Genomic DNA, 57,671 nt, shown 5'->3' on the forward strand with positions numbered 1-57,671 from the left:
GTGCTAGAGTTTCATGGAGTATTAATCCCGGTTTCCCGAGGCTATCCTCCTGTATAGGGCAGGTTTCCCACGCGTTACTCACCCGTCCGCCGCTAGAAAGATTAAAAAATCATCCGAAGAATCAATTCTAATTTTCTCGCTCGACTTGCATGTGTTAGGCGTGCCGCCAGCGTTCGTCCTGAGCCAGGATCAAACTCTCAATAAAAATTTAAAGTTTGTTTTCCTTTGACCCAAAATTGAATCAAACGTTAGCTTAATTTAGCTTTATAATTTTACAACTTATAAGTTGTTGTTATCTACACTGTTCAGTTTTCAAAGACCAATTTGTTGTCGCTGTTTGCTAGCGACTCTTAATACTATATCAGGTTTCAAGTAGCTTGTCAAGAACTTTTTTGTTTCCTTTTAAATTCTTTTTTCTCTTTAGAAAGACAAGCTTTCCTGACGACTCTTAGTACTATATCAAAATATTTTCATATTGTCAACATCTTTTTTTAAAATATATATATCCTATTATCTTAAATAAAAAAGATTAAGAATCAAAAGATTCTTAATCTAAAAGTCCTTTCCCCATAGTAAATGCTTCTATATTTAAATCAACATACTTTTCTTTTATGTTTTCCTTCAATATTTCATTCCATTCAACACCATCTATATTTATAAATTCAATTAATGCTCCAATCATTATAATATTCTGAGTTCTTACATTTCCTAATTCTTTAGCAAGTTTAAATCCTTTTACTAGACTTACATTTGCTTTAGACTTTAAATCTTCTAATATATTTTCAGGATATTCTCTTTCACCTATTAAAATTGGAGCTGAAGGTATTTTATAATCATTTACTATTATTTTTCCTTCCGGTCTTAAATAATCTATCCACCTTGCTGCTTCCATTTGTTCAAATGCTACTATAACATCTGCTTGACCTTTACCTATTATAGGAGAATAAACCTTACTTCCATATCTTATTTGTGTAGTAACACTTCCCCCTCTTTGAGCCATACCATGTACTTCAGACATTTTAACGTCATAACCTGCACTTATTAAACCAGCAGACAAAATCTTACTAGCAAGAATAATTCCTTGTCCTCCAACTCCAACTAATAATACATTTTTTACTTTATCCATTTTTATTCACCCACCTTTTTAATTACATCAAAAGGACATATTTGTAAGCATACATCACAACCTACACACATATTTTCATCTATAATAGATCCTTTATCTTGTTCAAAAGATATTGCGGGACAACCAGATTTTAAGCACATTTTACATTTTCTACATTCAGTACTTTCTACAACACATGCTTTTATATCAAGACCATAATCATCTATTTCTTCTTGTGTAGATTTCTTTAAAACACAAGGATACTTAGTTATAATAACCGAAGGAACATCTAACTTAAGAGACTCTTCAATTGCTTTCTTAGTTTCTGAAAGATCTAATGGATTAACTGTTTTTATATCTTTTACTCCTATAGATTCACATAATTTAGTTATATCTATTTGTGGTGCCTCTTCTCCCATCAGTGTATACCCTGTTCCTGGATTTTCTTGATGTCCTGTCATTCCTGTTATTCTATTATCTAGTATTATTGTCACAGAATTTCCTTTATTATATACAATATCTATTAACCCTGTAATACCTGAATGAAAAAATGTAGAGTCTCCAATAACTCCTACTACTTTTTTATTAATTCCATTAACTTCGCATGCCTTGTTAAACCCATGACCAGCACTAATGCTAGAACCCATGCAGATACACGTGTCCATTGTGCTAAGAGGAGGAGCTGAACCCAATGTGTAACATCCAATGTCTCCTGTAACTACAACATTCTTCTTTTTACTTAATTCATAAAATAATCCTCTATGTGGACATCCTGCACACATAGTAGGAGGTCTACCTATAATCATTTCTTCATTTTTATTAATTTTCTCTGCTTTTTTATTTAACAATGATTCACGTATTATATCTGGATTAAGTTCTCCAGTTAAAGGTATATATTCTTTTCCTATTACATTTATACCCATAGCCTTTATTTCTGTTTCTAAAAACGGCTCCAATTCTTCTATAACATACAGCTTTTCTACTTCAGATGCAAAGTTTTTAATTTTCTCCTTAGGTAATGGAAATGTAAAACCTAACTTTAAAAAAGATGCATTTTCACCAAATACCTCTTTGGCGTATTGATATGCAACACCAGAAGATATTACCCCTATTTTTTTATCATTCCACTCTATAGTATTTAAGTGTGTATTATTGCTATATTCTTCAAGCTTTATTAATCTATCTTCTAAATCAATATGTAACTTTCTACCATTAGCTGGTGTAGCAACATATTTAGGTATGTTTTTTTCATATTGTTTTATTTCTACACTTTCTCTATTGTTCTCTTCAACTAAACCTTTACTATGACATATTCTAGTAGTCAATCTTAATAATACAGGAATATTATATTTTTCACTTATCCTATATCCTTCCTTAACAAAATCTTTAGTCTCTTGACTATCACTTGGCTCTAGCATGGCTAGCTTTGCTGCTTTTGCATAATACCTATTGTCTTGTTCATTTTGAGAACTATGCATGCCAGGATCATCAGCAGATATAATTACGCAACCTCCATTTACTCCAGTATATGCAAATGTAAATAAAGGATCTGCCGCTACATTAATACCTACATGCTTCATAGCAGCTAATGTTCTTGCCCCTGCAATAGAACCACCTATGGCTACTTCTAAAGCAACTTTCTCATTAGGTGACCATTCCGAATAAATTTCTTTATATTTAGAAACGTTTTCTAGTATTTCAGTGCTGGGTGTACCTGGATACGCTGCTGCTAATGTTACCCCCGATTCATAAGCACCTCTAGCTACTGCTTCATTACCCGTTAAAAGTTTTTTCATAAATCTACACTCCTTTTTAAGATATTACGCTACCTAGTGCAATTGAGTTTAATTTTGTTTCATAGTCATCTGCTCTTGACACTAAGACTATAGGTACTTTTGCTCCCATTATAACACCTGCAGATTTTGCTTTAGCAAAATAAGTCAAACTTTTACCTATACCATTTCCCATTTCTATATTAGGTACAAGCAAAATATCAGTTTCACCTGCAATATTACTTTTGAATCCTTTAGTCTGAGCTGCTGATTTTGATATAGCTAAGTCTAATGCTAAAGGTCCTTCCACAATAACATTTTGAACAAATTCTTTTTTCCATAATTCTTCTATATCTTTTGCATCAACAGTAGATTGCATTTTAGGATTCACCTTTTCTTTGGCAGAAAGACATGCTACATTAACTTTTTTATATCCTAATCTTATCAATGCATTTGTTCCATTTTTTATTATAGATATTTTTTCTTCTACACTAGGATTTATATTCATACCTCCATCTGTTAATGCAAGTAATTTATGATAACTAGGTATTTCGTATATCATTACATGACTTAATAAACTCTCTTCTCTCAACCCATATTCTTTATTTAAAACTTCTTTTAGTAATATTGAAGTGTCAATTAAACCCTTCATTATAAAATCAGCTTCACCTGCTTTTATAAGTTTCACAGCAGTCATTGCTGAATCTTTTATGTCTTTTGTTTGTATTTTTTTATATTTTTCTATATTAAGATTTAATTCTTTTGCAATTAACTGTGTTTTTATTATATCTCCAATCAATATAGGATCTATAATATCTAATTCTGCAGCTTCTACTATAGCTTTTAATAATTCTTTATCTTCACATGCTGCAATAGCAAGCTTTTTTGTTTTTTGATTTTGACTTTTTTTTATTAACTCTTTAATTGTCTGCATTAATTCTCCCCTTTCAATTGTTAATATTTAAATTAATTAAAGCTATTATATATATATTAGATATTTATTTTCTAATACCTTTTTTAAATAATGAATTTAATTTTTAATTTTCTGTAATCTTTTGAAAATAAAAAAGAAAAGAGTAAATTTACTCTTTTCTTTTTTCTATTTCTATCATACAAGCTTTAGTTACTTCATCTTCAGGATTTAATTCAAATGCTCTTTCTATATCTATTTCTGCTTTTTTTAGATTATTCATTTGTAAATATGACATTCCTCTATTGCATAATATTTCTGATTCTTTAGGTTTTAATTCCAATGCTTTATCAAACTTATTTATAGCTTGTGTATATTTTTCTAAATTTGCATAACATAATCCAAGCTCATTTAAAGTATCCACTTGATTAGATTCAAATATCAACACCTTTTCAAAATACCGTACAGCTTCACTATACATTCCAAGTTGTCTATAAGCAAGTCCTACAAAAAATAACAAATTCCACCAATCCCCATGATCTTCTACCAATGGAAGTAATTTTTCTAAACCTTCATTAGCTTTCCCTGTCAACACTAAATTATATCCTTCTTCATATCTAACATCATCTTTCATAACTTCTAATTGTAATTTTACTTCATCTGTTAATTCATTCATTGAAGTCATACTAATAAATTTTCCCCATATAATTTCTGACTTCTTAAATTGCTTAATATTTCTATAGTGATATCCTAATTTATAATAAGCAAGACTAAAACTTGGATCTATATCTAATATAGTTTCAAATATATAAGTTGACTTTTTAAAAAATATATTTCCAGATTGACTTTCATTTTTATTATAGAATTCTATAGATTTATTTTCTAAAGCTAATCCATAACTATATAACGCTTTTACATTTTCTCTATCTATGTTTAATAAACTTCTTAAATATATAAGGGCTTCATCTACTTTATTATCATTTAACTTTTTTATACCTTCTGCTAATATATATCCTTTAATATTAGCATCATATGAATACAAAAATTCTAAATATTTTTCTTTATGTTTAAATTTAGGATCTATACCAAGTAAATATATAATCCCATCTACCATATATTTAACTTTAAGTTCTTCTACTTCTTTATTGCTTTTTATCTCTTTTGCTAAGTTTTTTACTATTAAAGGATAAGGAATAGTCTCATCTAATTCTATTCCTTTAACTTCTAATTGTTCTTTATTTTTCAATTCAATAAAATAAATATTATCTGTTTTTGATTCAAAATATTCTTGTATAGTTTTCATATTAAACTCCTTTGTATCTATAAAATTTTATGAAATATTATGTCATCTACATAGTGTCCTTTAGTTTCATCATAATGGTCCATATGAACAGATCCTGATATACTAAATCTTAATTTTAATAAAGTATTTAATGATGCATAATTATCATTATAAACATATGCTCGAACTATTTTTATACCATCATTTTTCATATCTTTTAATCCAAATTCAGTAAGTCTTTGAGCAATTTTTTTACCTCTTAATTTTTTTCTTACTGCTAAAGTTAAAAACGCACTATGATTCTCTTTACCTTTTCCTTTTATTCCCCTAAATACTGCTATTAACTCCCCTTCATCTTCACAAATATATAAATAATTATTTTTATCTTCTAACATTTGCTTTACTTCATCTTTAGAGTTTACATCTACAAATGTAACCTCCGCCTTCTCTTCTTTTAAATCATTAAAAAATTCATATACATCTAAAATATCTTTTTTATCCATGCTTCTAAATTCCAAGCCCATAATACCCCTCCAAACCTTATAGAATAGCTTATTATCTAAATCTCATATTATAAAATACTACTTTATTTATATAAATCTCTCATATATATTCTCTTCCTTCTAGTACTTGTACTAAGGTTTTCAAATAATACTCCTCTATAAATCATAACAAAAGAAAAAAGTATTTGTCCTATTATATATATTATAATTGAAGAAGTAGAAAAATTTAATCCTAAGCTAAAATTAATAGAGAATAAATTTAATAACAATCTTCCAGATAAAATATATAATAGAATCATAAATATAATATTAGGTATAAACCATTCTAACCAGTTTTCCTTTATAAACTCAAATGCATAAACTATAGTTTCCCAAGGATCATAAAACTTTTGATAAAGAGATTCTGGAAGTGCATTTAAAAATATAAATATAGCTAATGGTATAAGCATGGTAATAAAACTTCCTAAACTCCCAATCAAAGGTGATAAAATCATATTATATAATAAACTTGCAAGCCATCCAATTAAAAGTACACTATATACTTTACGAAGAAGAGCTGTAAAACCCATTTTAAAATCTTCTAAATCAAACTTCTCTACTCTAATTATATTTTGAAGTAAATATAAATAATTAGAAATCATAGAAGCCATTGCAAGTGTTAAAACTATACCCCCTATTATTCTTAAAACCCCCATAAATAATGTGTTAACGACTATCCCTAATACAATATTTATAACTAAGTATGCTAATCCTGTAAGTATTAATGTCCAGTTTTTCGTCAACAGACGAATAGTCTTATTAAATGCATCTTTATTTAAATATAATAAGTCTTTTAATATAACCATTTTAACTCTCCTCTTCTAAAAATTCTTTTGTAATATCATAGACTTTTGACTTGGTAAAAACATTATTTTTTCCCTTATGTTCAAATAGATATACTTTTTTTACATATGATATATCTTCTTTGTCAAAAGTTTCTAAAAAGCTTCCAATATCAAATTTAAAACTTATAATTGAAATGTCTTTTATTATTTTCTTAGCAGATAAACCTATATAACTTGGCAAATATTTTTTCAAATTATCATCTTTCTTTAAAAAATCATGACGAAGCTTTTTTATTTTATATTCATCATAGAATTTAATGTAATTTGGCATTGATTTATTGTTATTGAAGATATAATCATATTTTAAAATATCATTAAATATATCATTATCTTTTTTAAAGTAAAATATAAAATATTCATACAGTATTTCATATAATTTCTTTAAACTATGAGATATAGTGTGATATCCTCGTTCTTCCCAGTAGCGAGAAAAATGTTCATAAAAATCAAAAGGATTGTCAAAATAATTTTTAATTATATAATTTATACTATTTTTAAAATTTAATTCATTTCCATATTTATCAACTAAATCTTCAATGATCTTAAGTTTTAAAATTTCATCATAACTTATAAATTTATTTTCCATAATTTCATAAGGTGGTGAATCATGAAACTTAAAACCATATTCTCTTGTTTTTTGTCTTAATTCAGATCCTTTTAATAGTTTCAAAAAACCTACTTGCAGTTTTTCAGGCTCCAAATTATATACATCATTAAATGAATTTTTAAAGCTATTATAATTTTCGTATGGAAGACCTACTATTAGATCTAGATGTTGATGAATATTTTTATAATTATTTATCTCTTTAACTACAAATGAAAGTTTATCAAAGTCAGTAGTTCTCCCTATAGCTTCTATAGTTTTTTTGTTTGTTGACTGTACCCCTATTTCAAATTGAAACATACCTTCAGGTACACTTTTTAAAAACTGTATCATTTCCCTATCTAATAAATGAGCTGTTACTTCAAAATGAAAATTAATATTTTCAGGATTATTTTTCATTATATAAATCATTATTTCAATTGAATATTTTTTATCTGCATTAAATGTTCTATCTACAAATTTAACTTGTTTCACTTTAGAATCTATAAGAAATTTTAAATCTTTTTTAACTCTATCAATTGAAAAAAATCTTACTCCTTTTATTGTAGAAGATAAGCAAAATTTGCAATTAAAAGGACAACCTCTTGATGTCTCATAATATATTATTTTATTTTTAAAGGAATTCATATTACTTATAAATGGAGAAGGAATTTTATCTAAATTATTTATTAATGGCCTAGAAGCGTTTATTTTTATATTATCTCCAACTCTATATGCAAGACCTAATAAATCATCATACTTTTTATTTTTTATCATGTTAATAATAAGCTCTCTAAAGGTTTCTTCACCTTCACCATAAATTATAAAATCAATAAATTTATTATTATTCATTAATTGTTTTATATCAAAAGAAACTTCAGGACCACCAAGTATAATTTTCAAATCTGGTTTTACAATTTTTAATTTTTCACATATGGTAATAGTTTCTTTAAATCCCCATATATATGTAGAAAATGCCAATACATCTATATTTTTTTTGAAAATTTCTGATACTATAAAATTTAAATTTTGGTTTATTGTATATTCTTCTATATCTACATTAATATTTAAATCTTTTATATATTCTTTTAAATATCTTATAGAGAGAGATGAATGTACAAACTTTGAATTAAGTGTTGTAATTAATAATTTCATCTTTTGCACTCCTAATTGGATAATGTTTTCTTCATATCATTATAATACTTTTTTATCATACCAGCAAATTCTCTATTTTTTATATCCTAAAACATGAAAAAAATTTATCTCTTTTACGAAATAATTTGCTAAAGAATAATTATATCTATCATATGTATGGGTTGATATATAAATATTTTCTAAAGTTCTTGGACTTTTAATATCAACTATAACTAGAGAATGTTCAAATACTATATCTGAATCAAAATTAAGTTGTACTATATCTCCTATTTCGACTTTATCAATATTACTTTTTTCTACAACTGGGCCTCTTCCAGTATTATTTTCCAAAAATTTTTTCAAATAATTTGCAGAAGTCCATGCAGGCGCTCTGTCATTTATATTGTTATAATACCATCCAGTCCATCTATTGTAATTCATAGGACATCCTCCTGCATATAGCACTTGTGAAATAAAATTAGTACAATCTCCTCCTAAATCTTCAAAATTATAATATTTAGGATTTCTTTTAAAAGCCCACTTTTTAGCATATTGTTTTGCTTTTTCTCTATCATATTTATATAATATACTCAAAACTACCCCTCCCATTAAAAAATACTCTTTAAATATAATTTTATTCCAAATAAATAATAATTATTATTTATATTCCTTGTAAAAAAAAGAGGAATAATATACACTTTTGTAGAAAGATATTATATACAACTATTTTATTAGTAATTATGAAAGGAGAAAAATGATGCAAGAATTTGAAAAAATATCTATAGCTGAAATACCTAAAAAAGACATGCTACTTATATTAGAAGCATTGCAATATACAGGTGAAAATAAGAATTTAGAGGAATATTTATCTTTGAAAAATAGTATTGTTAGTGAACTTAGTGAACTTGCAGATAGTTCTGAAGAAGAATTTATAGATTACTTAAAAAAATAAATTTAACACCCTAGTACTAGGGTGTTAAATTTATTTTTGAAATATATATAATCCTGATTTTGTCATGATCTCTATAGTCACAGTATCATTTTTATAATATTTTTTTATTATTTTTGATCTATTTAACAAAGGATGATCTATAATATCACCTTGATTAGAATCGAATAAATTTGGTATATTATTCATGTTTATATCTAAACTACTAGGATCAATTCTGCCTTTTCTAAGTTTAACTAAATAATCTGATATTTTAGTCATGAACTTTTTATCACTATATTCTATTTTATTTATTTCTTCAGAATAAACTCCTAATAAAGATAATAAAAATATGTCATTAATTTTAGCATTATCAACCTCACAATGATTTTCAATTATTAATATACTTTTTTTAATAATGTCATCGTTATATGAGATATCATTTAATGTATTTATCAAATTTATTCTTTCTTTTTCAAAGTTTATTGTATAATTACCTTCAAATTCTTCTAAATCTATTTTATAGTATTTTTTATATTCATTTAAAAATTCAGTTTGAGAAAAGTTTATTATTTCATTTTTTAAATTCTTTAATATTTCTTCTTTTTTATACTCTCCACTGATTAATGTATCTAATAATTTCCCTAATAAAATACCACTTAATAAACTTTTTATATTACCAGTAAAAAATAAAATATTCTTTATAATCTCTTCTCTAGCAATGTCAAAATCAGAATTAGTAATAACTATAGGTATTATTCTAGCTGTAAAGTTTGAGTCTTTATATTTCCAATAATTATTAGTTTTGTTTTTATCAGAATTATAAATATAATATTTTAATAGTTCCATTTCCTTTATAAATCTAGGATAATATATTCTTACCCCTTTTTTATCTTCTGAAGGCATTAAAGATTTAATAGTACTCAACATCAATTGTAACTGATAATTCCTTATTACATTTTTATTATTTTTAAGTGCATCCATTGTCGATGCTGAATTTATTATTTTTTCAATTATATCTTTAGACATATGTTCCTCCCTTCTATTAGTTCAATACCCACATAAGTATTTTTTAAAGACCATAAAAACACCCTACAAATTATATTTTCTAATATTTTGCAGGATGCTTTAAAATAATATATCTATTATTAATTACATTTTTTCAGGAGCTTCTACTGCTATAAGTGAAAGACCTGTTTTTAATACATCTCTTGTAGATTTTACTAATAATAATCTAGCTTTTTTAACTTTTTCATCATCTACTAAAATTGGACAATCATGATAGAATCTATTAAATGCTTGAGCTATATCAACTATATGACGTGTTATTATTGCAGGTTCATATTTTTCCATAGCATCAATTACAACTTGCTTGAAATCATGTAGAAGTCTTACTACATTAACTGCTTCTTCATTTAATAATAATGAATAATCAATATCATCAGTAACGTCAACATTAGCTTTTTTTAGTATGCTATTTGCTCTTGCATGAGTATATTGAACATATGGACCTGTTTCACCTTCAAATGCTAATGTTTTATCCCATGAAAAAGTGTAATCTTTAATTCTACTATTTGATAACTCTTGGAATACTATAGCTCCTATTCCTATTTGTTTTGCAACTTCTTCTTTATTTTCTAAGTTTGGATTTTTTTGTTCTATTATTTCCTTAGTTTTATCAACTGCTTTATTTAAAACATCTTCTAAAAATACTACTCTACCTTTACGTGTAGACATTGTACCTTCCTCTAATGATACCATTCCAAAAGGAACATGCACACAATCTTTTGCCCAATCAAATCCCATTAATTCAACCATTTTCATCCATTGTTGAAAATGTAAAATTTGTTGAGAACCAACTACATAAATATTTTTATAAAAGTCATAAGTTTCTTTTCTATATAAAGCAGCTGCAACGTCTCTAGTAATATACAATGTAGATCCATCTCTTTTTTGTACAAGTGCAGGAGGCATACCATAAGGTTCTAAATCTACTATTCTTGCACCTTGTGAATCTTCTAATATCCCTTTTTCATTCATAATATCTATTACTCTAGGCATTTTATCAGAATAAAAGCTTTCACCTGCTAATGAATCAAACTTTATATTTAACATCTCATAAACTCTATTAAACTCTTTTAAACTAACATCTCTAATCCACTGCCATAATTCTTTTGCTTCAGGATCCTCACCTTCTTCTAGTTTAAAAAACCATTCACGGGCTTTATCATCTAATTCAGGTTTCTTTTCTACTTCTTCGTGAAATTTAATATATAATTTAAGAAGTTCTGGTATCGGATTAGATTCTATAACTTTTCTATCTCCCCATGCTTTATACGCAACAATCAATTTACCAAATTGTGTACCATAATCACCTAAGTGATTAATAGCTATTGTATTAAATCCTAAGAAATCATATATTTTATAAATTGAATGTCCAATTACAGTACTTCTAATATGCCCTATGTGGAAAGGCTTAGCAATGTTAGGAGATGAAAACTCAACTATTACATTTCTATTTTTTCCTATATTTGTAGCACCATATTTATTTTCCTTTTCATATACTTCCTTTAATACAGTCTCTGAAAATAATTCTTTATTCACAAAAAAGTTTACATATGCACCTTTATTCTCAATGTTTTCAAAATATTTATTTTCTCCGATCATATTTACTATATCTTCCGCTATCAAATTAGGAGATTTTCTAAATATTTTTGCCATCTTAAAACATGGCATTGCATAATCTCCCATATCATAACTTGGTGGAGTTTCTAATAATTCTAATACCTCTTCTTTAGATATTTGTTCCACATTTTGATTTATAATTTCTCCAATTTTCTCTTTAAAATCTATCATCATTCTACCTCCTCAAAATATTTTCTATCAAAAAAACTCGTCTCTTATATAAGAGACGAGTTACACCCGTGTTACCACTCTAATTGACAAAAATTTATTGTCCACTCATAATAAAATAACGGTTCAACCGACACATCTTACTCATTTCAGATGGTTTCTCCAAGGCTCTATTCAAATATTAAAAGGTATCAGGATTTCACCATTTCCCGACTCTCTAAGACTCTTTTTTATATTTTACTATCCTCTTCATTGAATTTTAAATATTAATTTCTATTTAATATACCATAATATTAAATACTATTCAAGTAAAATTTAGATATTCTAAAAAGTATGATTATATAATTATACTTTTTAGAATATCTAGTGCTATATAATTCTTCTTACATTTTTTCAAGTATTACCTTTATTTATAAGTATACCCATTTACATACTCTACAATACTATTTTGTAGTATATTTTGTGTTTGTTTTATATGGTTGAGAAAATATTTATTTTTTTAAGTCTTTATATGTTATTAAATTTTCTTTTGAATCAGCTTTTTTAACCCCATTTATAATTGCATTTTCCATAGTAATGCTAGCAAGCATACCAACAGCACTTATATCTGCATTTATTTTACCTGTAGAAAGCGTAAAAATAGTATCTCCATCAAAAATAGAATGAGATGGTCTTATAGCTCTTGCAAAACCATTATGGGCCATAGAAGCTATTTTATTCATTTCTGCTTTATTGAATTTAGCATTTGTTATAACTGCTCCTATTGTAGTATTTTGCCCAAATAAATTTTCTGTTTTATTATAATTTTTTATCATTTCTTTTTCTGTTCCTAAAAACTTATTTTCATCATTTCTAAGGCCAGCAATTATTTTTCCATTATCAAGTATATCTCCTAATGCATTTACAGCTACTATTGATAAAACTTTTAAATCTCCAACTTGAATACCATAAATACCTATACCACCTTTCATGGCACTATTTAACCCATATAACTTTCCAACACTTGCTCCTATCCCTGCACCAAAAGAACCTTCTTTAAAATTATTGTTATATGCATTCTTACAAGCATTGTAACCTAGATTCTTATCTGGTCTAACTTTTGAATCTCCTAAATTTAAATCAAATAAAACAGCACCACAAACTATAGGAACTTTTGCTACTCCTACATCAAATCCAATATTTTTTTCTTCTAAAAATTCCATGATACCACTAGCACAATCAAGTCCATACGCACTTCCTCCGCTTAAAAAAACACAATGGACTTTTTCTATCATATTTTCCGGTTTTAAGACATCGGTTTCTCTAGTGCCTGGAGCTCCACCTCTTACATCTACTCCAGCTACAAATCCTTTTTCCGAAATAATAACAGTACACCCTGTAGGACCATTATCATATTCTGCATTCCCTACAAATATATCATTTATATCTTTTATACCTATTTGCTTCATCAATTTACCCTCACTTTAGATTTACTATTGTAACACCTGTTCCACCTTCTCCATATTTTCCAATTCTAAATGAATCAACAAGTTTATGATTTCTCAAATATTGCTTTATTCCTTCTCTTAATATACCAGTACCTTTTCCATGAATTATTGTAACTTGACTTAAACCAGACATATATACATCATCTAAATATTTATCAACTTCAAGCATTGCTTCTTCTACATTCTTACCTCTTAAATCTAATTCGGTCTTTATAGATTTAGCTTTGGACTTTATCATTCCTCTAGTATTTTTTTCTGATTTTTGTTCAACATTATCTTTTGTCTTTTCAATATTATTTAAATTTACATTTATTTTCATGATACCAGCTTGTACAGTAAGATTTCCATCTTTATCTGGCTCCGTAAGTACAGTGGCTATTTGATTTAAATTTAATAACTTTACACTGTCTCCAGATTTTATATTTTTAGGTGGCGCATTTGTAGACTTACCTAATATATTTTCTGTAAGTCCTTCACTTACATTATCTAAATTAGTTTTTAATTTATTTTGGGCTTCTTGTATTTTTTTGTTTTTCTCTTTTTCTATGTCAGTAGATAAATTTCTAAGTTCTTTTATTATATTACTGGATTCTTCTTTAGCTTTTTCAAGTATTTCTCTAGCCTCAATTTTTGCTTCTCTTAAAGTTTCTTTTCTAATTTTATCTATTTTTGATCGTTTTTCCTCTAATTCATTTTTAAGTCTCTCAATTTCTTTTCTTTGTCTCTCTGACTTTTGTTTGTTCTCTTCACTAATTTTCCTATCAACTTCTATTTGAGATAAAACATCTTCAAATTGTATATTTTCTTTTGATAATATCTCTCTAGATTTATCTATTATATCATCACTTAATCCAAGTCTTTTAGATATCTCAAATGCATTAGATTTTCCAGGTATTCCTATAAGAAGTTTATAAGTAGGCCTTAAAGATTTAACATCAAATTCAACAGATGCATTTTCTATTCCATCAGTTGATAATGCATATAATTTTAGTTCACTATAATGAGTTGTAGCTATAGTTTTTACATTTTTAGTATTTAAATATTCTAATATTGACATTGCAAGTGCTGCTCCTTCTGTAGGATCGGTACCTGCACCGAGCTCATCAAAAAGAATCAAACTGTTTTGTTCTACCTCTTCTATTATTTTTACTATATTAGTCATATGAGATGAAAATGTACTTAAACTTTGTTCTATACTTTGTTCATCACCTATATCTGCAAATACATTATTAAATACTGCCATTTTACTATTTTGATCACAAGGTATATGAAGTCCTGATTGACACATTAATGTAAGTAAACCTACTGTTTTTAAAGTTACTGTTTTACCTCCAGTATTTGGACCAGTTATTATAAGTGTATGAAAATCATCACCAACATAAATATCATTTGCCACAACTTCATCTTTTGGTATCAATGGATGTCTAGATTTTTTTAAAAATATATCTCCATTTGTATTCAATAGTGGTTTTGTAGCATTCATATCCAATGCTAACTTTCCTTTAGCAAAAATAAAATCAATCATTGATAATATTTTTTGGTTTTGAATTAATTCACCACTTATAGATGCCACTTCTTCACTTAAGTTCTTTAATATTCTTTCAATTTCTCGTTTTTCTTCAATTTTTAATTCTTTTAATTCATTATTTAAATTTACAATAGCCATTGGCTCAATAAATAAAGTTGCACCACTTGCAGATTGATCATGTACTAATCCTTTAAAATTAGATCTATTTTCTTGCTTTACTGGAACAACATATCTTTCATTTCTAATTGTTATAATATTGTCTTGCAATAATTTTTTCTCTTTTGATGAGTTAATTATAGAATTTAACTTGCTTTTTATAGAAGAATTTTTAGATTCTATTCTTCTTCTTATACTTCTCAAATTTGAACTTGCATTATCAGAAATTTCTTCTTCACTTATTATTATTCTTTCAATTTCTTGTTCTAAATCTTTGTTTATTACTAAATTATAGATATTTCCTTCAAGTATAGGATAACTTGAATCATTATCTTCTCTATCACTTTTAATAAAAGTTTTTAAATTTCTAGCTGCTCTTAGACTATCACCTACTTGAAGTAACGAAGATGGATAAAGAACCCCGCCTTTTTCAGCTCTTATTACACTATCTTTAATATCATATATACCTCCTAAAGGAGGGTTTCCTCGCCTTAACATAATATTTAAAGCTTCTTCTGTTTCATCTTGTGAGTTTTTTACTTCAATATAATCCTTCATAGGAAATAATTCATCTACTATTTTTTTTCCTAAAGATGACTCTGCTTTCTTTTTGAGTTTATCTTTTATTTTAAAATATTCTAATGTATTTAAGGATTTTCCATTTATAATATTCAAATTATTGTACACCTCTCTATGTTACTTTTAATCTATTCGTCTCTATTCATCTTCCTTACTTCTATAATAAGGTTATTTAAAGTAATATTTAATCTATCTATTTCTGATTTAATCTCATAAATTTTTTTGTCAATATATTGGGGTCTTCCATCTTCTTTATATATACCGAGATCTTTTCTCCTTACATGTCCCTCAGTCTTCTTTAATATTACACTAAATTTTCCAGATGCTTCTATTGTAGCTTTTTCTACTTCTTTTTCATCATCTACACCAAATATTCTCAATTCTTGCCTTAAATTATATATATTAAATTTTTCTTTTCTCATATTTTCTTTTAATATTTTTCCATCTTTTATAAGATATCTTGGTCTACCTTCAATTACTTTTGCAACCTTTCTAGATTTATAAGCAACTACAGCCAAAACAACCTCCAGGGCAGCTATTGTAACTAAAACTAATATACCATCATGAAAAGGTATTTTACGTTCTAATGCTACTGCACTCATTATATGACCAATACCAGTCATTAATACAAAATCAAAAGCGCCTAATTCACCTATAGATCTTTTTCCCATAAGTCTTACAGTTAATAAAGCTAAAAAGTAAACACCAATTGCACGTGCCAAATATATTGGATCTTCTACTAAATGTTTATGCATATTTATTCCTCCAGTTTAGATATTAATATATATTCTAAACTTTGGAATAAAATTTATTCTTTATTTATTTATCATATTCGTTTTTTAATTCTTCTAGCTCTTTTTTTATCTTTATTAATTCTACTTGATTTTCAAATAACTTGTTTTGTAATCCATTTATCATTTTTTCACTTTCTTCTAATTCTTTTTCTTTTAATTGTAGAGAATCTTTAAGATCTTTAGCCAATATAGAATTCTTATCATTTTCTTTTTTTACATTATATAGTTCTTCCCTAACTTCATCTCTTTCAGATTTTAACTTCTTAGATTCAATATTTAACTCTGAATTTTCATTTTTAATTCTATCTAACTCTTCAAGGGGTTCTTTAATTTCTTCTTTTAGGTCCTCTAAATCAAGTTTAACCTTATAGTATTCATCAGTTATAGTAAATGCAGTAAGTATTGCTGCCATTGATTGACTAAATTTGTTATTCTTATTTATAATTTCTTTCATCTTTGAATCTATATAGTTAGCAATATGGTTAATATACTCTTCAGACTCTTCTCCTATTACAGTATAATCTTGTCCATTTATTTTTACTATGACTTTTCTTTTTTCAGCCATAACATCCTCTCCTCTTTCATCGTTTATATATTTATTATATAGCTTATATCAATAAATTTAAAGGGTATGGTTTAAACCATACCCTTTAAATTTATTTTCTCAAACTTGCATCAAGTTTATCAATCAATTTTTTTACTATTTTTTGATGAACTTCTGAAACCTCTTCATCTTTTAATGTTTTTTTGCTAGATCTATAAACAATAGAGTATGCTACACTTTTTTTATTTTCTGGTATTTGATCTCCTCTATATATATCAAATAAATTTATTTCTTCAACTAAATCTCCTGAATTTTCTTTTACTATATCTTCTATTTGTTTCACTAAAACTTCCTCATCAACTACTAATGCTATATCTCTAGTGATAGATGGATATTTAGGTAATTCCTTATATTCTCTATCTAATTTAGTTAAATAAGTTAAAATATCTAAATCAATTTCAGTTATATAAGTTCTCTGTTTTAATCCATAATTATTCATAACATCTGGATGAACTTCCCCCATCACTCCTAAAACATGATCTCCCTTCATTATACTAGCACATCTACCGGGATGAAATGTATTATTATTTTCTTCTACAAAATATTCTACATCTTCAATACCAAGTAATGAAAATAGATTATTTAATATACCTTTTAAATAAAAGAAATCTGACGCACCATACATTCCTATAGTTAAATTCTTTATTTCTTGTGGAAGACTTTTTGAATCAATACTTTTTGGTATGAAGATATTGCCAATTTCATAGCTCCAAGCTTTATTTACTCCATATTTATAATTTCTAGCCAATACTTCCAATGTATTTGGAATAAGGGTAGTTCTCATAACACTAAAATCATCACCTAATGGATTTTTAATTTTTACACTTCTTCTTTTTACACTATCTTCTGGCAAATTAATTTTATCATAAGCTTTAGGACTTATAAATGAGTATGTTGTTATTTCATTTATACCTATACCTGTGAGTGAGTTTTTTATATAATCTTCTATTTCTCTTTTTAAACTCTTACCACCTTTAGTTAATACTCCTACGAGTGGTTTAGATTCAATATTATGAAATCCATATATTCTCCCTATTTCTTCTACTAAATCTGTTTCCATTGTTATATCACTTCTAAAAGTAGGAATAGTTGTAACAATATAATCATCTTTTTTAAATGATTTAAGTTCTAAATCATTTAAAATCTTAATCATATCATTAGTATCTAAATTTATTCCTAGCATATCATTTACTTTATTTGGTCTTAATTCAATATTTATTTCATCTGATTTGTTTGGATATATATCAATATTACCCTCTACAATATCTCCAGCACCAATCATCTCTATTAGTTGACATACTCTATTAGCTGCTTTATCTGAAATATTTGCATCTAAATCTTTTTCATATTTTGCTGAAGCATCAGTTCTTATTCCTAATCCCTTTGCAGTAAGTCTTATATTTCTGCCATCAAAATTTGCAGATTCTATAAGTATATTTTTTGTATTAGAATATACTTCTGTATTTTCTCCACCCATTACACCTGCTACTGCAATTGGTTTCTCTACATCTGATATAACTAACATATCTTCTGAAAGTTTTCTTTCTACTGAATCTAATGTAGTTATTTTTTCATCATTTTTTGCATTTCTAACAATTATTTTATCACCATTTATTTTATCTAAATCAAATGCATGTATTGGTTGACCTAACTCAAGCATAACATAATTTGTTATGTCTACTATATTATTTATAGGTCTAATATTTGATTCAACTAATTTCCTTTGTAACCACATAGGAGAAGATTTTACTTTTACATTTTTTACAACTTTAGCATAATATCTATTACATAAATTTTCATTTTTTATTTCAATATTACTTATCAAATTTTTTATATTATCTACCTGATTTTGTATAATAATTTCAGGATATTTTAACTTTCTAGAAAAAGTAGCCGCTGTTTCACGTGCCATACCTATAATACTTAAACAATCTGATCTATTAGGAGTTATCTCAAAGTCTATAACTTCACCTTCAAGTTCTAAAGCTTTTCTTATATCTTCCCCTAAGGTAAACTCTTCATCTAAAATATATATGCCATCTTTTAATTCTTTTGGAATTAAATCCTCTTTTATACCAAGTTCATTAGCTGAACAAAGCATTCCTTTTGATGTTTCTCCTCTTAATTTACCTTTTTTAATTTTTGTACCATCTGGTAGTCTTGCTCCAACTAATGCTACTGGAACATAATCATTTTCTCTTATATTAGTAGCTCCAGTAACTATTTGTAAAATATCTTCTCCAATATCAATCTTAGTTATAACAAGTTTATCAGCATTAGGATGAGGTTTTATTTCTAAAATTTTACCTACCACTACTTTTTTTACACCTTTATCTACTTGTTCAATTGAATCAACATGTGAACCACTCATTGTAAGTTTTTCTGCTAGTTCTCTTGTTTCAATATCTTCTATATCTATATATTCTCTTAGCCATTTAATCGGTATTAACATAATTTTCCTCCTTATTAAAATTGATTTAAAAATCTCATATCATTTTCAAATAATAGTCTAATATTATTTATATTATATTTAACCATTGCAATTCTATCTACACCAAGTCCAAAGGCAAACCCACTATATTCATCTGGATCTAACCCACAATTTTTAAGTACCTGAGGATGAACCATTCCACAACCTAATAATTCCATACTCCATCCTGTACCATTACATGATTTACAGCCTTCTCCCATACATTCTAAACAAGAAACATCTACTTCAGCACTTGGCTCTGTAAAAGGAAAATAATGTGGTCTAAATCTAGTTTTCATTCCTTCTCCAAATAACTCTTTTATAAACATATCTATTGTATGCTTTAAATTTGCCATTGTGATATTTTTATCTATAACTAAACCTTCCAGTTGGTGAAACATTGGTGAATGTGTATCATCTACATCATCAAATCTAAAAGTCCTACCTGCTGATATTATTTTTAAAGGTGGTTTTTTTTCTTTCATAGCTCTAATTTGAACTGGAGAAGTATGTGTTCTAAGTAATATATCATCTGTTATATAAAATGTATCAGTTATATCTCTTGAAGGATGATTTTCAGGAGAATTCAAAGCATCAAAATTATTACTTACAGTTTCAACTTCTGGACCTTCAACTATTTCAAATCCCATATTCAAAAATACATTTTCTAAATTCTCTATTGTTTGCATTAAAGGATGTCTATGTCCTAAATTTAGATTTTTACCTGGCAAAGTAATATCTAACTTTTCTTTTTTAAATTTTTCTTTTTTTCTCTCATTTTCTAAAGTTAATTTTATATCTTTAATTTTATTTTCTAATTCTTCTCTTACCTCATTAACAACCTTACCAATTATAGGTCTTTCTTCTTTAGATAAAGAACCCATACCTCTTAATATCTTAGTAAGCTCTCCTTTTTTTCCTAAATACTTAACTCTAAATTTATCTAAATCAGATAAATTCTTAATCATATTTAATTCTTTTATAGCAATACTTCTTAAATCTTTAATTTTTTCTCTCATTAAAATACTCCTTTCTTTTTTACATAAAATAAAAACCTTCATCTCAAAGAGACGAAGGTTATCCGCGGTACCACTCTTATAGCTATAAAAATATAGCCACTCAAAATTTTAACAGCAAAGCTGGCATAGATCTACTTTTTTCAATCTAGCAGTTCAGAAGTGAACTTCAATATCATCACATATAAGAATATTTGCAGCCAAGATATTCTCTCTCTGTATATGTATCAAATATTTACTCTCTTCATCATAACTTTTAAATATTAATTTATCGATAAGTTCTTATACATAAGATATGCATTTACAGATCCCGTAAGTTCAAAAATATGCCAAAACAATTGAGCATATGCCATTTGCTTACACCCCTTTAATGCTATTTAATTAAATTATAGCACTCAATTAATATAAATACAAGGAGTATACAAGCATAAAATATAAATTTTCTAAATATTTTTTCTTTGTCTTAATACTTCATACATAATTATAGATGAAGCCATAGCAACATTCAATGATTCTGAATTCCCAATCATAGGTATAATTATATTTTCATCACTTAAGTTATATATATCATTTCCTACTCCATTTCCTTCATTTCCTATAATAACTGCTATATTTTTTTTAAAATCAACATCATAGCAATATTTAGATTCATTTAATGTAGTAGCAAAAATTTTTATATCTTTTTCTTTTAACTTTAAAATTGTTTCTTTTATATCTTCTACATGAATTATAGGAATATGAAATAAGGAACCCATTGTGGAACGTAAAACTTTTTGATTATAAACATCAACTGAACCTTTACTTATAATTATACCTGTAGCTCCTAAAGCATCTGCACTTCTTATTATAGTACCCATATTGCCTGGATCTTGTAGTCTATCTAATATTATTATGAAATCTTTCTCAGTGAATATATCTTCTATACTATAATTTTTCATTTTTATAACTGCTAGTATTCCTTGAGGAGTTTCTGTATCCGATACGTCATTAAATAAAGATTCATTAACTTTATATGTTTTATATCTTCCATCTATAAAATCAAGTAATTCTTTACCCATTTGAACATCAAATAATTTATCAGAGTATAAAATATATTCTATATCTTCTTTTGATCTTATAGCATCTTCAACTATTCTAATCCCCTCTATAAAATAAAGCCCTCTTTTTATTCTATTCTTTTTTTTATTTAAACTTCTAACTTCTTTTATGATTTTATTGGATGAACTTTCTATCTCCATATTGTCACCTATTTTTCTAATGTTTTTAAATCTTTATTATGACCAATTACAATTAAAACATCACCTTTATCAATTTTATCATCGGCATAAGGTGTAATATTTATCTCTTCACCATGTCTAATTGCAATAACATTTATTCCATATTTACTTGGTAATTTTAATTGGTTCAATGTTTTTTCTTCCCAATCTTTTAGAGCAGTTACTTCAACAATACTATAATCAGGTGCAAATTCAATATGATCTAATATATTAGAAGATACTAAGCTCCTAGCAACTCTACTTCCCATATCTCTTTCAGGGAATACTACTTTATCTGCTCCTGTCTTTTCTAATACTTTAGCATGAAGTGCATTCTGTGCTTTAGCTATTACAAATTTTATCCCTAATTCTTTTGCCATTAATGTTGCCATTATAGATGCCTGTAAATCCGAACCTATAGTAACTACTGCAACATCAAAATTTCTTACTCCTAGGGACTTAAGTGAGTTTTCATCTATAGCATCTGCTTGAACTGCATAAGTTACTTTATCTGATATTTCCTGTACTTTTTCTTCATTTTTATCTATAGCTAATACATCATAACCTAAATTATAAAGTGTAACAGCAACACTTGTACCAAAACTTCCACAACCTATTACCACAAATTGTTTCATATAAAAACCTCCTATCCTACAGTAATTCTTTCTTTTGGATATCTATATAATCCTTTTTTCTCTTTTCTTCTCTTAGCAAATGCAAATGCCATTGTAAGTGGTCCAAGTCTTCCAATAAACATTGTTATTGCAATTATTACTCTTCCAATATCTGATAAATACGGAGTAAGCCCTCTAGAGAGACCTACTGTACCAAATGCTGATACAGTTTCAAAAGTAATATCTAAAAAACTATATCTTTCTAAATTAGTTTCTGTTAAGGACAATATCATTGTAACTACTATTACTATAAGCAGTCCTATTCCAAGAACTGCAAGAGCCCTAAATATAATTTCTACAGGAATTCTTCTTGCAAATATTTTAACATCACTATCTCCTCTAACAACTGAAATAATAGCTAGTATTACAACTCCTATTGTTGTAGTTTTTATACCACCTGCAGTAGAACCTGGTGATCCTCCTATAAACATAAGTATTATTATCATAAAAGCAGTAGCATTTGTAACTCCCGCCATACTTACACTATTAAAACCTGCTGTTCTAGGAAGTACTGAATGGAAGAACGAAGCCATTACTTTTGAGCCAAATGATAAATTTCCAATAGTTTCAGGATTATTATATTCTACAGCTAAGAATATTACAAATCCTATTAATAAAAGAGCTAAAGTCATAGCTAAAACTACTTTTGTATGTAATAATAATTTTCTAAATTGCCTTGTAGAAGACATATCAAGATAGACTGAATATCCTATACCACCTAATATAACAAGTAAACTTATAGTCCCATTTATAATAGGACTAGTAACGTAAGATTCTAAACTATTACCTATAATATCAAACCCTGCATTACAATAAGCTGATATAGCATGAAATACAGAATACCATAACCCTTTGCCAATACCATATTCAGGTATGAATTTAAAAGATAATAATACAGTTCCTATACCTTCTATCACAAAAGTAGATATTATAATATAACGTGTAAGCTTAACAACTCCTGAAAGTGAAAATTGATTAAGCTCTTCTTGCATTATAAGTCTATCCTTAAGTGTTATCTTTTTTCCTATAAGTAATGGCACTAAAGTTGCCATGGTCATAAATCCTAATCCTCCAATTTGTATTAAAAGAAGAATTACAACTTTACCAAATAGTGACCAATGGGCTGCAGTATTAACCACTACAAGTCCAGTAACAGATACAGCTGAAGTAGCAGTAAAAAATGCATCTATAAATCCAATACTTTTCCCACTAGCAGAAGCCATAGGCAAATTAAGTAATGTTGCTCCTATAAATATTAAAGCAGCAAATCCTAAAACTAATACTTGAGCAGGATTAGATTTTAATTCATTAACTCTATTTTTAAGTTCTATTTTAATCATCCCCTAAAATCATCTATTAACAATTAATTTCCATTATATCATTTTAAGTTTAAGAGTAAAAGTAACAAAATGTATTATAGCCTAAAAAAATCAAAAATAAAAGCTCCGCTAATGGGAACTTTTATCTTATATATTTTCTTTTGCTGTTTCTACTAATGATTTAAATCCTTCAGGATCATAAATTGCCATTTCAGAAAGCATTTTTCTATTTATATCTATATTAGATTTCTTTAATCCATTTATAAATTTACTGTAAGATAAACCATTCATTCTTGCAGCAGCATTTATTCTTGTAATCCAAAGTTTTCTAAAATCTCTCTTTCTTAATTTACGTCCGATATATGCTGATCTAAGAGCTCTCATAACTGCTTGATTTGCAGGTTTGAATAATCTGCTTTTTGCCCCATAATATCCTTTTGCAAGTTTTAATACTTTTTTATGTTTCTTTTTAGCATTCATTGCTTTTTTAACTCTTGCCATTCTAAAAACCTCCTTTTAACTATCCTCTTCTATTTGTATGGTAATAATTTTTCAATTCTTTTTTGATCACTATTATCCATTATTTTTTCTTTTCTTAATTGTCTTTTTCTTTTTGCAGATTTTTTACCTAAGATATGACTTGTATAGTTACTCCATCTTTTTATCTTACCTTTACCTGTTTTCTTAAATCTTTTAGCTGCTCCTCTATGAGTTTTCATTTTTGGCATACTATTTCCTCCTCTCGATTATGACTCTTTTGGAGATAAAAACATTACCATATTTCTACCTTCCATTTTAGCTTTTTTATCTATAACTCCTACCTCAGAAGTCAATTCAGCAAATTGTCCAAGTACTTCTCTTCCAATTTCTGTATGTCCAAGCTCTCTTCCTCTAAATCTAACTGTAACTTTTACTTTATCTCCGTTTTCAAGAAATTTAACCGCTTTACTACTTTTAACATTAAGGTCATGTTCTTCTATTCTTGGTGTAAGTCTTATTTCTTTTATGTTAATAGTTTTCTGATTTTTCTTAGCTTCTTTTTCTTTTTTAGCTTGTTCATATTTGTACTTACCGTAGTCCATTACTCTACAAACTGGCGGCTTAGCATTTGGAGCTACTTTTACAAGATCTAGCTTCCTGTCATAAGCAATAGCTTGAGCTTTTTTAACAGGAACAACTCCTACTTGATCACCATTGGAATCAATAAGTCTTACTTCTCTGTCTCTAATTTGCTCGTTAATTTGAAGTTCTTTAATATCAAGGCACCTCCTATTTAATTTAAACACATAAAAAAAGCGAGTTCTTTGAACTCCGCTTTCTCATAAATAGAAAAAAACATAAATATCCCTAAATGTTTTTTGTTCTATTAACCTAATAAGCTTAAAGCCATAAGGTGAGAAGCGGAAACTTCTGCTTTGTTTTCTATTACATTATATGTGATTAATTTTAAAATGTCAAGAGATTTATAAAAATATACTTCTATATAATACCATTATCTATAGTTAATTATTTCTAATATTACAATACTAATTGGTTAAACTATTATTACAAAATTATATAAAGGCGGAGATAACTTGAAAAATAAATTATTTAAAATATGTTTAGTCTCTTTAATAATAATTTCTTTCATCTTATTATATGATACACTTTCTAGATCGATAAATATTTCAAACCTTAAAATAGGTGAAAGAATTTTCATATGGCTCGTAACTGGTTCTATGTTTTTCTATTATAAAAAATCAAATGGGGATAGACAATTAGTTATGGCTTCTATAAACTCTGATAAAAAATCAGATGATAATTTTTCTAAGAAAAATAGACCAAATGTTTCTTTTAAAGATGTTGCAGGTTTAGAAGAAGTAAAAGAAGAAATGCAAGAGATTATTGATTTTATAAACGATTCGGAAAAATTTCATAAAATGGGAGCTAAAATCCCAAATGGAATCTTGTTTCATGGACCTCCAGGAACTGGAAAAACTCTTCTTGCTAAAGCAGTTGCCGGCGAAACAAATTCAACTTTTTTATACTCAAGTGGTTCAGAATTTGTTGAAAAATACGTAGGGGTAGGAGCAAAAAGAATAAGGGGACTTTTTGAAAAAGCTAGAAAAGATTCTCCTGCAATAATATTCATAGATGAAATTGATGCTATAGGATGTAAAAGGAATATGGATAGTAATAATGAAAAAGACCAAACTCTAAACCAGCTGTTAGTGGAAATGGACGGATTTAGTGATAAATCTACAGTCATAATAATAGGAGCAACAAATAGACTAGATTTATTAGATGAAGCACTACTTAGACCCGGTAGATTTGATAGACATATATATATAGGAAATCCAAATTTGAAAGCAAGAGAAGATATTTTTAATGTTCATATTAAAAATAAACCAATTGATAAGTCTGTAAATATTGGCGATTTATCAAGAAAAACTCATGGATTTACAGGTGCTCAACTTGCGAGTATTGCTAATGAAGCTGCTATAATTGCAGTGAGAAACAAAAAGAAAAAAATAGATAATATCGATTTTAATGCAGCAATAGAAAGAGTAGTAGCTGGACTGGAAGTAAAGCATCCTACTGTCTTAAAAAAGGAAAAAAATATAGTAGCACATCATGAAGCTGGCCATGCAATTGTAGGAAAGCTATTAAATTCAGATATGATACAAAAAATTTCTATAGTTCCTAGAGGAGAAGCCCTAGGTTATGTTTTAAATTTTCCAGATGAAGAAAGATATTTACTTACTCAACAAGAGTTATATAATAAAATAATAGTATTATTAGCAGGAAGAGCCGCAGAAAAAATTTGTTTCGATGAAGTAACTACAGGTGCTCAAAACGACTTAAAAAAAGCTACTAAATTAGCTAATAATATGGTGTGTAATTATGGAATGAGTTCCTTAGGTAATATATCAATTGATGAAACTCACATAAGATACTCTATTGATACTATTAATACTGAGGTTAAAACAATAATGGAAGATTGTTATTCTAAAGCACTAGATATAATAAGAAACAATGAACATATTTTAAAAGAAGTTGCAAATTATCTTTTAGAAAAAGAAACTATGGATAAAGAACAATTAGATATACTTTTAAATAAAAAAGATAATTTAAGTAAAACAGCTAATTAAAGACACCCTAAGGTGCCTTTAATTAGCTTTATTTTTCTTCTATTTCTTTTGTAATCATATCTATAAACTCTTCCACTTTTATAGCTCCAGTATCTCCTTTTTCTCTTGAACGAACTGAAACTTTACCTTCATTTTCTTCCTTTTCACCTATAACAAGCATATAAGGAATTTGTTGTAACTGTGATTCTCTTATCTTATACCCTATCTTTTCTGATCTATCATCTAATTCTACTTTTATACCTTTTCTTCTAAGTTCCTTCATAATCTCACTACCATAATCATTAAATTTATCAGATATAGGAAGTATAGTTGCTTGAACTGGAGCTAACCATGTAGGGAATTTACCAGCAAAATGTTCTATTAGTATTCCAATAAATCTCTCAATACTCCCTAAAGCTGCAGTATGAATAATTATTGGTCTATGCTTATCTCCATCATCACCTATATATGTTAAATCAAACCTCTGAGGCATTTGAAAATCTAATTGTATAGTTCCACATTGCCAAGTTCTTCCTATGGCATCTTCTAAGTGAAAATCTATTTTAGGTCCATAAAAAGCTCCATCACCTTCATTTAAAATATAATCCACTTCAAGTTCTTCTAATGCATCTCTTAATGCAGTCTCAGCCATATTCCAATCTTCTTCAGTTCCCATTGATTTTTCAGGTCTAGTAGACAATTCAATATTATATTTAAAACCAAAAGTAGTATAAATCTTGTCAATTTTTCTTACCACACCTTTGATTTCATCCTTTATTTGTGATGGTAACATAAATATATGTGCATCATCTTGAGTAAAGGCACGAACTCTCATAAGCCCATGTAATGCTCCTGATAATTCATGTCTATGAACCTTCCCAACTTCTGCAACTCTCATTGGAAGATCTCTATAGGAATGCATCTCATTTTTATATACTAAAAATCCTCCTGGACAATTCATAGGTTTAATAGCAAAATCCTCTTCATCAATTTTTACTGCATACATATTTTCTCTGTAATGATGCCAATGACCTGAAGTTTCCCAAAGCTTTCTACTTAATATTATAGGTGTCTCTACTTCTACGTATCCTTCTTCCTTATGAAGAGTTCTCCAAAATTCTAATAATGTATTCTTAAGTTCTGTTCCTTTTGGTAAGAAAAATGGAAATCCAGGACCTTCTTCTAATATAGTAAATAGACCTAACTCTTTTCCTAATTTTCTATGGTCTCTTTTTTTAGCTTCTTCCATACGTTCAATATATGCATCTAAATCTTTTTTCTTTTCAAAAGAAGTTCCATATATTCTTTGAAGCATTTTATTTTTTTCATCGCCTCTCCAATATGCACCAGCTATATTTAGTAATTTAAAAGCTTTAACTTTTTTTGTACTTGGTAAATGTGGTCCTCTACATAAATCTACAAAGTCTCCTTGTTTATAAAAAGATATTTCTTCACCTTCTGCTAAATCTTCAACTAACTCTATTTTATAATCTTCACCTTGTTCCCTTAGAAATTCAATAGCTTCTTCTCTTGGTAAAACAAACTTTTCCATAGGTAAATCTTGTTTTACTATTTTTTTCATTTCTTTCTCTATTTTTTCTAAATCTTCAGGAGTGAATTTATGATCAGTATCAAAATCATAATAAAAACCATCTTTTATTGCAGGTCCAATTGCTAGCTTAGTGTCAGGGTATAATTTTTTAACTGCATTTGCTAATATATGAGCACTAGTATGTCTAAATACCTCCTCTCCACCCTCATCATTAAATTTTAATAATACTAAATCAGCATCTCTATTTATTTCTTCATTAAGACCAACTAATTTTCCATTCACCTTTGCGCCAGTTATAACTCTTGCAAGTCCCTCACTAATATCTTTTGCAACTTGCAAAGGAGTTACTTTTTCTTCATATTCTTTTATAGAATTATCTGGTAAACTAATTTTTATATTTGCCATATCTATTCCTCCTTATAACTTTATTTTAAAAAATAAAAAACCTCACTCCTAGAATACTCTAGGGGCGAGGTATATTCGCGGTTCCACCCTTGTTTTTACTTTAAAATCTTAACGTGATTAACGGAAATCTTTAGCCTAATGGTTCAGATTCAACTCCAGGTTAGTTTTCAATTGAACATATTTAGAAATACTTACAGCTATTGTATCTCCTCTCTTTAAACTGTTTTCAATTTACTCGACCCTTCAAAGTTATTATGAATATATTTATAATATTATACAACTTTATATGTTATTTGTCAATATATTTTCCACTTTAAAAAACAAAAAATACTAATATTCCTTGTATAGCTCCTATTAATAACCCTAATATTCCTCCTAATATTTCTATATGCTTTAATTCTTTTTTTGCAATTGATATAATTATTTCTTCAACCTTTTGTATTTCATAATTATTTATTTTATCTTCTACAATTTCTGATATTCTTACGTTTTCAATTGTTTTATCAACCATTTCATCAATTAATTCCTTTATTGTTTTATCTCCTTCTTTTGCAATAAAATCATTCACATAGCTTAATATCATCTTTTTCACTGTAGAAGGAATAATGGAAGGCATTTTTTTGTCTACTATTTCATTCACCTTTTGCATAATTTTAATCTTTATTTTATATATATCATCTTCTTCTATTACTCTATCAATTATTTCATGAATAGATAAAAGTTCCTCTTCAACTACTAAGCCAATACTTTTAGCTACTTCATCTTTTCTTTTTGGTATTAGACCTTGTATTTTAAAGTTAATTATAGGAATATTTATAGGATATAAAGGTCTAAAAAGCAATTTAATTGCTACTATGTTTGTAAGCCAACCTATAGTCCCTCCTATTATCATCATTGTTAATATTTCCAATATTGCCATTTAAATTCACCTCATCTTCATGTTAACCATGCTATTATATCATATTTATCTAATTAAAAAAACTTCTAAAGTATACTTTAGAAGTTTTTTAATGTTGTTTATGAATATCAATTTTTTCATCTATACTACACAAATTACAGCCTTCACATATTAATACATTATCATCAAATAAACTTTTTATTATTTGTATCACATCATCTTGTTTTCGATTACCTAAATGTACAATCACCTTCTTAGGAGCAATTGTTATAAGTGAGCTTATTAAAAGATCATCATATCCCATTTCATTATATTCCATTTCCTCAGCAATTTGCTTAAGATAATTATTATCAATAATTTTCATATCATTATCATATAATAAATATCCATCTTTCACAAAGAATATATTTACTATTTCAAATTTAGGAGTTTGAATTTCCATAAAATATTTTAACATATTTATAAAATCTTCAAATTCTTTTTCTAATATAAACTCTTGTATTATATCATCAACTGTACTTTTTATAAAATTCCTTAAAAACTTTAATCTAAAATTTATAAAACCTTCTATATTAATACAATTATTTTGACTTAAATAATCTAATAATAATTTATTAATTTTTGCTTTCTTGCTTAATCTAGGTTTTATTAAATTATAATCTTTATATTCTTTTTCTATATAATATAAGCTTTTATTACATATATTATCTATATCAACATCTTTAAAATAAATATCTTTATTTGCTAATTCCTTTTTAATCATATAAAATTGATAATTTTCTAAAATTAAATCTGATAATTCACTAGCTATATTATCATTTATAATTTTTTTTATATATTCTTCATTTTCTTTTTCATCTATAAAATAACTTAGCTTTGATAATTCACCTATTTTATTATAAATTTTCTTAATATCAGCAATACTATCTATAAATTTAAATTTATTATTTAAAATATTTAAAACATCACAAATATCACTATTATACTCAATTGTTAAACAGTACATCTTTTCACTCCTTTCTGCTGTAATAGTAGTATATGTTTAATGATTACTGTTATTCAATTATTAATATACATTATATTCAATTATAAGGAATTATTGCTGTAATAAATTTTCAAATAAAAATAACCCTTGATAGCATTATATGCAATAATGCTATCAAGGGTTTAAAATAGTTAAAATGGAGGCGGCACCCAGATTTGAACTGGGGATAAAGGATTTGCAGTCCTCTGCCTTACCACTTGGCCATGCCGCCATATATAATACTAATTGTCCAACAGAATTAATTATATCATATTTAAAAACTAAAATCAATATTAATTTTAGTTTCCTATATCAAATAAAATAAAATCTATAGTTGTAATTACTCCAAAAATAAATAACAATTCATCATTTAATAAAATAGTATCAACTTCATATGCTTCAGATAAAAGTATAGCTCTTTTACTTATATTAGCTATTTTTTTATCATTATCCCAAATTTCAAATTCCATAGAAGAAGGATCACCTTCTAATCTATATCTTTTTTTATCTTTATTAATTATAAAATTATGCCTAAATAATATTCTGTCATATAATATCTCACCTATTAGACTTTCTTTTTTATAAATATTAAATTTTTGATTGTTTGCAGTATCTTGAATATTAATAGTCAAAATTTCTTTTTCTTTTTCATCAAAAAAAGTAAAAATATTATCATTAAAATAATTAGCTTTTACTATATCATATAATAATTCTTGTTCTGAATTCTTAATAGTTATATGAGTAGATTTATTAGGAATATTTTTTTCTATTTTAAATTTCATACTATACCTCCATAATATATATAAAATATTATATCACATATAGGGAAATAATATAATTGAGGTGAAGTATTATGAAAAAACAAATTTCAAGTAAAAAAGAAAATTTTTGTTTTGAAAAACCTAATTCAAAACAAGCAATTTCAGATATACATCACGAAGAAGGAGAAGCTAAGGTTCCTATTCCTAGTTTAGATCAAGTAATTGAAGCCAAAGAATGGGTAGATAATGTAGAAAAATAAAAGACAAATCAATTATGATTTGTCTTTTAAAAATCTTCTATGTGATTAAATCTAGCATCTTCTAACCATCTTTCTGATTTTGTTACATGATCTAACATATTATCTATAGCTTGATAATGTTTCTTTTCTTCAATTATTAATCTTTCAAAAATTTTCTTATCACATTCATTTTTTGCATTATCAACTTGTTTTTGATAAAACTCTATTGTCTCTTTTTCTAATTCTAAAGCATGTCTATAAGCTTTTACTGTCTCAGAAATATTTATTTTAGCATAAAGAAACTCTTCATTACTTTCATTTTCATAGGAAGTGTCTTTGTCTAATCTTTTACTAAAAATTGTATCTACATCTTCCATATTAATTTCACTATTACAGTCAAAATAATTTTCTTTTATATTTTTTATTATTTCATAATGCTTTTTTTCATCTTCAGCCATCATTCTAAAGATATTCTTTATACCTTCGCTTTCTGTTTTCTTCATTTGTTCTTTATAATACTGTTCCCCTTCTTTTTCCATTTTCATAGCTATTTCATAAATATCCATTTAAAAACCTCCTTATATTCATTAATTTAAATATACCCTTAAATATTTAATATTAACAAATAGGATTTATGCTTTTAAATTCTATCTATTAAATCTTGAAGTTCTTTTTTCTCAAAATTATATTTTTCATTACAAAAATGGCAAACTAACTCCGCATTCTCATCTTCATTTATTATACTTTCAAGTTCTTCTTTACCTAAACTAATAAGTGCTTTCTCCATACGATCCTTATTACAATCACATATAAATTCAACTTCTTTTTTCTCTGTTATTTTCATTGAAAACTCACCAAAAACTTGTTCTAGAATATCTTCAGGTTTTGATCCTTCATCTATTAAAGATGAAATAAATGATAATATAGTAATGTTTTTTTCTAATTTAGATAAAACTTCTTCTTCTATATTTGGAAGAACTTGAACAATAACTCCACCTGATGCTTTTACACTTCTATCTTTATCTATTAATACTCCTAATGCAACTGCTGAGGGTTGTTGTTCTGAAGCTGTGAAATAATTTGCTATATCTTCAGCAATTTCTCCACTAACAATATTAGATTGTCCTACATATGGTTTTTTAAGTCCTAAATCTTTAATCACTATTAATTTACCATTTTCACCTACAGCTTTACCTACATTTAACTTACCATCTTTTCTATCTTCAACCTCTACTTGAGGATTAGAAATATAACCTTTTACTTGACCTTTACTATTTGCTACTGCAAGAATATTGTTAATAGGACCATCTCCTCTAAATTGGAGGGTTAATTTATCTTTATCACCTTTTAACATAAAACCCATCATTGTTGCCCCCGTTAAAGTTCTACCTAATGCAGCTGTTGCTACTGGAGATGTCTGATGAATACTTCTAGCCTTTTCTACCATATTAGTAGAACTAATAATAAATACTCTAAAAGAAGCATTTTCATCACTAGCTCTTATTATATAATCTTTCATAATAAATCCTCCTAATTTTAATCATTTGATACATATTATACCCATAAAATAATAGTTTTACATAAAAAAATTAAGACCCCACATTGGAGTCTTAATTGCTACGTTAACTATATATTAAATATTATTATATTTTCTTATAGTTTAGTGATATTAGTAGCTTGTGGGCCTTTTTCGCCTTCAACTATTTCGAATTCAACTTCTTGACCTTCTTCTAAAGTTTTGAATCCGTCACCTTGAATTGCTGAATAATGTGCAAATACATCTTCACCATTTTCTCTTGTTATAAATCCATAACCTTTAGTTGCATTGAACCATTTAACTGTTCCCTTTTCCATTAAAAACATTCCTCCTAAAATCTATTACCTGTAGATATGTACTATATACTATCTACTACTTCTATAGTCTATCATAGTATTTTTTTTATGTCAAACAAAATTTTAATTTTATTTCATTGCTACAAAATTAATTCTTGTACTATATTCTTTGGGTCCTTCAAATGATAAACCATCAAAAGTTGATATTTTTTTAAATCCAACTTTCTTTAATAATAACACAATTTCTTCTACATGAAAAGCCCTTTCTCTATGAAATTCATTAAATCTATGATAAACATCATTTTCTTTTATAAAAAATGTAAGATAGAAGTTACTTATATTATCTTTAAATTCATTCTCCCATGTATAAAAAACATCATCTTCATCATGTACAAATGTGTTATCACCTATAACTTCAGACAATTTATAATATGAATTAATATCAAATATAAATATTCCTTCATTGTCTAAATGATTATAAACATTTAAAAATGTTTTTTCTAAATCTTCAATATTTACTATATAATTTATACTATCACATATACTTATTATTGAGTCAAACTTTTTATTAAAATTAAAATCTAGCATATTCATATTTCTTATTGATACATTTTTATACTTTCTAAGCTTTGAATATGCTATGGATAACATTTCTTCAGACAAATCAAAGCATTCAATATTATATCTTTCTTTTGCTAAAATTTCTGTTAAGTTTCCTGTACCGCAAGCCATTTCTAATATATTTTTTGGTTTTTTATCAAATTTATTAAATATATCTTTTATGTAATTATACCAATCCATATAATTAATATCTTTTTTCATTAATTTATCATAAATCAATGAAAATTCATTATATGCCATTAAATCTCCTCCTTATTAAACTAATCTTTAGTTATGCTTCTTTTTTATTTAGTTTTTGTTTTTTATCTTTATTTTTCTTTTTTCTAACATTTATTAATCCGCCAATTTTACCAGTTTCCTTTGCAGTTAATCCCCCCCATCCAAGTTTCTTAACTTTATCTGTTAATCCTAATTCCTCAGCAATTTCATATTTCATCTTATCTTCAGGGGTCTCCTTTTTCTTTTTTTTAGCCATTTTATACCTCCTCATCATTATTATGAGAAAATATAAATGAAAATATACTCTTGATTTTAGTTTAAATAAATGATAAACTAATAGCTGTTGGAAAATTACTACTTTTCCCACTCCCCTTTAATAGCGTAAAGCTATTAAATATTATGGCCAACTCCCCCAAGTTGGCCTTTTTTATTTATATGCTAATATATTTAATATTATAAATCCTACAAATGTTATTATAATAGGTATATACTGAAAAAATCCTTTTTCCTCTAAATTGTTTTCTTCAAAATTTTCAATTTCAACTTTTTTATTTATGGATAATTTCTTATAAAGAAATAACGCAATTGCCCCTGAAAAAAATGAAATACCTAATAATAAAAATGATGATGCTAAAAGTGCTGTTGTTTCCGAAACATTAGGACTAACTCCACCAGCTGATTCAGTAACTGCATCTATATTACCTAAAAGATATGTTAAGCTCCATGCAACTGCATTATTAGTAGTATGAGCTATAATACCAGATACTAATGAATTCGTTTTATATACTATAAATCCAAAAACTACTCCTAAAAACATAGGTCCTAATAAATTCTGAATATTAAAATGAAAAACTCCAAAAAGTAAAGCAGATATAAATATAGCTTTTTTATACCCTTTTCCTTCATAAGATTTCATCATAAATCCTCTAAACATAACCTCTTCACATATTCCTGGAGTTACAGCTATTATAAACAATCCTAACAAATAAAAACTACTGGAAGTTGGTGTGGGTATAGGATTTGGTTTTAATTCACTAAATAAACTTATAAGTATTAACATTATAGAGTTAAAAAATGCTCCTAAAGGATATATTAATATAGTTATTAATATTATCAACAATCCATCTTTCACTTTTATTTTATTTAATCTTAAAACCTCTTTTATGTTATAATTTTTAATTTTCAAATATATAATTACAGGTAATAATATTAATATATACTCTGTTATAATAAGTCCTGAAAATAAATCATAAGACTGTGCCATACCACCAATAGTAAGTAATAAAACAGCAATAATTAAATAAAAAATATTAGTTTCTAATATTTTAGGTCTATTTATTTTTTCCATATTATCTCCTTAAAATAAGTATTATAAATAAGCATTAATATTAATGCTTATTTATCTTCAAAAACAAATATATCTTCTACATTTCTATAGTAATCTCCATAATTTAAACCATATCCTGCTATAAATAAATCTGGTATTCTAAAACCATAATAGTCAGGTTCAATTTCTACTTCTCTTCTTTCTGGTTTATCTAAAAGAACACATGACTTTACAGACTTTGGATTTCTTTCTATTAAATATTCTATAATGAATTTCATAGTATTGCCTGAATCGACAATATCATCTACTACTAATATATCATAAGCTTCTATATTTGCATGTAAATCATTAACTATTTTAACTTTACCTGAAGATTGCTCTTGATTTCCATAGCTAGATGTTGTCATAAATTCCACTCTTACTTTTAAATCTATTTTTCTAACTAAATCCGCTGTAAAAATAAAACTGCCTTTCAATAAAGAAACTACCAAGAGATTTTTGTCCTTATAATCATTTGTAATTATTTGTCCTAACTCTTTTACTTTGTCAGCTATCTCTTCTTTTGAAATAACTACTTTACATTTTTCATCCATGAAATCAACTCCTAGTATTCTTATATTAATCTAATTTTAAATTATTTAATGACTATTTTATTCCAATTCATTTATCATGTCAATACTGTTAATTAATCGTCATTAATTCCACTTAAATAATTTCTTATTCTTTTTAACTCAAACAATATTTTATTTAATGTATATTGAATTGAAGCTCCTATTATAAGTATTATTAATGCAAATATTAATTTAAATTCTATGTTAAAATCCATTTTTACACCTCCTTATATATATTATAACAAAAACAGCCATTAATGGCTGTTTTATTTAATATGCTTCTGATTTTAAATTTGATTTATATATTTCATCTTCATTTTCATCTTCATTGTTTTCTCTATTATTATCATTTTTTATATATTCTAGTTTTGAGATAGATACTTCAAAGGCCATTTTATTTACTACACTTCCATCTGAAAGTCTTTTTTGATATTCACGACTTTGTATTCTCCCCCATATTTTTATATGATCACCGATTTCTAAATTTTCACAAAATCTTGCATTTCTTCCCCATGCAATACAAGGAATATAATCTGATTTGTTATAAGCTCTATTAACAGCTATTAGAATATCAGTTATCTCTCTTCCAAAAGGAGTTGTTCTATAAATGGGTTTTTTACATATAAATCCATCTAAATAAATTTCATTTGGCCTTTTAATTTTTTCTTGATATTCTTCTTCACAAGGTATGTATAAATCTCTAGCAAAAATAGTTAATATTAATTTATTATGACCATTATTATACCTATTATAAGACCTTAATTGTCCTTCAACTATAATAGTTTTCCCTACCTCAATATCCAAGTCTATTAACAATCTTTCTGATACAGTTACAGGCAATATATCAGTATGTTCACTTAAACGAGGGATCTCAATATTATAAATATAAAAAGATTCCCCATACATTTCATGACTGAATACCTTGTCTTCAACCACCTTTCCCACAATAGTTACTGAGTTGCTATTTGCAACATTCTCCATAAATGCCCCACTTCCTTTCCTATTCTTATGTGATTTTGGATCCTAAAATAATATTATTCATTGAATATTATAATTATGAATAATTATTTTAATTTTATCCTTATCAGTAGTAATGAATATTAACCCCCTAAATTTAATATTAGACATAAGTTCTAAAATTCCTTTTTTTATATAAATAAAAATAGTAGAAATTTCTAAGAAATTTCTACTATTTGTTTAAATATCTCGTTTCCTTTATTCATTCCTTGTGAACCTAATAAAAGAATTATATCATCTTTATTTGCATAATTTATAGCTTTTTCAATTGAGCAATAAAGATTATCATAAAGTTTATATTCAACTCCATATTCACTAAATGTATTTTTATATTGATTTACTTCATCCTCATTAACCATATCATTAATATCTACAATATCATCACTTAAAGTAATAATTATTTTAGGTTTATTTAACACTTCATACCAGGAAGCTAAAATATAAGCATTTTCTTTATTTATTTTTACTCCCCTATTACCTCTGATAGCATTTACTATTATTATTTTATTGTATTTTAAACTTCTTACTCTATCTAATACTGCTTGATAACTTGCTGGATTATGACAAAAGTCATCTATTACAATAAAGTTATTGTCATATATTTTTTCGAATCTTCTTGAAATATTTTTTATATTTGAAAGTGCTTTTTTTATAATGTTAATATCAATATCATAATATAAAGCACAAGATATGGCTGCTAAGCTATTATAAACATTATAAATCCCAGATACATTCATAAATATATTAAACTCTTGTGGTTCATATTCATTTCCTTTATTTGAAATTATACTTCTTTGAATACACACAGTAAAACTTAAATTTTCATCCATTTGTATGCTAGATGCAGTTATACTTGACTTTGAATTAAGTCCATAAGCTATAGTTAAAACGTGATTGTTTCCTTCCAAAATTCTCTTTGAATTATTATCATCTATATTAATTATTGCTAATTTATTTTTATCTAATGAATTAAATAATATTTTCTTGCTATTTAAATAATCTTCAAATGAATCATGAAAATCCATATGATCTATATCTATGTTTGTTAAAATAGCAACATCAAAATTGATTCCATATGTTCTATACAGCTTCAATGCATGTGATGAAACTTCCATTATAACAAATTCTATATTTTGCTTTTTAAGTCTAAATAATATTTCATATAATTTTTCAGAATCAGGCGTGGTCATATTAATATCAATATATTCATCATTTATTTTTAAGCCTAATGAACCTATAAGTGCAGTTTTTTTATTAGCCTCTTTAAAAATATCATCTATTAAATGAGTAGTTGTTGTTTTTCCATTTGTTCCAGTTACCCCTATGATAGTCATATTCTCTGTAGGATAATCATAAAACTCATTTAAAAGTTCTGCCAACTTAATTCGTGAATTTTCAACTTTTATTATAGGAATTTCTTTATTTTTAATATCTTTTTCCGTATATATTATAACTGCACCGTTATTTATAGCTTCATCTATGTAATCATTCCCATCAAATCTTTGACCACATATAGCTACAAATATAAAACCTTTTTTTACTTTTTTTGAGTTACCTGTTATTCCTAGTATTTTTTTATTCATTATATGCATTTTAAATCTCCTCTATAAAGTAAATTGCAATTATTATCTTTAGTTTTCACAATTATTATACCAATAAATATTACTTTTTATATTGTATCCCTCTATGATCTATATAATAATCTTTTTTGTATATAACTTCAGAAATAGGTACTATTTCATATCCTTTTTCTTTTAGCTCTTTTAATATAATAGGTAAATATCCTGTTACATATTTAGCATTATTATGAAATAAAATAATTGATCCTGAATTTATATCTTTTATAACTCTATCTACTACAGGTTGAACTCCTTTTTCCTTCCAATCTAAAGAATCTATACTCCATTGTATTACATGATAATTATTTTTATTAGAAACTTCAATCAACCTATTATTATAATCTCCATAAGGTGGTCTAAATAATACAGTAGTTTTTCCTGTCAATTTGTGTATTTTTTCTTCTGTTTTTTTTAATTCCTCTACTATCTGCTTTTCACTTAGTTCAGACATATATGGATGACTTGAGGAATGGTTTCCAATCTCATGCCCTCTTTTATCAATTTCTTTGACTAATTCTGGATATTTATCTACCCAAAACTCTACTAAAAAAAATGTAGTTTTAATATTATTTTCATCTAAAATATCTAGAATTTCTTTAGTAAATTCATCTCCCCAAGCTGCATCAAAACTTATGGCAACTTTTTTATCATCTCTATCCACTCCATATATTGGTAGCTTTTTATCAGTAGAAAATACTTCTGCTATATTTGGATCCGAACTTTTTATGAATATTATACTCAATACTAATAAAATTATTGAAAATAAAATTATAATATTAATCTTTTTAAATAAATATTTTTTCACATATATCACCCCATATATTATAATTACTATATTATATTAGGTGATATGCTAAATTAGTAATATAAAAAAATTTAATGCTTACTACTTGTCTTTTTATTAATCTTGTTATAAAGATTAGATGCTACTATGGCTGTTATAGGTACTGTAAATATAAGACCTATACTTCCTGCTAAGGCTCTTAATATTTCAGATGCTATCATATCTCTATTTATAATATCAATTATATTGAAGTCATGTGCCATGAATAAAAGCATCAAATGTATGGAACCGCCAGAATAAGCTAATATCAACGTATTAGACATAGTTCCCATTATATCTTTACCTACATTCATTCCTGATTTTATTAATTGTTTTGTTGTCATTTCAGGATTAGCTATTTTAATTTCATTTATTGATGAAGCTATTGACATACTCACATCCATTACAGCTCCTAAAGCTCCTAATATTATTCCAGAAAATAATATTCCTTTAAAATTAAATGAATCTCCTTGTTCAACTAAACTTAACATTTGAGCTTCTTCTGTTCCAAGTCCAGTAAGACTTGCTAATTCACTAATAATAAGTGTAATAAGTCCTGCAACTAATACTCCACCAGTTGTTCCGATTATTGCAGCTAAGGCTTTTCTATTAAAACCTGAAATTATTACAAGAGTAACAGTAATTATACAAATAGAAACTATAATAGATAAATAAATTGGACTATATCCTTTTAATATAAGAGGTAACATTATTTTTAGTACTGCAAAAGCAGTTATTAATAATGTTATTATAGCTTTTAATCCTTTTAATCCTCCAATAATCAAAAGTAATAGAAAGAATATAATACCTAAATATAGAAGGTATTTATCACGTGCAATTTCTGATATGTACCCTTGAATTATTTCTCCACTTTCATCTTTTTCTAAGTATACTAATACATCATCATTTTCTTCTACAACTATATTATAAGCAAACATACTATCAACATGATTTTCTACTATTATTTTTTCACCTTTATCTTCACCACTTGTAATTTCCAATTCAATGGTTTGTATTGTTGTTGTTTCCCCTTCTGCATAAGAGGTCTCTTGTTCATCTTCAGATAATATTTCAAGAACTTTCGCTCTTACAGGTTCTGGTTTTTCTTCTGCATTTTGATCAGCAAATACAACATTAAAATTAACAAATATCATTGTAATTAAAATTATAAATACAAATATTTTTTTATCCATAGTATTCTTCTCTCCTTTTAAAAGAATAATAATATACTTAACCATTAAATCATTGATTCATTCATTAGTCAATAAATATCAAATTTAAATTACTAGAATAATTAGTATTAATACATGAATATATTTATTGTATAAGGGGTGAAATAAATGAATATATTCCATGAAACAAATATGAAATCTATTATAGAATTTATATTTGGGTTAACAATTTTCATATTATCTATAAGACTCTTATCTTCCTACATGGAAAATAATTTAAGTAATAAAATCAAAAATATTTTAACTCATTTTACATATAAAAAATTTAATGGATTAATAATAGGTATTCTCATAACAATAATAGTTCAAAGTAGTAGTTTAGTTATTGTACTTGTGATTATATTAGCTCATAGTAATGTATTAGATATAAAAAAGGCATTACCAATTGTATTAGGTTCAAATATTGGCACAACATTCACAGGACAGATTACAGCCTTTAATGTTGAAAGTATTTTACCTATAATAATACTCTCAGGTTTAATATTATACCTATATAGCACAAATAATAAATATAGATTAGCAGGTAGTTTTATATTATGTATATCTTTTATTTTTATAGGAATAGAACTTATGGGTTCATCATTGTATAAAGTTACAAGCTCTAATTATATATTAAAAAATATAGGATACGTATATGATAGTAAAATTAACTCTATATTATTTGGTTCTTTTTTTAGTGCTTTGATTCATAGTAGCTCAACATCTATTGTGCTGCTACAATTAATAAGTGAAAAAGAAATAATTCCACTATTATCTTCTATATATATATTATTTGGATTAAACATAGGTACATCTATTGATGCAATAATAGCAGGCATAAGTACTAATAATTATGGTAGAAGAATCGCTTTATTTCATCTCTTATTTAATATGCTTGGTGTCATAATATTTTTTTACTTAGGAAACCTATTAAAAGACTTAGTATTAATTTTATCACCTTATAATATTTCAAGACAAATAGCAAATGCACATACTATTTTCAACATAACTATAGTTATATTAATATTTCCATTTATTGATTATATTTCTGATACTCTTAATCCAAAAAAATTAGGTAGTTAACTACCTAATTTTTTTCATAAATATATAACTCTTTATCTTTTATCTTTGATTTATCAATATTTTGTTCTTCCTCTTTAGGAATAGTTAATATATCAGGAGCACCATCACTAATGAATTTTCTAGATGGATTATTTTCAAATCCTTTCATCCAATCATACATACCTACTCCATCTACTTGTGTTTCACTAGCTCGTACTCTTTGAATTCTTAAAGGGTCAAACTCTTTATCTATAGGCGACACACTTGGTTTCCATCCTACATTTAGAATAGCAATATTTTTATAACTAGTACCATCAAAACTACCTTCTTCTAAATACTTTTCTAGTGAATCATTTGGCCTTCCTCCATTAGCAAGTGCATAAGTATTAACTTCATAATCTGATACTATAGAATTTATAAACTCTACTTGTTTTGCAATATATTCTTGCACCTTCTCTTCTGAATTTACATTAGTCATATCATTATGATCTATAGTATGGTTTCCTATATCCATTCCTTTATCTATTATATAATTCAACTTATATTCAATTAATTCTGGTTGTCTAAAAGGATTTGTTCCATTTATAAAAAATGTTGCTTCAAGTGGGAAATCTGGATGTTTTTCATGAAATTCTTCTAATATTCCTACAGCACTATTTGGATTTACTTGTTTTTCTCCATTATTCTCTATTATATCAAAATTATTTTGTCTTCCATCATCAAAAGTTAAAACTACCGGAGTATAACCTGCTTCTGTTGTTATATTATTATTTACTAAATCTTTTAAACTAATAGGTCTGTATCCTTTATCATAAAGTGTTTGTAAGTCTCTTCTAAAATTTTCATGTGTTCTATCCCATACATCTTCCTTATCAGTTATTCCATGATACATAAGTACCATTATTTCACCATTTTCATTAGGATTTAAAGATAAATCAATATCTTCTTTAGTTATTTTTTCTTCTTTTTCTTTATTATTTTCTTCTTTATCCACTTTTGTATCATCATTATTTGTTTGTTTATCTTGATTTATATCATTATTATCTGTAGTAGTTTCTTTAGATTCTGATTTACAGCTACTTAAAGTTACTAAAATAAGTAATATCAAAAAAACACTTAAAATTTTTTTCATATTTTCCCTCTTTTCTTATGTTTTTATTCTACAATTTATTATATCAAATATCCATATACTATTAAAATATATATCTTTATTACAAATTTAATAATATGTAATATATCTATTTTTTATATTTTTGCTCATTAACTTCCAGTATCTTTTTTTGACATTCAGGTTATATTAATATTACAACAGAAAAAGTTGTATATCAAAATTTTAGGAGGTCTTTAAAGTGGCTAATAATACAAATAGAATAGTAGTTCCAGAAGCTAGAAAAGCTTTAAATCAAATGAAAACTGAAATAGCAAATGAATTAGGTCTTACAAATTATGATAATATAGATAAAGGAACTTTAACATCTAGACAAAATGGTTATGTTGGTGGATACATGACTAAAAAATTAGTTGAATCTGCACAAAGACAAATGTCAGGTAAATAAATAATTTAAAAAAAGAGAAATAAGTTTAAACTTATTTCTCTTTTTTATGTTATAATTTATATGATTAATAGTATTAAGGGTGATATAATGTTTATTGAAAATAGTGATGAATTAGCACAAAATAAATTAATATTATTGTACATTTTTAACAAAATTGATTATCCTACTACAAATTCTGAAATCACTCAATTTGTTTTAGAAAATAATCAAATGAATTATTTTTTAGTACAACAATATTTAAGCGAATTAGTAGCATCAAATTTCATAACTATAAAAACTAAAGATGGTAATGAATATTATAATATAACAGAAGAAGGAAAAAAAGTTCTAGAATTATTTTATGAAAGAATAGCTGCTGAAACAAAAAATTTAGTAGATAGAAAGTGTTCTATAAAAAATGAAGAAAAAGTTAAAGAAAAGCAAATTATAGGCAATTATTATAAAAAAAATGATACTGAATACATTGTTAATTTAAAAGTAGTTGAAAATGACAATACTTTATTTACACTTTCATTAAATGTAGTTTCTAACGAACAAGCAAAAATGATATGTAAAAATTGGAAACAAAACCCTCAAGTTATATATAAAAAATTCATAGATATTCTTACAACAAAAATGGATTAATCTTTTTATCTTTATAAAAAGATTAATCCATTAGGTTCTTTACCCACATATATTTGATTAACTATAGAATTTTTATTTATATCAAAAACTAAAAGTGAATTTTTAACTAAATCAGTTATATATAATATATTGTCACCATCCCATAATATATCATTAGGCATTCCTCCAAGATATATCTTATCTATACTATCTGTAATATAATTTATCTTATATAAAAATCCATCACCACCATTAGTAGAAAAAATTATATTCTTGTCTTTTAATATAACCATATCTAATAATGTTTCTTCTATAAAGATTCTCTTTAATATTTTTTGATTTTTCAAATTTAAAAAAGAAATTGAACTCTTCATGTTTTCGCACTCACAGGACAATATCAACATATTCTCATCCAATATATGAAAGTGTAATGGTAATATATCCATATAGATTTTCTCATCTTTATCTTGATTTAAATCAATTACACTTATAGTATATTCATTACTGTTAGCTATATATAGTTTATTATTCTGTTTATCAATTTTTATATCATGAGGTTTTTCACCAACAGATATATTTTTAATCAAATTAAACTCTTCTATATCTACTATAGATATAGAATTAGAATCACTGTTTGTAATATATATATATTCATCAGAAATTGCTATGTGGCTAGGACAACAACCAACATATACTAAATCAATAATTTCTCTTTTAGAGATATCAATTTTTAGTATATTATTACCATAAGAATTTACTAAATAAATTATATTAGGTTTTGAATTTTTAAAAATAGAATGGGTCCTATAATTGAATACTTTATCATCTATCTTATGTTTTATCTTATCAAAACACATATCAGTATAATTTACTTTAGACATTTTAAAATCCTTATTTGGTTCTATTATATTTAGAGAATTCTCTCCGGAACTAGAAACTATGATTTTTCTGTTCTCAAACTGATTCATCTTTTCACCTCTTTTATTCTATATAACACTTTATGCTAATAGATAAAATTAGGTGAATACCCCTTATTATTAAAATAATAAGAGGTATTAGTTTATCTTTCTTTTATTAACTTTCTCACTTCACCAATTAAATATAAAGAACCTGAAGCAACAATCAAATCTCCTTCATTATATTCATCAAAGCATAATTTTATAGCTTGTTCAATACTTTCTTCTGAAACTACTTTCTGATTAATTTTATTAATTTTTTTTGCTAAGTCTTTAGAACTCATAGCCCTTGGAACTCTAGGTTTTGTAACTATTATATTATCAGCATGTGGTATTACTATGGATAATATCTTGTCTACTTCTTTATCTTTTAGCATACCTACAAGTAAAATTAATTTATTAAATTCAAATAAATTCTCTATGTTTTCTACCAAGGACTTTGCTCCAGCCTCATTATGAGCACCATCTATAACAACTTTAGGATTATTATTTATTATTTCTAACCTTCCCATCCACGCAGTATTTTCAAGTCCTTTTCTAATATTTTCTTCACTAATATTTATTTCATTATTATCATTTAATATTAGTAACGTCTTAACTGCTAAACTTGCATTATATACTTGATATTTTCCTATTAAATTTATTTTTAAGTTTCCATATGTTTTATCTTTATGTGAAATATTAAATACTGAGCCTTTATCATTACATTCATCTATGCTAATATCATTAAAATCTAAAAACATAATTTCAGATCTTTTTTCTTTACTAACATTTACAAGGACATTATGAGCTTCATTTTGTTGAGTATAAGAGATTACTTTAGAGTTTTCTTTTATGATTCCAGCTTTTTCATATGCTATTTTTTCTATAGTGTCACCTAATATATCCATATGATCTAAAGATATAGGAGTGATTACAGATATTAAAGGTTTCCCTATAATATTTGTAGAATCATATCTTCCTCCAAGACCTACTTCTAATGCTATAATATCAGTTTTTTCTTCGAGAAAATATACAAATGCTATTGCTGTAACTATTTCAAATTCAGTAGGATGATTATATCCTTCCATTAACATCTGTTCTACTTTTTCTTTTACTTTTAAAGTAACTTCACTTAATCTCTTATCACTTATATTTTGATTATTTATTCTTATTCTTTCATTAAAAACTTCTAGGTAGGGCGATGTAAATGCCCCTACCTTGTATCCAGATTCAAATAATATACTAGAAATGAAAGAAGTGGTTGAACCTTTACCATTAGTACCTGCTATATGAATAAATTTTAATTTATCATGTGGATTTCCTAATAACTCTAATAATTTTTTTATATTATCTAATCCTAATTTACTTCCAAATTTTCTAGTACCATGTATAAATTCTAATGCTTTATTATAATTCATATTCCCACCTCTTTATTAATCTTTTTTATCTATAATGTTCTCTAATCGCTCTACAACTTTATCTAGCATCCCTTCGTATTTTTGTTTCTTCTCTCTTTCCTGATTAACTATAGATTCTGGAGCTTTTTCTACGAATCCTTTATTTGATAACTTTCCATTTACTCTTTTAATTTCATTTTCTAACCTTGATTTTTCTTTTTCTAATCTTTCTATCTCTTTATCAAAGTCTACAAGCTCTTCAAGAGGTAAAAATATTTCAGCACCTTCTACAACAGCACTCATTGCATCATCTGATATTCCATCCTTATTTTCTTTTATTTCTACACTAGATGCTGAAGCAAGTGTAGTAAAGAATAATTCATTATTCTCTAATATTTTTCTTTTATTATCATTTTGTGTTACAAATATAACCTTTGCTTTTTTAGAAGGAATAACATTCATTTCAGCTCTTATATTCCTTATGTTTTTTATTGCATCCATAATAAAATCAATTTGTTTTTCTGATTCAATAAAATTATATTTATCATCATTTTTTGGCCAATTAGATACCATTATACTTTCATTATTCTCATTTATATAACTGTATATCTCTTCTGTTACAAAAGGCATAAAAGGATGAAGTAGCTTATTTATATTCCTTAATACATGTATAAGAACATTTTTAACTGTGATTTTATCAGCTTCATCTTCTCCATATAATCTAGGTTTAACCATTTCTATATACCAATCACAATATTCATTCCATGTAAAATCATATATCCTTTGTGCTGCAAGTCCTAATTCAAACTTATTTAGATTATCATCAATTTCCTTTATAGCACTGTTTAATCTAGAAATTATCCATTTATCTTCTACCTTTAGATTTTCATTATCTATGCCTGTAAAATTAAATTCTTCGCCTAAGTTCATTATCACAAACCTAGAAGCATTCCATAATTTATTAGCAAAATTTCTGCTTGATTCTACTCTTTCAACATAGAATCTCATATCATTACCTGGAGTATTTCCAGTTATAAGAGAAAATCTTAAAGCATCTGAACCATATTCATCTATTATTTCTAATGGATCAATTCCATTTCCTAGAGATTTACTCATTTTTCTACCTTCAGAGTCACGAACAAGCCCTGTAATAAATACATTTTTAAAAGGAACTTCTCCGATTTGCTCAACACCTGAAAATACCATTCTTACAATCCAGAAGAATATAATGTCATATCCAGTTACAAGTACATCAGTAGGGTAAAAGTATTCTAACTCTTTAGTGTTTTGTGGCCAACCTAATGTTGAAAAAGGCCAAAGCGCTGATGAAAACCAAGTATCAAGTGTATCTTCATCTTGAATTAGATTTTCTGAGTTGCATTTCGTGCATTTTTCTGGTTTCGTTTTAGATACAATTACTTCACCACAATCTTTACAATAATACACTGGAAGTCTATGTCCCCACCATAATTGTCTTGATATGCACCAATCTCTAATATTTTCTAACCAATTTAAATAAATTTTTTCAAATCTTTCTGGTATAAATTTAAATTCACCATTTTTTAAAGCTTCTATTGCAGGTTCTGCTAAAGGCTTCATTTCTACAAACCATTGTTTTGATATAATAGGTTCAACTATAGTATCACATCTTTCACAATGACCTACATTATGATCATGATCTTTTATTTTTACTAAATAACCTTTATCTTCTAAATCAGATACAATTTGTTTTCTAGCTTCATATCTTTCAAGACCTTCGTACTTTCCACCATTACTATTTATTTTAGCATCATCATCTAATACTTTAAGATTTTCTAGGTTATGTCTTAGCCCTATCTCAAAATCATTAGGATCATGTGCTGGAGTTATTTTAACTGCACCAGTTCCAAACTCCATTTCAACGTATTCATCTTTAATTATTGGTATTTCTCTTCCTACTAGTGGTAAAATAAGTGTTTTACCTATTAAATCTTCATATCTTTCATCATCTGGATTTACTGCAACTGCTACATCACCTAGCATTGTTTCAGGTCTTGTAGTTGCTATTTCTATAAATTTATCTTCCCCTTTTACAGGATATTTTACATGCCACAATTTCCCTTGTGATTCTTGATGTTCAACTTCTGCATCTGAAATAGCTGTAGCACAACTAGGACACCAATTTATTATTCTATCTCCTCTATATATTAACCCTTTTTCATATAATCTAATAAAAACTTCTTCTACTGCATCACTTAAACCTTCATCAAGAGTAAATCTTTCTTTTGACCAATCGCAAGAAACACCTAATTTTCTTAATTGATTTTTTATATTTCCACCATATTCTTCTGTCCATTCCCAAGCCTTTTCTAAAAATCCTTCTCTTCCTAAATCTTCTTTACTATGACCTTGTTCTTTTATACGGGCAACTACTTTTGATTCAGTAGAAATACTAGCATGGTCAGTTCCAGGAAGCCATAATGCTTCATAACCATCCATTCTCTTCCATCTTGTTAAAATATCTTGAATAGTACTATTTAATGCATGACCCATATGAAGATTTCCTGTTACGTTAGGAGGTGGCATCATAATAGTAAATGGTTCTTTATTTTTATTTACATCTGCTTTGAAATAACCTTTATTATTCCAATCATTATATAATCTGTCTTCAAATTCTTTAGGATTATACGTTTTCGCTAAATTTTCCATTTAATTCACTCCTCTTTATTTTCCATAAATCATTAATATAACTGAAATAATAGTAAGTAAAAGACCTGATACTTTTATTTTAAGTAAGGATTTCAAATCTTTTATCTTCCCTTTATTATACTGTCTATCAGCACCTAAAACTATTACACTACTAATTAAAAATATTACTATACCTAATTTAAAAATAAGACCACCCCTTATAAACTAAAAAATACCTCCATCCTTATATAAGGACGAAGGTAATCGCGGTACCACCTTAATTTCAATTCTGAAATTGACTCTCTTAGTTTTAACGAACATTGTCCGTTCAGATTTACTACTAGTTCAATCTGAAAGCTCAAAAGCTACCTTCAACAAAAGTTTACTTCTGAATCCTTTCAGCCAAGGGATTCATTCTCTAAAAGTTCTCTTGTCTACTCCTCTTTCTCATTGCCTCTAATTTTTATATTATATATAATTATATATTTATTATACTATTATTGTCAACATTAATGCATAATTAAACTAATAGTAACATATATATTCCTTCAAAATATAATAAAGTATAGTGAATAAATTTTGGAGGTGTATCATGAAATCTAAATTATTAGCAGTAATATTAGTAATTTCTTTATTTATCTTGCCAATTTTATCAGGTTGTAAAGATGAAGCAAAGTTAGAAAAAGTAAGGCTTATAGAAGTTACCCACTCTGTTCTCTATGCTCCACAATATGTAGCATTAGAAAAAGGATTTTTTGAAGAAGAAGGCCTTGATATAGAGCTTACAAATGGTAAAGGTGCAGATAAATCAATGACAGCTTTACTATCAGGAGAAGCTGATATAGGATTTATGGGACCTGAGGCAAGTGTGTATGTATATAATAGTGATAAAGATAACTATGCTATTAACTTTGCACAACTAACTCAAAAAGATGGTTCTTTCTTAGTTGGAAGAGAAAAAGATGATAATTTTACATTTGATAAATTAAAAGGTAAAACAATTATAGGAGGAAGAAAAGGTGGTATGCCAGAAATGATTTTAGAATATGTATTAAAATCTAAAGATATCACACCTGGTAAAGATGTAGAAGTTAGAACTGATATACAATTTGCTGCAATGGCTGGAGCATTTTTAGGTGGAGAAGGAGATTATGTAACCCTATTTGAGCCTGTGGCTTCAGAATTAGAAAAAGAAGGTAAAGGACATATTGTAGCATCCATTGGGGAAGAAGCAGGATATGTTCCTTATACATGCTATAGTGCAACCAAAGAATATATAAAAGAAAATCCTGAAATAATTCAAAAATTTACAAATGCTGTTTATCGTGGTATGGTCTGGGTCAATGAAAATTCTTCTGAAGATATTGCTGAAGCTTTAAAAGGACAATTTCCTGATACAGATAAAGATATATTAATATCTCTTGTAGAAAGATATAAAAATCAAGATACTTGGAAACCTGATTTAGTTTTAACTGAAGAAGGTTTAGAGCATATGATGGACATAATGGAACTAGCTGGAGTACTCGATAATAGAGCTCCTTATGAGCAAATAGTAAATACTGAATTTGCTAAAAAAGCTATGGAAAAATAGAAGTAGGGTTAACCCTACTTCTATTTTGTAGATTAAATAATATTAAATTTCATATTTAAATAAAAGCTCGCCATTCTCATCTTTTTCGTTCATATATTTAAAGCCAATACTCTTATATAAATTATACGCTGCTTCATTTCCAGGAACAATACTTAAATATATAGTATTTACTTTGTATTTTTCTAAAACTATGTCTATAAGTTTATTCATTGCAATTCTTCCATAACCCTTACCTTGATACTTTTTATCTATTAATATTCTATCAATCCACGTATCTTTATTAGGACCAAAAGAACCATACATAGCAAATCCAATAATTATATCATTCTTATATATAGCTACTGGATTCCACTCACTATACATACTAGCTTCTTTTAAACATTCATCTACAGTTTCAATAAAATTTTCTTGTGTACCTTTTAATTCTATTTTTCTAACTGCTTCTTCATTGCTTTTATCAATATTTCTAAAGTTTATATTGCTCATTGTATTACCTCATTTTCATCCTAAGTTAATCTATATTTCTACACCATAGCTAAAATACCCAAAATTAATAACAATATAGATATTTTTTAATAATAGTATTTTTAGATTAGTAACCATAAAAAACCTCAGTTTTATATTTTGACTCTTCTTTATTTTTAATCTCTTCTAATAAGGATTTAACAAATCCACCTAATTCATAATTATCAATTTCATTTAAATCTACCCATTCGTATTCTTCTGCTTCTTCATTTAAAACTACATTATATGAATCTGTTTTACATATATAATCAATAAATATAAAATGTTTATCTTCATGAAACACTTCATTATAAACACTTTCTTTTATGCTAATCAATTTAATGTCATATATTTCCAATCCAGTCTCTTCTAATATTTCTCTTTTCAATGCTTCCTCCATTTTTTCCCCTAACTCAATATGACCACCAGGAATTATATATTTATTATTCCATTTATGAGATTTGCAAAGAAGTATTTTATTATCAGGATTAAATATAACTGCACCTACTGTTGTTTCTGGATATTTCATAATTATTAACTCCCTTCTTATTTTTTGATTTTTATTAAAGTAAGAAAATACTATTCCACAAGAAAACATTTTACTAATAAACTAAATCTTAATTCTACAAACTTATCTTTACCCAATAAGTTTTAAAGTCAAATAGATTAATATTTCTATTCTTATTCCCCTTTTATAAATATTTACAATAAAAAAGAATAAAAATATTTATAAAAATTATATTATTTTCATTCTTTATCTCGTATTTTATTTTTCCTCACTAACCTTTACTTCTAAATCTAACGATTTATAAGATTTATTAAAACTTTTACCTCTAATACATAATAAAGCTACCGACCATATAACTATATTTACTAAGAATAAAAATATTGTCAAAATTATTTCACCTCCTTGTTTATTTTTTCTTTAATATGGGGTATAATAATAATACAGAAGTCGTTGGATTTCATTTAAATTAATATTAGTGGTTTAAAAGTAAGTAGTTAGTGGCTACTTACTTTTTTTGTGTCTAATTCTATAATTAATCTTTTTATTCTTATTTTAATGTTAATTGAACGCTTTGAATTACATACTATATACAATCCTAACAATGAAGAAATAGCTAGAATTATATATTTAACATTTTCCACTCACTCACCTCTTTTCATTAGTTTATTCATACCAACGACTTCTGATAATTAAGCTGAGTTATCTATATTAATTTAATAAACTAATGATGTTTACACTATAATTATATCATTTTAAAGGCATAGAATCTAGTAAATATCCATATTATATTGATTTTTATATTTTTAAAAAAGATTAAAAGATAGAGGAATTAGTATAATATTATACTAATTCCTCTATCTCAATAATAATTATTTTTGATGTTTCTTTTGTCATAACAATTATTCATCTAATTCGCCTACTACTCCTTCTATTCGAGGATCTCCACATTCTAAATGATTTAAACTATCTTCACCTACACCACCTACTGTGTCTTCTGGATCTATTTCTATCAAACCTCCACTGCCAGATGGCTCACTAGGTTTAGATTGTGGCTTATGTTTACTTTGAGTAGTAGTATTAGAACTACTTCCATTACTAGAAGGTTTCTTGTTTACAGTGTTATTTTTTTAGGTGCTGATGATTGAGTAGCTGTGTTAGTATTATTTGTTCATTTACAATTAAAAGTGACCCCTCTTTTACGAATAAAATTGAACCCCTAAATACCTCTATATGTTAAAATATTTAAGTCACAAATATTTTAACATATAGAGGTCATGGGGTAAAAAATGTTTATGATTGTGAGAATGTTAAAAGACTTTTCAAAAGTGGTATGAAGATAAAAGCAATCGCTAGAACTATGAAAATGTCTAAAAACACAGTAAAGAAATTAATTAAACCAGAGGAGGCACCAAGATATAAAAGGGAATATTACAAGACAAAAGTAGATAAGTACAAAGAACAAATAAGTGAATGGTATTTAGAGCCTAAATACGATTTTAATGGAACTAGAATTTATAGAGAGTTAAAAAAGCTAGGATATGATGGAAGTATCAATCCAATATATAGATTTTTATCAACTCTAACAAATGAAAAAAGGGAAGTAAGTAAAAAGGCTACCGAAAGAGTAGAAACCCCTTACGGGGATCAACCCCAATTTGATTGGTCACCATATAGAATTGAAATAGGAGGAATTTCGTTGGAAGAAAATGGTTACAAGGTTATAGTTGATTGATAATTTATACTACAATGGAAGGGGGTCAAAATCAAGTGTGAAAAAGTTTAAAAAGGAGTCAATTTTACTTAACAATCTACATTATTCTTGGACTTTGATACTGTTGTAGGTTTAGGCTCTTTCTTAGGTAATGATTATATAAGATATTCACTATTTATATATCCTTCTTTATCCTTATACTCTATTCTAACCCAACCATTTTTAACTTCACCTGTAATATGTATTTTCTGATGTTCATCTAAAACTCCAAGCTTTTCACTATCTACTGTAGCATCTTATCTAACCGTTAAATAAGTTCCAAGCAATAATTAGTTTAACATAACTTCTTAGCCTATAATAGGTGTGGGCGTTTTTACGGTTACAGAAAAAGTGAGTAAAGAATTAGATAATACTATTAAAATGGTTTTAGATAAAGGTATAAAAAGAGAAAAAGCAAAAGAAATCATCGAGGTAATATTAAGTTCATCAGAAATAAATAAAATCAGTAAAAATAGCAATGCATACTATCCTAATAGTTCAAGTATGCCATTTAGTGATTATTCTATTACTAACGGTAGAAGAGCAATACAGAACTTGTTAGAACAAAGATGTTCAAGTGATTTGAACTTAAGTTTTTAAAAACAAATACAAAATATTTAATCTATATTTTGATTTAGGAGAATATCTATGTGTTGAAAGCAAAAAGTTATATATTATTAAACTATAGATATTAGATATACCATGTCCTGACTGGCTTTAAAAGCATATTCACTTTAAATATACAAGTTAAAAATTGTATGAAAAAATTAAACAAAAAATTGTCAACTATTATTTGACTGTATCCAAATCTATTTTTTTGTTGACATTTGAAATATCTAATAGTATAATATAAGTATAAGAGCTGGTAACTTAATGATAAAGAACCTTACATTTTATAAGGAGATGGAGCGTTTGATTCCTCCCCAGCTCACCAATACAAACAAAAGGACACAACCAAAGTAGTGGTATATTAAATGGTGTAGTCCTTTTTTAATGAACTTTAATTCATTTGACATTTACATTAAATTAAAAAATTAAAGTGATTAGTTTCAATTTAATATCGAAACTAATCACTTTAATTTTTTGAAATCTAAATTGATTATAAAATTGAATGTATTCATGTATTTTTATAATTAAACCATCTGGTATAAAAATTAACTTTTAAGTGCCAACCTATTATTGTTCTCGCATACAAATTCACTGTTGAAGCCAAAATTTATACATATGGAAAAGTTGGTGTTTCTCTTACATCATCTAAACTCATAATAGCCATTAATAATCGGCTTAAACTACAACCTATTCCACCAGTTTTTGGCAAACCATATGAAACAACTTTTACAAGATCTTTATTGATTGAAATATGTGGATAAGCCTCATGCATCATCTCAAATTGTTTTTCTAAGGATTCAATTTGTTCTTCGTAATCTGCCTGTTCACTACCGATATCACTTATGTCGACTCCATTCAAATACAACCAATACCTATCACTAAACCTATTGTCTTCATCTAGTTTTTTCATTAGTGGAGTCATACTAGAAGGCAAATGTGTTAATATAATAGGTTCGGTAGTATGAATTCTTATAGTTTTATCTATTATGTTACCAATAACGGTAGAAGGACCTGATACATCTGAGCATTCAATTCCAATTTTTCTTGCTTGAATCCTTAAATTATTAATATCTGATAAAATATCAATATGGGTTTTATTTTTAATTACTTCATGTGCATTAATCTTTTTCCAATCATTTTTGCTACATTCAATTCTTTTCTTGTTAGGTAAATGGATACAAGGTTCTCCATTAAGGTCAATTAATATCTTTTCAATAATTTCAAGGTTAAGTTCTAACATATATTCTGCATCAGCAAAAGATTTATAAACTTCCAAAAGTGGAAATCCAGGGATATGTGTATTATCAATACCTTCATTCCTAAATGAACCCGCAATTTCAAATACTGAACTAAAACCTGCAGATATTAATTGTTTCAGGTATAATTCAGAGGTTACTTTCAAATATCCACTCCTTTTTAATGCTGTAATTTTAGTTGTAAATGGTGTAGAAACTCCACCATTAAAACTAGAAAAAAGAGTTGGTGTATTATATTCGCTATAGCCTTTATCCCATAAAGTCTTTCTTATACTTTTATTAATTAATGAACTAATTTTCACAACTTCCAATGAATTATCATTAACTGAAAAATCTAAGAATCTATTTTCAAATCTTTTTCTCTTATCTACTAATTTCTTCGGAAATATAAACCTACATTTGGCTATAAGCTTAAAATCAATTACAACAATTTTTTTTATTTCATCACTATAATTTTCTATACCAATGACTTCTATCCAATCCCCTGTATCTATATATTTTAAAAAATTATAATTAATACTTTCATCAGTTTGCAATAATATTTTCGAATCAAAATCTTTAAGAATAACATAACTGCTATACTTATATTTTCGAATATTTAAAACTCTTCCATTAATTCTAACCAAATCAGTATTGTCTTGGGAAAATGTTTTATCAAGAACCTCTTTGACACTAATTGCTTTATATTTACTAAAGTCTTTGCTGACAAATTCAGTCCTATAGCTATCTAATTTTCTCAATCTGCTTTCTGTAGACTTAAAATCCATAATTCACTTCCTTTCTTATTACTTAATCACTTTGGGCAATTGTTCTTTATCAACTTTCCCATTAATATTTACTGGCAACTGAGTCATCAAGACAAAAAACTCAGGAATCATGAAACTTGGCAAATATTCTTTTAAGTATTCAGTTAATTCTACAAGTGAAATACTCTTATCTGAAACAATATAAGATGTCAAAAACACTTGATCTTCTGAATCTTTATTTGCAAGGACAACGCTTTCAGATATATGGGGATATCGTTTCATTACATTTTGAACCTCATCTAGTTCAACCCTCATACCTCTTACCATTACCTGGTTGTCTAGTCTGCCAAGAAATTTTATGTTTCCATCAGAACACCATATTCCAACATCTCCTGTCATGAAAATCTTTTCATTACTCTCAAATGGACTATTAATGAATCTTTCATTTGTCATTTCATCCTGATTATAGTATCCTCTACTTACGCCTATACCTGCTATGAAAATCATTCCAGGTATTCCTACAGGCATTGGGTTCATAGCATTATCTAAAATATAAATTTTATAATTTGCAATTGGCTTGCCAACAGGTATATAAAAATCATCATTTTTATTACATTTATAATAACTAGCACATACGGTAGTCTCCGAAGGCCCGTAAGTATTGTATACATTAACAAAATCAATTAACTTAGAATAATTCTTATAATGTATCACATCACCACCTGAAATAAAACATTTTAGTGAGGATGGAATGATTCTTTTATTAAATTCATCTATCAATAAAGGAAATCCACTTATTATTGATACTTCATTTCTTCTTATCACTTTTAATAACTTGTCAACATCGTCCTTTTCTTCTTCTCTTGCAATCACAAGTTTACCACCAACCATCAGGATTGGAAAAATTTCTTCTACCGATATGTCGAAAGCTACCGTTGAATTTTGTAACATTGAGTCTATCTCACATAATTTGAATTCATTTAAAAATGAATGTATATAGCCAACCACATTTTTATGTTCAACAGCAACAGCTTTAGGATATCCAGTTGAACCACTTGTGTAAAGAACGTAAGCTAAATCTGATTTTGAATGCCTTTTAGGAAGTTGTTTGGTAATGTTTTGATATTTTGTTTCTTCATTAATATTTAACCAAATGTATTCTCCTTTTAAATTAACATTTTTAGCACTTTTCTTAATGACAAGCTTACTATTGGCATTTGTTAGCATAGTATCTATTCTTTTTTTAGGTAAATTCAAATCTATTGGCATGTATGCAGCACCCGATTTAAGAATGCCCATGATTGATATCACCAATTCTATATCCCGCTCCATAAGGATACCAACTATCTCCCCTCTTTTCACATTCCAGTATTTTCT

At 26.6% G+C, this 57,671-nt stretch carries 57 protein-coding genes, 1 tRNA gene, 1 rRNA gene, 1 pseudogene and 5 other annotated features (1 of these 65 running past the window's edge); of the genes and pseudogenes, 9 read left to right on the forward strand and 51 right to left on the reverse strand.

Annotated elements, in window-relative coordinates:
- The 9 genes from E0D94_RS09875 to E0D94_RS09915 all read right to left on the reverse strand — a co-directional run.
- Positions 1 to 205, reverse strand: a 16S ribosomal RNA gene (locus tag E0D94_RS09875); the annotation flags it as partial.
- Positions 206 to 547: 342 nt separating this feature from the next.
- A complete protein-coding gene (locus E0D94_RS09880; RefSeq protein WP_130807402.1) occupies positions 548 to 1,126 on the reverse strand; it encodes an indolepyruvate oxidoreductase subunit beta in 579 nt (192 codons plus the stop codon).
- Between the two features lie 2 nt (positions 1,127 to 1,128).
- Positions 1,129 to 2,901 carry an indolepyruvate ferredoxin oxidoreductase subunit alpha gene (gene iorA / locus E0D94_RS09885; protein ID WP_130807403.1) on the reverse strand — a complete coding sequence of 591 codons (1,773 nt, stop codon included), beginning with the start codon at positions 2,899 to 2,901 and terminating at the stop codon, positions 1,129 to 1,131.
- Positions 2,902 to 2,917: 16 nt separating this feature from the next.
- On the reverse strand, positions 2,918 to 3,811 hold the full coding sequence (locus E0D94_RS09890) for a bifunctional enoyl-CoA hydratase/phosphate acetyltransferase (RefSeq protein ID WP_130807404.1): 894 nt from the start codon (positions 3,809 to 3,811) through the stop codon (positions 2,918 to 2,920).
- Between the two features lie 148 nt (positions 3,812 to 3,959).
- Positions 3,960 to 5,090, reverse strand: coding sequence for a tetratricopeptide repeat protein (locus tag E0D94_RS09895; RefSeq protein WP_130807405.1), 1,131 nt, complete (start codon positions 5,088 to 5,090; stop codon positions 3,960 to 3,962).
- A 17-nt stretch (positions 5,091 to 5,107) separates the two neighbouring features.
- On the reverse strand, positions 5,108 to 5,593 hold the full coding sequence (locus E0D94_RS09900) for a GNAT family N-acetyltransferase (protein WP_130807406.1): 486 nt from the start codon (positions 5,591 to 5,593) through the stop codon (positions 5,108 to 5,110).
- A gap of 62 nt (positions 5,594 to 5,655) precedes the next feature.
- On the reverse strand, positions 5,656 to 6,417 hold the full coding sequence (locus E0D94_RS09905) for a hypothetical protein (RefSeq protein WP_130807407.1): 762 nt from the start codon (positions 6,415 to 6,417) through the stop codon (positions 5,656 to 5,658).
- A gap of 1 nt (position 6,418) precedes the next feature.
- Positions 6,419 to 8,194, reverse strand: a complete 1,776-nt coding sequence (locus tag E0D94_RS09910) for a B12-binding domain-containing radical SAM protein (RefSeq protein ID WP_130807408.1) — start codon at positions 8,192 to 8,194, stop codon at positions 6,419 to 6,421.
- 72 nt (positions 8,195 to 8,266) lie between these two features.
- Entirely contained in the window at positions 8,267 to 8,767 is a 501-nt protein-coding gene (locus E0D94_RS09915; RefSeq protein ID WP_242620529.1) for an amidase domain-containing protein, read from the reverse strand.
- Between the two features lie 163 nt (positions 8,768 to 8,930).
- On the opposite strand from E0D94_RS09915, the gene E0D94_RS09920 reads away from it, so the two are divergent.
- Entirely contained in the window at positions 8,931 to 9,125 is a 195-nt protein-coding gene (locus E0D94_RS09920) for a hypothetical protein (RefSeq protein WP_130807410.1), read from the forward strand.
- Between the two features lie 30 nt (positions 9,126 to 9,155).
- Here E0D94_RS09920 and E0D94_RS09925 read toward each other — a convergent pair whose 3' ends face one another.
- The 14 genes from E0D94_RS09925 to infC all read right to left on the reverse strand — a co-directional run bounded on the left by E0D94_RS09925 (position 9,156) and on the right by infC (position 25,123).
- Positions 9,156 to 10,130 carry a hypothetical protein gene (locus E0D94_RS09925; RefSeq protein WP_130807411.1) on the reverse strand — a complete coding sequence of 325 codons (975 nt, stop codon included), beginning with the start codon at positions 10,128 to 10,130 and terminating at the stop codon, positions 9,156 to 9,158.
- Positions 10,131 to 10,253: 123 nt separating this feature from the next.
- On the reverse strand, positions 10,254 to 11,957 hold the full coding sequence (gene argS, locus E0D94_RS09930) for an arginine--tRNA ligase (protein ID WP_130807412.1): 1,704 nt from the start codon (positions 11,955 to 11,957) through the stop codon (positions 10,254 to 10,256).
- Between the two features lie 48 nt (positions 11,958 to 12,005).
- Positions 12,006 to 12,216 (reverse strand) — a binding site (T-box leader).
- Positions 12,217 to 12,445: 229 nt separating this feature from the next.
- Positions 12,446 to 13,402, reverse strand: coding sequence for a P1 family peptidase (locus E0D94_RS09935; RefSeq protein WP_130807413.1), 957 nt, complete (start codon positions 13,400 to 13,402; stop codon positions 12,446 to 12,448).
- Between the two features lie 10 nt (positions 13,403 to 13,412).
- A complete protein-coding gene (locus E0D94_RS09940; RefSeq protein ID WP_130808219.1) occupies positions 13,413 to 15,791 on the reverse strand; it encodes an endonuclease MutS2 in 2,379 nt (792 codons plus the stop codon).
- A gap of 41 nt (positions 15,792 to 15,832) precedes the next feature.
- Complete coding sequence (locus E0D94_RS09945) at positions 15,833 to 16,459, reverse strand: DUF421 domain-containing protein (protein ID WP_130807414.1); 627 nt, start codon at positions 16,457 to 16,459, stop codon at positions 15,833 to 15,835.
- 64 nt (positions 16,460 to 16,523) lie between these two features.
- Positions 16,524 to 17,063, reverse strand: coding sequence for a cell division protein ZapA (locus E0D94_RS09950; RefSeq protein WP_130807415.1), 540 nt, complete (start codon positions 17,061 to 17,063; stop codon positions 16,524 to 16,526).
- Between the two features lie 91 nt (positions 17,064 to 17,154).
- Positions 17,155 to 19,554: a phenylalanine--tRNA ligase subunit beta gene (gene pheT, locus E0D94_RS09955; RefSeq protein WP_130807416.1), complete on the reverse strand. Its 2,400-nt coding sequence runs from the start codon at positions 19,552 to 19,554 to the stop codon at positions 17,155 to 17,157.
- Between the two features lie 14 nt (positions 19,555 to 19,568).
- Positions 19,569 to 20,591: a phenylalanine--tRNA ligase subunit alpha gene (pheS, locus tag E0D94_RS09960; protein ID WP_130807417.1), complete on the reverse strand. Its 1,023-nt coding sequence runs from the start codon at positions 20,589 to 20,591 to the stop codon at positions 19,569 to 19,571.
- Between the two features lie 44 nt (positions 20,592 to 20,635).
- Positions 20,636 to 20,848 (reverse strand) — a binding site (T-box leader).
- A gap of 183 nt (positions 20,849 to 21,031) precedes the next feature.
- Positions 21,032 to 21,826, reverse strand: coding sequence for a 23S rRNA (guanosine(2251)-2'-O)-methyltransferase RlmB (gene rlmB, locus E0D94_RS09970; RefSeq protein ID WP_130807419.1), 795 nt, complete (start codon positions 21,824 to 21,826; stop codon positions 21,032 to 21,034).
- Positions 21,827 to 21,834: 8 nt separating this feature from the next.
- The gene (locus E0D94_RS09975) at positions 21,835 to 22,479 is read right to left on the reverse strand and encodes a potassium channel family protein (protein ID WP_130807420.1); all 645 of its coding nucleotides are present in this window, start codon (positions 22,477 to 22,479) and stop codon (positions 21,835 to 21,837) included.
- Between the two features lie 11 nt (positions 22,480 to 22,490).
- Entirely contained in the window at positions 22,491 to 23,858 is a 1,368-nt protein-coding gene (locus E0D94_RS09980; protein ID WP_130807421.1) for a TrkH family potassium uptake protein, read from the reverse strand.
- A gap of 126 nt (positions 23,859 to 23,984) precedes the next feature.
- A complete protein-coding gene (gene rplT / locus E0D94_RS09985) occupies positions 23,985 to 24,338 on the reverse strand; it encodes a 50S ribosomal protein L20 (protein ID WP_130807422.1) in 354 nt (117 codons plus the stop codon).
- A gap of 29 nt (positions 24,339 to 24,367) precedes the next feature.
- Positions 24,368 to 24,565: a 50S ribosomal protein L35 gene (rpmI, locus tag E0D94_RS09990; RefSeq protein WP_130807423.1), complete on the reverse strand. Its 198-nt coding sequence runs from the start codon at positions 24,563 to 24,565 to the stop codon at positions 24,368 to 24,370.
- An 18-nt stretch (positions 24,566 to 24,583) separates the two neighbouring features.
- Positions 24,584 to 25,123, reverse strand: a complete 540-nt coding sequence (infC, locus tag E0D94_RS09995) for a translation initiation factor IF-3 (RefSeq protein ID WP_130807424.1) — start codon at positions 25,121 to 25,123, stop codon at positions 24,584 to 24,586.
- Positions 25,119 to 25,259, reverse strand: a sequence feature (ribosomal protein L20 leader region). (Overlaps the previous gene by 5 nt.)
- Before the next feature lie 296 nt (positions 25,260 to 25,555).
- Here infC and E0D94_RS10000 point away from each other — a divergent pair.
- Positions 25,556 to 26,968 (forward strand): ATP-dependent metallopeptidase FtsH/Yme1/Tma family protein, encoded by a 1,413-nt coding sequence (locus E0D94_RS10000; RefSeq protein ID WP_207289744.1) that lies wholly within the window; start codon positions 25,556 to 25,558, stop codon positions 26,966 to 26,968.
- Positions 26,969 to 26,996: 28 nt separating this feature from the next.
- On the opposite strand, the gene thrS is transcribed toward E0D94_RS10000, so the two are convergent.
- The 5 genes from thrS to E0D94_RS10025 all read right to left on the reverse strand — a co-directional run bounded on the left by thrS (position 26,997) and on the right by E0D94_RS10025 (position 31,608).
- Positions 26,997 to 28,904: a threonine--tRNA ligase gene (gene thrS / locus E0D94_RS10005; RefSeq protein WP_130807426.1), complete on the reverse strand. Its 1,908-nt coding sequence runs from the start codon at positions 28,902 to 28,904 to the stop codon at positions 26,997 to 26,999.
- 57 nt (positions 28,905 to 28,961) lie between these two features.
- Positions 28,962 to 29,160 (reverse strand) — a binding site (T-box leader).
- A gap of 57 nt (positions 29,161 to 29,217) precedes the next feature.
- Entirely contained in the window at positions 29,218 to 29,823 is a 606-nt protein-coding gene (locus E0D94_RS10010) for a DUF445 domain-containing protein (protein WP_130807427.1), read from the reverse strand.
- An 88-nt stretch (positions 29,824 to 29,911) separates the two neighbouring features.
- Positions 29,912 to 30,808 (reverse strand): putative sporulation protein YtxC, encoded by an 897-nt coding sequence (gene ytxC / locus E0D94_RS10015; protein ID WP_130807428.1) that lies wholly within the window; start codon positions 30,806 to 30,808, stop codon positions 29,912 to 29,914.
- Between the two features lie 176 nt (positions 30,809 to 30,984).
- Positions 30,985 to 31,058: transfer RNA gene (locus tag E0D94_RS10020), tRNA-Cys, on the reverse strand.
- Positions 31,059 to 31,125: 67 nt separating this feature from the next.
- Positions 31,126 to 31,608, reverse strand: a complete 483-nt coding sequence (locus tag E0D94_RS10025; protein ID WP_130807429.1) for an LURP-one-related family protein — start codon at positions 31,606 to 31,608, stop codon at positions 31,126 to 31,128.
- A gap of 71 nt (positions 31,609 to 31,679) precedes the next feature.
- On the opposite strand from E0D94_RS10025, the gene E0D94_RS10030 reads away from it, so the two are divergent.
- Entirely contained in the window at positions 31,680 to 31,847 is a 168-nt protein-coding gene (locus E0D94_RS10030) for a CDIF630_02480 family spore surface protein (protein ID WP_130807430.1), read from the forward strand.
- A gap of 26 nt (positions 31,848 to 31,873) precedes the next feature.
- Here E0D94_RS10030 and E0D94_RS10035 read toward each other — a convergent pair whose 3' ends face one another.
- The 12 genes from E0D94_RS10035 to E0D94_RS10085 form a co-directional block, all read right to left on the reverse strand.
- Positions 31,874 to 32,392: a ferritin family protein gene (locus tag E0D94_RS10035; RefSeq protein WP_130807431.1), complete on the reverse strand. Its 519-nt coding sequence runs from the start codon at positions 32,390 to 32,392 to the stop codon at positions 31,874 to 31,876.
- A 74-nt stretch (positions 32,393 to 32,466) separates the two neighbouring features.
- A complete protein-coding gene (gene hslO / locus E0D94_RS10040; RefSeq protein WP_130807432.1) occupies positions 32,467 to 33,345 on the reverse strand; it encodes an Hsp33 family molecular chaperone HslO in 879 nt (292 codons plus the stop codon).
- Between the two features lie 134 nt (positions 33,346 to 33,479).
- Positions 33,480 to 33,680 carry a cold-shock protein gene (locus E0D94_RS10045; protein ID WP_130807433.1) on the reverse strand — a complete coding sequence of 67 codons (201 nt, stop codon included), beginning with the start codon at positions 33,678 to 33,680 and terminating at the stop codon, positions 33,480 to 33,482.
- Positions 33,681 to 33,788: 108 nt separating this feature from the next.
- Positions 33,789 to 34,520: a class I SAM-dependent DNA methyltransferase gene (locus tag E0D94_RS10050; protein WP_130807434.1), complete on the reverse strand. Its 732-nt coding sequence runs from the start codon at positions 34,518 to 34,520 to the stop codon at positions 33,789 to 33,791.
- Positions 34,521 to 34,551: 31 nt separating this feature from the next.
- Complete coding sequence (locus E0D94_RS10055) at positions 34,552 to 34,773, reverse strand: alpha/beta-type small acid-soluble spore protein (protein ID WP_242620558.1); 222 nt, start codon at positions 34,771 to 34,773, stop codon at positions 34,552 to 34,554.
- 153 nt (positions 34,774 to 34,926) lie between these two features.
- On the reverse strand, positions 34,927 to 35,847 hold the full coding sequence (locus E0D94_RS10060; RefSeq protein WP_130807436.1) for a type II CAAX endopeptidase family protein: 921 nt from the start codon (positions 35,845 to 35,847) through the stop codon (positions 34,927 to 34,929).
- A 47-nt stretch (positions 35,848 to 35,894) separates the two neighbouring features.
- Entirely contained in the window at positions 35,895 to 36,419 is a 525-nt protein-coding gene (hpt, locus tag E0D94_RS10065; protein WP_130807437.1) for a hypoxanthine phosphoribosyltransferase, read from the reverse strand.
- Positions 36,420 to 36,511: 92 nt separating this feature from the next.
- Positions 36,512 to 36,652, reverse strand: coding sequence for a hypothetical protein (locus tag E0D94_RS14860; protein ID WP_165442933.1), 141 nt, complete (start codon positions 36,650 to 36,652; stop codon positions 36,512 to 36,514).
- Between the two features lie 55 nt (positions 36,653 to 36,707).
- On the reverse strand, positions 36,708 to 37,418 hold the full coding sequence (locus E0D94_RS10070) for a single-stranded DNA-binding protein (RefSeq protein WP_130807438.1): 711 nt from the start codon (positions 37,416 to 37,418) through the stop codon (positions 36,708 to 36,710).
- Positions 37,419 to 37,612: 194 nt separating this feature from the next.
- Entirely contained in the window at positions 37,613 to 39,046 is a 1,434-nt protein-coding gene (locus E0D94_RS10075; RefSeq protein WP_130807439.1) for a Mur ligase family protein, read from the reverse strand.
- A gap of 70 nt (positions 39,047 to 39,116) precedes the next feature.
- Positions 39,117 to 39,878 (reverse strand): polysaccharide deacetylase family sporulation protein PdaB, encoded by a 762-nt coding sequence (pdaB, locus tag E0D94_RS10080; RefSeq protein ID WP_130807440.1) that lies wholly within the window; start codon positions 39,876 to 39,878, stop codon positions 39,117 to 39,119.
- Positions 39,879 to 39,949: 71 nt separating this feature from the next.
- A complete protein-coding gene (locus tag E0D94_RS10085) occupies positions 39,950 to 41,089 on the reverse strand; it encodes a YibE/F family protein (RefSeq protein WP_130807441.1) in 1,140 nt (379 codons plus the stop codon).
- Between the two features lie 147 nt (positions 41,090 to 41,236).
- Here E0D94_RS10085 and E0D94_RS10090 point away from each other — a divergent pair, with 147 nt between their 5' ends.
- Positions 41,237 to 42,190 (forward strand): Na/Pi cotransporter family protein, encoded by a 954-nt coding sequence (locus E0D94_RS10090; RefSeq protein ID WP_130807442.1) that lies wholly within the window; start codon positions 41,237 to 41,239, stop codon positions 42,188 to 42,190.
- A 4-nt stretch (positions 42,191 to 42,194) separates the two neighbouring features.
- On the opposite strand, the gene E0D94_RS10095 is transcribed toward E0D94_RS10090, so the two are convergent.
- A complete protein-coding gene (locus E0D94_RS10095; protein ID WP_130807443.1) occupies positions 42,195 to 43,301 on the reverse strand; it encodes a polysaccharide deacetylase family protein in 1,107 nt (368 codons plus the stop codon).
- Positions 43,302 to 43,518: 217 nt separating this feature from the next.
- Here E0D94_RS10095 and E0D94_RS10100 point away from each other — a divergent pair, with 217 nt between their 5' ends.
- Both E0D94_RS10100 and E0D94_RS10105 read left to right on the forward strand, forming a co-directional pair.
- Positions 43,519 to 43,725, forward strand: coding sequence for an alpha/beta-type small acid-soluble spore protein (locus E0D94_RS10100; protein WP_130807444.1), 207 nt, complete (start codon positions 43,519 to 43,521; stop codon positions 43,723 to 43,725).
- Between the two features lie 60 nt (positions 43,726 to 43,785).
- Positions 43,786 to 44,349: a DUF4364 family protein gene (locus E0D94_RS10105; RefSeq protein ID WP_242620530.1), complete on the forward strand. Its 564-nt coding sequence runs from the start codon at positions 43,786 to 43,788 to the stop codon at positions 44,347 to 44,349.
- 11 nt (positions 44,350 to 44,360) lie between these two features.
- Here E0D94_RS10105 and E0D94_RS10110 read toward each other — a convergent pair whose 3' ends face one another.
- The 3 genes from E0D94_RS10110 to E0D94_RS10120 form a co-directional block, all read right to left on the reverse strand.
- A complete protein-coding gene (locus E0D94_RS10110; protein WP_130807446.1) occupies positions 44,361 to 45,296 on the reverse strand; it encodes a YncE family protein in 936 nt (311 codons plus the stop codon).
- Positions 45,297 to 45,388: 92 nt separating this feature from the next.
- On the reverse strand, positions 45,389 to 46,684 hold the full coding sequence (locus tag E0D94_RS10115) for a bifunctional folylpolyglutamate synthase/dihydrofolate synthase (RefSeq protein ID WP_130807447.1): 1,296 nt from the start codon (positions 46,682 to 46,684) through the stop codon (positions 45,389 to 45,391).
- A 15-nt stretch (positions 46,685 to 46,699) separates the two neighbouring features.
- On the reverse strand, positions 46,700 to 49,351 hold the full coding sequence (locus E0D94_RS10120) for a valine--tRNA ligase (RefSeq protein WP_130807448.1): 2,652 nt from the start codon (positions 49,349 to 49,351) through the stop codon (positions 46,700 to 46,702).
- A gap of 226 nt (positions 49,352 to 49,577) precedes the next feature.
- Positions 49,578 to 49,790: a binding site (T-box leader), on the reverse strand.
- 132 nt (positions 49,791 to 49,922) lie between these two features.
- Here E0D94_RS10120 and E0D94_RS10125 point away from each other — a divergent pair.
- Positions 49,923 to 50,921 (forward strand): ABC transporter substrate-binding protein, encoded by a 999-nt coding sequence (locus E0D94_RS10125; RefSeq protein WP_130807449.1) that lies wholly within the window; start codon positions 49,923 to 49,925, stop codon positions 50,919 to 50,921.
- Between the two features lie 42 nt (positions 50,922 to 50,963).
- Here E0D94_RS10125 and E0D94_RS10130 read toward each other — a convergent pair whose 3' ends face one another.
- From E0D94_RS10130 to E0D94_RS14865, 4 genes are all read right to left on the reverse strand, one after another.
- The gene (locus tag E0D94_RS10130; protein ID WP_130807450.1) at positions 50,964 to 51,407 is read right to left on the reverse strand and encodes a GNAT family N-acetyltransferase; all 444 of its coding nucleotides are present in this window, start codon (positions 51,405 to 51,407) and stop codon (positions 50,964 to 50,966) included.
- A gap of 106 nt (positions 51,408 to 51,513) precedes the next feature.
- Positions 51,514 to 51,954 carry an NUDIX domain-containing protein gene (locus E0D94_RS10135; RefSeq protein ID WP_130807451.1) on the reverse strand — a complete coding sequence of 147 codons (441 nt, stop codon included), beginning with the start codon at positions 51,952 to 51,954 and terminating at the stop codon, positions 51,514 to 51,516.
- A gap of 237 nt (positions 51,955 to 52,191) precedes the next feature.
- The gene (locus tag E0D94_RS15120) at positions 52,192 to 52,320 is read right to left on the reverse strand and encodes a hypothetical protein (RefSeq protein WP_278044699.1); all 129 of its coding nucleotides are present in this window, start codon (positions 52,318 to 52,320) and stop codon (positions 52,192 to 52,194) included.
- 107 nt (positions 52,321 to 52,427) lie between these two features.
- Positions 52,428 to 52,574, reverse strand: coding sequence for a hypothetical protein (locus E0D94_RS14865; protein ID WP_165442935.1), 147 nt, complete (start codon positions 52,572 to 52,574; stop codon positions 52,428 to 52,430).
- A gap of 689 nt (positions 52,575 to 53,263) precedes the next feature.
- Here E0D94_RS14865 and E0D94_RS10140 point away from each other — a divergent pair.
- Positions 53,264 to 53,665: a hypothetical protein gene (locus E0D94_RS10140; protein WP_130807452.1), complete on the forward strand. Its 402-nt coding sequence runs from the start codon at positions 53,264 to 53,266 to the stop codon at positions 53,663 to 53,665.
- A 134-nt stretch (positions 53,666 to 53,799) separates the two neighbouring features.
- On the opposite strand, the pseudogene E0D94_RS15195 reads toward E0D94_RS10140, so the two are convergent.
- Positions 53,800 to 53,922, reverse strand: a pseudogene (locus E0D94_RS15195) (SH3 domain-containing protein); the annotation flags it as partial.
- Between the two features lie 112 nt (positions 53,923 to 54,034).
- On the opposite strand from E0D94_RS15195, the gene E0D94_RS10150 reads away from it, so the two are divergent.
- The gene (locus tag E0D94_RS10150; protein ID WP_130807453.1) at positions 54,035 to 54,283 is read left to right on the forward strand and encodes a hypothetical protein; all 249 of its coding nucleotides are present in this window, start codon (positions 54,035 to 54,037) and stop codon (positions 54,281 to 54,283) included.
- 616 nt (positions 54,284 to 54,899) lie between these two features.
- Here E0D94_RS10150 and E0D94_RS10155 read toward each other — a convergent pair.
- Positions 54,900 to 56,315 carry an amino acid--tRNA ligase-related protein gene (locus tag E0D94_RS10155; protein WP_130807454.1) on the reverse strand — a complete coding sequence of 472 codons (1,416 nt, stop codon included), beginning with the start codon at positions 56,313 to 56,315 and terminating at the stop codon, positions 54,900 to 54,902.
- An 18-nt stretch (positions 56,316 to 56,333) separates the two neighbouring features.
- Positions 56,334 to 57,671: the 3' portion of an amino acid adenylation domain-containing protein gene (locus E0D94_RS10160; RefSeq protein WP_130807455.1), read on the reverse strand. Its footprint extends 810 nt past the window's final position; only the last 1,338 of its 2,148 coding nucleotides appear in the window; the start codon falls outside the window, past its right edge; it ends in the stop codon at positions 56,334 to 56,336.

Source organism: Senegalia massiliensis (genome assembly GCF_900626135.1).
GTDB classification, from domain to species: domain Bacteria; phylum Bacillota; class Clostridia; order Tissierellales; family SIT17; genus Anaeromonas; species Anaeromonas massiliensis.

What these genes read in the sequence shown, in the direction of transcription:
- rplT (WP_130807422.1), bottom strand. Translation starts at nt 24,338, where the DNA reads ATGGCAAGAGTTAAAAAAGCAATGAATGCTAAAAAGAAACATAAAAAA.
- E0D94_RS10090 (WP_130807442.1), top strand. Translation starts at nt 41,237, where the DNA reads ATGAATATATTCCATGAAACAAATATGAAATCTATTATAGAATTTATA.
- E0D94_RS14860 (WP_165442933.1), bottom strand. Translation starts at nt 36,652, where the DNA reads ATGGATTTTAACATAGAATTTAAATTAATATTTGCATTAATAATACTT.
- hpt (WP_130807437.1), bottom strand. Translation starts at nt 36,419, where the DNA reads ATGGATGAAAAATGTAAAGTAGTTATTTCAAAAGAAGAGATAGCTGAC.
- E0D94_RS10050 (WP_130807434.1), bottom strand. Translation starts at nt 34,520, where the DNA reads ATGGCATATAATGAATTTTCATTGATTTATGATAAATTAATGAAAAAA.
- E0D94_RS09910 (WP_130807408.1), bottom strand. Translation starts at nt 8,194, where the DNA reads ATGAAATTATTAATTACAACACTTAATTCAAAGTTTGTACATTCATCT.
- E0D94_RS09935 (WP_130807413.1), bottom strand. Translation starts at nt 13,402, where the DNA reads ATGAAGCAAATAGGTATAAAAGATATAAATGATATATTTGTAGGGAAT.
- E0D94_RS10070 (WP_130807438.1), bottom strand. Translation starts at nt 37,418, where the DNA reads ATGGAGAATGTTGCAAATAGCAACTCAGTAACTATTGTGGGAAAGGTG.
- E0D94_RS09895 (WP_130807405.1), bottom strand. Translation starts at nt 5,090, where the DNA reads ATGAAAACTATACAAGAATATTTTGAATCAAAAACAGATAATATTTAT.
- hslO (WP_130807432.1), bottom strand. Translation starts at nt 33,345, where the DNA reads ATGAAAGATTATATAATAAGAGCTAGTGATGAAAATGCTTCTTTTAGA.
- E0D94_RS10045 (WP_130807433.1), bottom strand. Translation starts at nt 33,680, where the DNA reads ATGGAAAAGGGAACAGTTAAATGGTTCAATGCAACTAAAGGTTATGGA.
- E0D94_RS09905 (WP_130807407.1), bottom strand. Translation starts at nt 6,417, where the DNA reads ATGGTTATATTAAAAGACTTATTATATTTAAATAAAGATGCATTTAAT.
- ytxC (WP_130807428.1), bottom strand. Translation starts at nt 30,808, where the DNA reads ATGTACTGTTTAACAATTGAGTATAATAGTGATATTTGTGATGTTTTA.
- E0D94_RS10060 (WP_130807436.1), bottom strand. Translation starts at nt 35,847, where the DNA reads ATGGAAAAAATAAATAGACCTAAAATATTAGAAACTAATATTTTTTAT.
- E0D94_RS10010 (WP_130807427.1), bottom strand. Translation starts at nt 29,823, where the DNA reads ATGGCAATATTGGAAATATTAACAATGATGATAATAGGAGGGACTATA.
- E0D94_RS10125 (WP_130807449.1), top strand. Translation starts at nt 49,923, where the DNA reads ATGAAATCTAAATTATTAGCAGTAATATTAGTAATTTCTTTATTTATC.
- E0D94_RS10025 (WP_130807429.1), bottom strand. Translation starts at nt 31,608, where the DNA reads ATGAAATTTAAAATAGAAAAAAATATTCCTAATAAATCTACTCATATA.
- E0D94_RS09945 (WP_130807414.1), bottom strand. Translation starts at nt 16,459, where the DNA reads ATGCATAAACATTTAGTAGAAGATCCAATATATTTGGCACGTGCAATT.
- E0D94_RS09900 (WP_130807406.1), bottom strand. Translation starts at nt 5,593, where the DNA reads ATGGGCTTGGAATTTAGAAGCATGGATAAAAAAGATATTTTAGATGTA.
- E0D94_RS10110 (WP_130807446.1), bottom strand. Translation starts at nt 45,296, where the DNA reads ATGAATCAGTTTGAGAACAGAAAAATCATAGTTTCTAGTTCCGGAGAG.
- E0D94_RS10120 (WP_130807448.1), bottom strand. Translation starts at nt 49,351, where the DNA reads ATGGAAAATTTAGCGAAAACGTATAATCCTAAAGAATTTGAAGACAGA.
- E0D94_RS10000 (WP_207289744.1), top strand. Translation starts at nt 25,556, where the DNA reads ATGTTTTTCTATTATAAAAAATCAAATGGGGATAGACAATTAGTTATG.
- E0D94_RS10030 (WP_130807430.1), top strand. Translation starts at nt 31,680, where the DNA reads ATGAAAAAACAAATTTCAAGTAAAAAAGAAAATTTTTGTTTTGAAAAA.
- pheT (WP_130807416.1), bottom strand. Translation starts at nt 19,554, where the DNA reads ATGTTAATACCGATTAAATGGCTAAGAGAATATATAGATATAGAAGAT.
- E0D94_RS10075 (WP_130807439.1), bottom strand. Translation starts at nt 39,046, where the DNA reads ATGCATATAATGAATAAAAAAATACTAGGAATAACAGGTAACTCAAAA.
- iorA (WP_130807403.1), bottom strand. Translation starts at nt 2,901, where the DNA reads ATGAAAAAACTTTTAACGGGTAATGAAGCAGTAGCTAGAGGTGCTTAT.
- E0D94_RS09920 (WP_130807410.1), top strand. Translation starts at nt 8,931, where the DNA reads ATGCAAGAATTTGAAAAAATATCTATAGCTGAAATACCTAAAAAAGAC.
- pheS (WP_130807417.1), bottom strand. Translation starts at nt 20,591, where the DNA reads ATGAGAGAAAAAATTAAAGATTTAAGAAGTATTGCTATAAAAGAATTA.
- E0D94_RS10115 (WP_130807447.1), bottom strand. Translation starts at nt 46,684, where the DNA reads ATGAATTATAATAAAGCATTAGAATTTATACATGGTACTAGAAAATTT.
- E0D94_RS10155 (WP_130807454.1), bottom strand. Translation starts at nt 56,315, where the DNA reads ATGGATTTTAAGTCTACAGAAAGCAGATTGAGAAAATTAGATAGCTAT.
- E0D94_RS09890 (WP_130807404.1), bottom strand. Translation starts at nt 3,811, where the DNA reads ATGCAGACAATTAAAGAGTTAATAAAAAAAAGTCAAAATCAAAAAACA.
- E0D94_RS09925 (WP_130807411.1), bottom strand. Translation starts at nt 10,130, where the DNA reads ATGTCTAAAGATATAATTGAAAAAATAATAAATTCAGCATCGACAATG.
- E0D94_RS10140 (WP_130807452.1), top strand. Translation starts at nt 53,264, where the DNA reads ATGAAGATAAAAGCAATCGCTAGAACTATGAAAATGTCTAAAAACACA.
- E0D94_RS10085 (WP_130807441.1), bottom strand. Translation starts at nt 41,089, where the DNA reads ATGGATAAAAAAATATTTGTATTTATAATTTTAATTACAATGATATTT.
- E0D94_RS09880 (WP_130807402.1), bottom strand. Translation starts at nt 1,126, where the DNA reads ATGGATAAAGTAAAAAATGTATTATTAGTTGGAGTTGGAGGACAAGGA.
- E0D94_RS10095 (WP_130807443.1), bottom strand. Translation starts at nt 43,301, where the DNA reads ATGAAAAAAATTTTAAGTGTTTTTTTGATATTACTTATTTTAGTAACT.
- E0D94_RS10135 (WP_130807451.1), bottom strand. Translation starts at nt 51,954, where the DNA reads ATGAAATATCCAGAAACAACAGTAGGTGCAGTTATATTTAATCCTGAT.
- argS (WP_130807412.1), bottom strand. Translation starts at nt 11,957, where the DNA reads ATGATAGATTTTAAAGAGAAAATTGGAGAAATTATAAATCAAAATGTG.
- E0D94_RS09950 (WP_130807415.1), bottom strand. Translation starts at nt 17,063, where the DNA reads ATGGCTGAAAAAAGAAAAGTCATAGTAAAAATAAATGGACAAGATTAT.
- thrS (WP_130807426.1), bottom strand. Translation starts at nt 28,904, where the DNA reads ATGGCAAATATAAAAATTAGTTTACCAGATAATTCTATAAAAGAATAT.
- rlmB (WP_130807419.1), bottom strand. Translation starts at nt 21,826, where the DNA reads ATGGAGATAGAAAGTTCATCCAATAAAATCATAAAAGAAGTTAGAAGT.
- E0D94_RS10130 (WP_130807450.1), bottom strand. Translation starts at nt 51,407, where the DNA reads ATGAGCAATATAAACTTTAGAAATATTGATAAAAGCAATGAAGAAGCA.
- E0D94_RS10105 (WP_242620530.1), top strand. Translation starts at nt 43,786, where the DNA reads ATGATTAATAGTATTAAGGGTGATATAATGTTTATTGAAAATAGTGAT.
- E0D94_RS09980 (WP_130807421.1), bottom strand. Translation starts at nt 23,858, where the DNA reads ATGATTAAAATAGAACTTAAAAATAGAGTTAATGAATTAAAATCTAAT.
- E0D94_RS10055 (WP_242620558.1), bottom strand. Translation starts at nt 34,773, where the DNA reads ATGATGAGGAGGTATAAAATGGCTAAAAAAAAGAAAAAGGAGACCCCT.
- rpmI (WP_130807423.1), bottom strand. Translation starts at nt 24,565, where the DNA reads ATGCCAAAAATGAAAACTCATAGAGGAGCAGCTAAAAGATTTAAGAAA.
- E0D94_RS09975 (WP_130807420.1), bottom strand. Translation starts at nt 22,479, where the DNA reads ATGAAACAATTTGTGGTAATAGGTTGTGGAAGTTTTGGTACAAGTGTT.
- E0D94_RS10035 (WP_130807431.1), bottom strand. Translation starts at nt 32,392, where the DNA reads ATGGATATTTATGAAATAGCTATGAAAATGGAAAAAGAAGGGGAACAG.